We start from the raw sequence: 56,057 nt of genomic DNA, 5'->3' as shown, positions 1-56,057 counted from the left end.
CGGGCGTCGTAGAGTTGGGCGATATGGCCGGTGGGCGGCAGTTCGACATCGCGTGCGCCGGGCAGTTTCTGGTTGTCCTGCGGCATCACGTAGTTGTCGTAAGGGTTGCGCAGGCTGATCGTCGGCACCCCGGTTTTTTCGCTGGCCATGTCGGTCAGCCACAGCGAGCCCGGCTCCATTTCCCGCGAATTCTGGCCGAGGCCGAGGCGTGCCAGCGCAGTGCCCTGGTGGGGCGTGGACAGGGTGAGCAGACGGCTGACTTTCTCGTTGCCGTGACGGGCCAGATAGGAGCGGCAGACCAGGCCCCCCATGCTGTGTCCGACCAGCACCACCTGGCGGGCGCCGGTTGCCGCACAGACGGCTTCGATCCGCTCGGCCAGCTGCGGCACCAGCTTGCCCAGGCTGGTGTAGGGTGGGGCCAGGCTGACCGTGGCCACGACATGGCCGGCCGCTTCCAGACGCTTTCTCATGACACGCCAGACACCGCGGCTACAGCCGTAACCGTGCACAAGCAGGATCGGGCGCGGGCTTTCACGCAGGCGGTCAGCGCCCATCCACAGGCGCTCGAAAGGCAGGGTCAGGACAAAGGTGCGCAGGAAGGCGAAGTATTCGATCGCCATCATCTTGAGCATCGCCCCGCTCGACATGCGGGCTGCCGGTGAGCCCAGGGCCAGGCCGAAGACCCAGGTGATGGTGTTGATGCCGGCCCGGACGCCGAGCAGGCCGCCGATGGCGCCACCCAGGGCGTAGCCCCAGTCGGCATGAAAGATCAGCCGGCCAACGGCGAGATAAATCGCGATTTCGAGAATCAGCCAGATCAGGAGGGCAATGGGAACCATGGTCGGTGCGTACGGATAAGTCAGTCTGAAAGCAGGGCTCAGGTCGCCGGTGTCTCGGCCTTGGGCAGCCAGATGCAGGCGCCTTTCGATTCTTTGTCGATGGCGGCCAGGACGCGGTCGTGCTCGGCCAGTTCGGCCTCGCTGGCGCGCCGCACCTGGAGTGGCTTGCGCTGGCGCACCTGGCCGTCGGCGCCGAGCTGCGGTTGCGGCGCGGTGTCGACATCGATCATCAGGCTGTTCTGGCCACGGGTCATGGCCAGATAGACGTCAGCCAGGAGTTCCGTATCGAGCAATGCGCCGTGCAGGGTACGGCTCGAGTTATCGATTTCGTAGCGTTCGCAGAGGGCATCCAGGCTGTTGCGCTTGCCCGGATGAATCTCCTTGGCCATCTTCAGCGTGTCGATCACGCCATGGCAGAGCGTGCCGACCGGGACAAAACCGAGGCGGTCGAACTCGGCATTCAGGAAGCCGATGTCGAAGGGCGCGTTGTGGATGATCAGTTCTGCACCACGGATGAACTCGGCCAGTTCTTCTGCGATATCGGCGAATTTCGGCTTGTCGGCCAGGAATTCCAGGCTGATGCCGTGCACGGCCTGGGCGCCGGCGTCGATATCCCGCTCGGGATGCACGTATTTATGCAGGTGGCGCCCGGTCAGGCGGCGGTTCACCAGTTCGATGCCGGCCACTTCGATGATGCGGTGGCCCTGGCGCGGGTCCAGGCCCGTGGTTTCCGTATCGAGGACGATCTGTCGCATGCGGCTTCCTTACTTCCTCAGTTCTTCGATGCCCCGATTGGCGAGGGCATCCGCGCGTTCATTCTCCGGGTGGCCGGCGTGACCCTTGACCCAGATCCATTCCAGTTGGTGCTGACGGGCCAGATTGTCCAGCATTTGCCAGAGATCGGCATTCTTCACCGGCTTCTTGTCCGATGTCTTCCAGCCATTGCGCTTCCAGCCGTGAATCCACTCGCTGATGCCTTTCAGCACGTACTGCGAGTCGGTATAGACCTTGCCCGTGACCGGGCGCTTCAGGGCTTCCAGTGCGCGGATAGCGGCCATCAGCTCCATCCGGTTGTTGGTCGTTTCCTTCTCGCCGCCCCAGAGTTCCTTCTCGGCGGTGCCGAAGCGGAGGAGGGCGCCCCAGCCGCCGGGGCCAGGGTTGCCTTTGCAGGCGCCGTCCGTGTACAGCTCGACGGTGGGTTCAACTGCCATGGTGTTCCTTGTGTGCGACCGGGGTCAGTGCTTTGGCACGGCCCGGTTTGGGTTGTTTCCATTTTGGGGTGATCAGGCGCATCGCATGCGTGCGCTTGACGGCGCGCAGCATATACACCCCGCCGGAAATCTGCCACCACCGGCGACCGGCATGTTCCATGAAATGCCAGCGTTTGAGCCATTGCGGCTGGTCGACCGGCGGCAGATAGCAACCATAGTTGCTGCGCGCCACTTCGCAGCCGAGCAGTTGCAGCCAGTCCCGGACCCGCAATTGAGAGAGGTAGTGGCCGGTCCAGGGAAATTCGGCCGAACGCCCGAAGAGGCGACGCATCCCCCACAGTGAAATCGGATTGAAGCCGAGGATCAGCAACTGCCCTTCCGGGATCAGGACGCGTTCGACCTCACGCAGAATCTGGTGCGGATCATCGCTGAATTCGAGCACGTGAGGCAGGACGATCAGGTCGATGCTGTTGCTGGCAAAGGGCAGGGCGGTGAATTCGCAACACACCGCCGCGCCGCTTTGTTCGGCGACCGTCTGGCGCAGCGGGATGCGGTTCGTGCGCAGGAAATCGCATTGCGGCAGGCCGATCTGCAGGGCGTTGTAGCCGAAAATATCGGCCACCGTTTCATCGACGCAGGCCTGCTCCCAATCGAGCACATAGCGTCCTTGCGGCGAACGGAGCCAGCGCTCGAGACCGGGAATTGACAAGCGTCCCGGCTGGCTCGATAGTTCCGGCATGTTTGAAATCTCGCTCATTCCCGCATTCAAGGACAATTACATCTGGTTGCTGACGGCAGGCCCGCGGGCCGCTGTCGTCGATCCGGGTGACGCCGCACCGGTGATCGCAGCGCTTGAGGCGCACGGTCTGACCCTCGACAGCATCCTGATCACCCACCATCACGCCGATCATCAGGGCGGTATTCCCGACTTGCTGGCACGCTGGCCGGCGACGGTCTACGGACCTCGAAATGAGTCTATCACAGCCTGTTCCCACCCTCTGTGTGGCGGGGAGACGATCGACGTGCTGGGCCAATCGGTCAGCGTGATGGCGGTGCCCGGCCATACTCGGGGACACCTGGCTTATCGTACCCCCGGCGTGCTGTTCTGTGGCGACACGCTGTTTGGCGCGGGGTGTGGCCGCTTGTTCGAGGGCACGCCGGCGCAGATGGCCGATGCCCTGGCCGCGATTGCCGCCTTGCCGCCAGAAACGGCCATTTACTGTGCGCACGAATACACCGCCATGAATCTGCCCTTCGCGCTGGCTGTCGAGCCGGAGAATGCCCTGCTTCGGGCTCGGGCAACGCGGGTTGCCGCTGCGCGTGCGGCCGGCGAAGCGACCGTGCCCTTGCTGCTGGCCGATGAACTGGCGACCAATCCGTTTCTGCGCTGCCATGTGCCCGAGGTGATTGCTGCCGGCGTGCAGGCCGGCGCGGTCTCGTCGGCGCCTGTCGATGTCTTCGCCGCCTTGCGGGCCTGGCGTAACGTGTTTCAGGCCTGACGCTTCAGAGCGCGGGCGGATCAGGTCCCGCGTTTTTTCATGCTTCGGCGCATGATGATCTCGAGGGTGTCGAGCACCCTTGCCGCGTTGAAGGGCTTCACGATAAAGCCGCTGGCCCCGTTGTTGATGGCTTCCTGGACCGTGTCCTGATCGGCATTGCCGGTGATCATGACCACTTGCGTCTGGGAGCGATCTTTCTTGATTTCGACCAGGGCTTCGAGCCCATCCATCTCTCCCGGCATCACGATGTCGAGGCAGACGATATCCGGCTTCAGCCGGTTGGCCATCTCGATGGCGGTCGGGGCATTGCTGGCTTCACCGATGACATTGTGACCGCCGTTACGCAGGATGCCGCCCAACAGGGAGCGCATCATGTCGTTATCGTCGACGATCAGGACATTCAGGTGTTTCAGGCTCATTTCAGGCCTTCCCCGCGACACAGACCCGGTCACGGCCTTCGTGTTTGGCACGATAGAGTGCCTGGTCAGCAGCACGGATCAAGGTTTCCGGGCCATCGTCCCCGGCGGGCTGCAGGGTGGCGATGCCAATGCTGAGCGTGACGAATCCCAAGGGGGCTTCCGGGTGAGGCAGGTGTGCCTGATGCAGGGCGTGTCGCACTTTTTCTCCCACCATGATGGCGCCGCCGCTCGCGGTTTCCGGCAGGATGGCGACAAATTCCTCACCGCCGTAGCGTGCAGCGGTATCGGAGGGACGCTGCATGTTGGCAGAGAGCAGGGCGGCAACCTGGCGCAAGCAATCATCGCCGGCCTGGTGCCCAAGTGCGTCGTTGTAGCGCTTGAACAGGTCGACGTCGCACATCATCAGGGAAATCGAGGTCTGGTTGCGACGGGCCCGGCGCCACTCGCGAGACAGGGTTTCATCGAAATAGCGGCGGTTCGGGATGCCCGTCAGGCCGTCAATGGCGGACAGGCGCTTCAGTTCCTGGTTGGCCAGGTCCAGTTTGCGGGCCAGCACGACGAGCGAGGTACGCATCTGGATGATGCGCTGCATGGCCCGGATCTTCGCGCCGAGCACGATTTCGCTGACCGGCTTGAGCAGATAATCGTCGCCGCCTGCGGCAATGCCCCGTTCGATGTCTTCGTCCTTGCCCAGGGAGGAGAGGAAAATAATCGGTGTCCAGGTATCACCGTGTTCGTAGTCCCGAATCTGGCGTGCAATCTCGAAACCATCCATGTCCGGCAGCACGACGTCGAGCAGCACGATGTCCGGACTCTCCGATGTGAAGAGGTCAACGGCCTTTTGTCCGGTTTCCGCCTGCAGGGCTGTCATCCCGAAACGTTCGATGAACGTTGTAAGGACCAGCATGTTGGCGCGGGAGTCTTCAACGATCAGGATTTTCATGCCGGCGCCGGATCAGTAGCAGTAGTTGTTGAAAAACATCACGGCGGAGAGAGGGATGCCGAGTGCGACGATTCCCCAGCCTATGCCGTGCAGGAGGGCTTGTTTTTCCTCATGGTACGCCCCGATGCGACGACTGCGGAAGTAGCGCTGAAATTCACCGAGGGTGACAACGGCAGCCAGCAGGAAGAAGATCATGCCGCAAAAGAGGAAAATGATGGGGCCGTTGCTTAATTCACGGCAGGAGGCAACGGAGTGACGCAGGAAACGCAGGACCGAGTCGGTACGAAAGGCAAAACGGGCCACCGCATAGGCCAGGAGGCTAAAGGCGCTGAGCAGGCCGATGACCATCCAGGTTTCTGGGCGTTTCAGTTGTTCAAGGGCGTGCTTGAGGTCTCGGATCAACCACTTCATTGCATGAGCAGGGATTCTGGGCTGTGTTAAATTCCGCCCGAATACACGAAAAACTATGACTAACGGTAGGGTAACATGAGCCACGAAGCAGACGGAAAAATCTCGATTTCCGCAGTGGGGGCGGCACTCCGCTCGCCCAAGGGAAAGCGCTGGGGAAAATGGCTGGCAGGCGGCGTCCTGGCTTTTGGCGTGCTGGGCTATTTTGCTGCCCCGCCGCTCCTGAAGTCGGTGTTGCTCGATCAACTCGCCAAGGAACTGCACCGCGAGGTCTCGATCGAGCAGATCGACATCAACCCCTATGCCCTGTCGGCCCGGATCAGCGGTGTTTCGGTGAAGGCGGAGGGCGGCCACGAGGTGGTCGGTTTTGACGAATTGTTCGTCAATGTTTCCAGCTTCTCGATTTTCCAGGCCGGGATCGTGGTTGACGAGATTCGCCTGCGTGGCCCGCGGATTGCCGTGGCGCGCTTGGCGGACGGGCGCTACGACATCTCCGACCTGCTCGACGAGTGGATGAAGCCCAAGGATGAGCCCGAGAAGCCCTTGCCGCGTTTTTCCCTGAACAATATTCAGGTGCTGGGCGGTAAGCTGGTTTTTGATGACCGCCCGGAAGGCGTCAAGCACACGGTTGACGACCTCAATTTCACCTTGCCGTTTGTCTCCAGTTTGCCGTATCAGGCGGATGTTCTGGTGGAGCCGGCTTTTGCGGCGGTGATCGATGGCTCGCCGCTGGTCTTGAAGGGGCGGAGCAAACCGTTTGCCGGTTCGCACGAAAGCGAACTGGATCTGGATCTGGATCGCCTGGATCTGGCCCGCCTGCAACCGTATCTGCCGGATGGCTTCCCGATCCGTCTGGAGCGTGGGGTGCTGGACTCCGAACTCAAGGTGGTCTTCAAGGAAGTCTCCGACAAAGTATTTTCGCTGGCCATGGTCGGTGCAGCCCACCTGTCCGATCTCGCTGTGGCCGAGTCGGGGGGCGCACCGCTGGTCGGCTGGAAGCGCCTGGATGTCGAGCTGGACAAGGCCGACCTGATCAACCGTGACATCGGTGTCAGCAAGGTGCTCCTGGATGGCCTGGCAGTTCAGGTGGCGGTGAATAAGCAGGGTGAAATCAACCTCTTGAACGTGGTTGACCGTCTGAAAGGGCCGCCCGCCAAGTCCTCCGCACCGGCGCCCGCGAGCGAGGCGGCGCCGGCGGTGCGTTGGTCGCTGGGGGGCTTCGTCCTGAGCAACGCGACCCTGAACTGGCGCGATGAATCGCAGGCGGTGCCGCTGACGGGGGCGATCCGCCAGATCGACGTCAAGGTGGGGGCGCTGAAACATACCCTGGCTGAGCCGGTGGTGGTCGAGGACATCCGCTACCAACTCGATTTTGGCGAGCGTCTGAAGGTCGACCGTGTGCACTTGAAAGACACCCGTGTCGATCTTGCCCAGCATCGTGTCAATGTCGGCGAATGGGCGGTCGGTCCGGTGCGGGCCAATGTGCTGCGGGACGCCAAGGGGCAGTTGGCCTGGCTGCAGCCGCCGGTGCTCAAGGCCCCGGCCAAGGCGGCCCCGCAAAACAAGGCCGTACCGGAAGCGCCGTGGGTGGGTTCGGTGGACAAGTTGGTCATCGAAGACGTTGCCCTGCGTTTCGAAGACAAGGCGGTGTCGCCGGCGGCCATTCAGGAAATCGATGGGTTCAGCATCCGCGGTGAAGGCCTCGGCAATGAGCCCGGCAAGAAGGGCAAGTTGAGCGTTGCCGGCCGGATCAACAAGAAAGGCAGCCTGAAGCTGGATGGCGCCGTCCAATTGATGCCGCTCAATGCCGCCCTGAAGGTTGAAACGGTGGCCGTGCCCTTGCTGCCGGTCCAGCCGTATTTCAGCGAGGCGCTCAATATTGCGCTGACGCGCGGGCAGGTCTCGAACCAGGGTGAAGTCATCGCCAGCCAGGACAAGGATGGCCTGAAAGCCGCCTATAAAGGCTCGTTGACCCTGGGCGACTTTCTGGCGGTCGACAAGCTGAACAGTGCCGATTTCCTGAAATGGAAGTCGCTGTATTTCGGTGGCCTCGATGTCCGTCTGGATCCGATGACGGTGAATGTGGGCGAGATCGCGCTGGCCGATTTCTATTCCCGCCTGATCCTGAACAAGGATGGTCGCCTGAATCTGGCCGATATTGTGCGCAAGCCGGCGGGAGCAACCGAGGTTGCGCCGGTCAAGGCAACAAGCGAGAACAAGCAGGCGGCGGCGAAGCCGCTTGAAACGAAGCCGGCGGAGACCCCGGCCAAGCCGCCACTGCCGATCAAGATTGCGAAGATCACCTTGCAGAACGGCACGGTGAACTTCTCCGATTATTTCGTGAAGCCCAATTACTCGGTCAATCTGACCAAGCTGGGCGGTCGCGTGACCAATCTCTCTTCCGCTGCGGACACCGTGGCGGACATGGAGTTGCGCGGCAGCTACGCCAATTCGGCGCCGGTCCTGATTCAGGCCAAGCTGAATCCGCTGGCCGCCAATACCTATCTCGACCTGAAGGCCGATATTTCCGGTGTCGACATGGTCGGCTTCTCGCCCTATGCCGGGAAATACGCCGGCTACAACATCGAGAAGGGCAAGCTCTCCCTGAATGTCGCGTACAAATTGCAGGACCGCCAGTTGTCGGCAGAAAACCGCCTGTTCATCGATCAATTCACCTTTGGCGAGAAGGTCGAGAGCCCGGATGCGACCAAGCTGCCGGTGAATCTCGCCATCTCGCTGCTCAAGAACAATCGGGGCGAGATCGATCTCAACCTGCCGATCGGCGGCTCGCTGGATGATCCGCAGTTCTCGGTCGGTGGTCTGGTGGTCAAGGTCATCGTCAACCTCTTCGTGAAGGCCGTGACCTCGCCTTTTGCCCTGCTCGGTTCGATGTTCGGCGGCGGCGAGGAGTTGTCCAACATCGAGTTTGCCCCCGGTTATGCCGCCTTTGACGACACCGCCGGCAAGAAGCTGGCGGCGCTCGCCAAGGCGCTGAACGATCGCGAGTCCCTGAAGCTGGAAATCACCGGCCGGGCCGATCCGGAGGCGGACAAGGAAGGCATCAAGCGTGTCGCGATCGAGCGGGCGATGAAGGCCGAGAAGCTGAAGGACATCCTGAAGAAGAAGGGCGAAGGCGTCTCGATCGACAGTGTCGAGATCGCACAGGACGAATACACCGCGTACCTGACCCGGGCCTACAAGGAAGCCAAGTTCCCGAAACCGCGTAACGTGATCGGCATGCAGAAGGATTTGCCGGTGGCCGAGATGGAAAAGCTGATGCTCACCAATCTGCCGGCCACGGCCGAGGATGTGCAGGCGCTGGCGGTGCGTCGGGCCGAGGCGGTGCAGTCCTGGCTGGTCGAGCAGGGCAAGGTGCCGGTGGCACGCATCTTCCTGCTGCCGCCCAAGGTCGAGGTGGCAAAGAACGAGGCCGACAAAGCCAAGAGCAGCGCCAGCCGTGTCGATTTCTCGCTGAGGTAAGGCATGAGCGAGACGATGGGGCTGGCCGTCATGGCCGGCGTGATCGTCGTGTTGCTGCTGCAGGTCGCGCTGCTGTTGCGCGGCGGGCGGCGCCACGACGAGGCGGTGCATTTTCAGGCACTGGGTGAAGCCTTCGAGCGGCACCTGGTGCGCCTGGAGCGCGAGCTGCGCGAGGAACTGGCGCGAGGGCGGCGCGAGGATGCCGAAGAGGCCTTCCGTGACCGCGAGGAGCGGGCGCAGTCCGCAACCCGGCTGGTGCAGGCGCTGACCACGCAGGTCGGCCAGCTGGGCAGCCTGCAGGCTGAGCGCCTGGAGGCCTTTGCCCGCGATCTGAACCGCTTTTCCTTGCTCCTCGATGAGCGTTTCGAACGCCTGAAAATGGGGGTTGAAGGACGGTTGACCGCCATCCAGGCTGACAACGCGCAAAAACTCGATGAAATGCGCCGCACGGTCGATGAAAAACTGCACGCAACGCTGGAGCAGCGTCTGGGTGAATCCTTCAAGCTGGTCAGCGAGCGCCTGGAGCAGGTTCATCGCGGCCTGGGCGAGATGCAAACCCTGGCGGCCGGGGTCGGTGATCTGAAGCGGGTGCTGACCAATGTGAAAACGCGGGGCACCTGGGGTGAGGTGCAGTTGGCCGCGCTCCTTGAACAGCTGCTGACGGCGGAGCAGTTTGCCGCCAACGTGGCCACCCGCCCGGGCAGCAACGAACGCGTCGATTTCGCCGTGCGCCTGCCCGGCAAGGGCGATGCGCCGGTGGTCTGGTTGCCGATCGATGCCAAATTCCCGATCGAGGATTATCAGCGCCTGGTCGAGGCCGTTGATCCGCTGGCGGCGGAGGAGGCCGGCCGGGCCATCGAGCAACGGCTGAAGGCCGAAGCGCGCAGCATCCGCGACAAGTACGTCGCGCCGCCGCACACCACCGATTTTGCGCTGCTCTACCTGCCGGTCGAAGGGCTGTATGCCGAGGCCTTGCGCCGGCCCGGTCTGGCCGAGACCTTGCAGCAGGAGTTCCGGGTCAGCCTGGCCGGCCCGACCACTTTGGCGGCGTTGTTGAACAGTCTGCAGATGGGCTTCCGCACCCTGGCCATCGAACAGCGGTCGGCGGAAGTCTGGGCCGTGCTGGGCGCTGTTAAAACCGAATTTGTTAAATTTGGCGAAGCCTTGGCGCATACTAGAAAAAAGCTCGACGAAGCGAGCAACAGCATCAGCAAGGCGGAGACCCGGACCCGCCAGCTTTCCCGCAAATTGAAGGATGTCGAGGCGCTGCCGGCGGGCGACTCGGCTCGATTGATCGGAAGTGCCGACGATGGCGAAGACGAGTGAACTGGACGCGGCCTATCGGGCTACCAGCTATTGTGTGTATCTCCCCGGCGGGCAGGCTTCCCTGCGCATCGGCGAGCCGAGCCCGCTGGTCGCGGGCTGGCTGGCGGAAAACGGGGCCAGTTGCTTTGCCATCCTGACTGCCTGGAATCCGGGTGGGGAGCGGCGCTCGGCGTCAGAGAATGCGGCGCAGCAGGCGGCACTGGAATGCGATCTGCTCGAAGGCAATTACGAACCCTTTGCCGGCGTCAATGTGCCGGACGATGCGGCCGGGCCGCGTGAGGAAAGCTGTTTTGTCCCCGATCTGGCCTGCGAGGATGCCTGTGCCTTGGCTGAAGATTATGGCCAGAACGCCATTGTGTGCGGCGGCGCCGATGGCGTGCCGCATCTTGTCTGGCTGGAGGATGTGCTGGCATGAGCCGGCGTATCGGACGCTTTGAAGTCCGGCGCGAACTCGGGCGCGGTTCGCAGAGTGTGGTTTATCTCGGTTTCGATCCGCAACTGGAGCGCGAGGTGGCGATCAAGACCTTGCCGCTGGGCGCAACCACGGGCCACAGCCAGTTGCTGGATGAGGCGCGCATGGTCGGGCGCCTGCGCCACCCGAATATCGTGCCCATTTTCGAGGCGGGTGAAGCCGACGGCAGCCTCTATCTGGTGTTCGAATATGTCCCGGGCTGTACCCTGGCCGAGTTCATGCACCAAAGCGGCAGCGTGCCGCCGGTCAAAGCGGTCACGTTGCTGCGCGCCATCCTGGAGGCTGTGGGGTGCGCGCACGGCCAGGGCATCATTCACCGTGATCTGAAGCCCTCGAACATCCTGCTCGACGAGGACGGCACGCCGCGTGTCATGGATTTCGGGATTTCCATCCGGCGCGATGCCGGGGCCACGGCCTCGGCAGTCGGAACGCCCGCGTACTTGTCACCGGAGTACGTGGCCCGGCAGGAAATCAGCGAGCGCGGCGATCTGTACGCAGCGGGCTTGATCCTCTTTGAGTTGCTCACCGGACGCCGGGCGCATGTGGCCGACTCGTTGCCGGCCATGTTGCAACGGATTGCCAAGGAAGACGTGCGCCTGCCGCCCGATGTGCCGCTCGATGCCCGCCTGCAGCCCCTCGTCCTGAAGTCGGTGGCGCGCGATCCGGCCTTGCGCTACCAGACGGCGGGGCAGTTTATCGAAGCCCTCGATCACTACCTCGATCCGGAAACCGAGCAGCCGCTTTTGGCCTCCGGCAGGCAGTCGACCGTCGACTTCCTGCTCCGGCGCATGCGTCACAAAAGCGATTTTCCGGCCTTGTCCGAGTCGGTGACGGCGATCAACCGGATTGCCTCGAGCGACAACGAGACCATCGAAAAGCTCTCGAATGCCATTCTCAACGACTTTGCGCTGACCAATAAACTGCTGCGCCTGGTCAATTCCGCCTATTTCCGGCCGGCTGGAGGGGGCAGCATCAGCACCGTGTCGCGTGCGGTGGTCGTGCTCGGTTTCGAGGCGGTGCGCAACATCGCCGTGACGGTGCTGCTCTTCGAGCATTTGCAGAACAAAGCCAATGCCAACCAGTTGAAGGAAGATTTCCTGCGCGCCACGCTGGCCGGCGTGCTCGCCCGCGATCTCAGCGTGGCGGCGCAAATGCGGGATCTGGAGCAGGTCTTCATCTGCGCCTTGTTCCATAACCTGGGCCGTTTGCTGGCGCAGTTCTATTTCCCGGAAGAGGCGGACGAAATCCGGCGCACGGTGGCGGCCCAGCAGATGCCGGAAGAAAGCGCGGCCGTTCAGGTGCTCGGTATTTCCTTCGAGGAGCTGGGTGTGGCGATTGCCCGCCAGTGGGGTTTTCCGCCGCTCATCGTCGGCAGCATGCGGGCTTTGCCGGGCGGCAAGGTGCCGGCGGCGCGTACGGTGGATGTGCGCATGCGGGTGGTGGCCGGTTACGCCAACGAGTTGTGCACGATGTTGCTGACAACACCGCTGGCCGCCCAGGGCGCGCAGTTGCGTCAGTTGCTGGTGCGTTATGCCGAGGCGGTCGAACTGGACGAGCCGCCTGTCCGTCAAAGCATCGAGCAGGCGCTCGACCAAGTCACCGAGTTCGCGCGCATCATTCATCTCGATGTCCAGCACAGCCCCTTCATCCGTGCCGTCCGCCAGTTCGGCAGTACCCGCGGTGCGTCAGTATCGGAGCAGGGTTTCTCCGGTACGGACGAGGCTTTGGATAGCACCCTCCTGCGCGATGACGGCCTGCTCGGCAATGTCGAACCGGCGACGGAGGCGGCCCACGATGCCCAGGCGATTCTGGCTGCGGGCATTCAGGACATCAGCAACACCCTGGTGGAGGGGTTCAAGCTCAATGACATCCTGCGCATCATCCTTGAAACCATGTATCGGGCGATGGGCTTTCGGCGCGTCATCCTGTGCATCCGGGATGCCAAGGCGGGGGTGATGCAAGGCCGTTTCGGTTTTGGCCCGGATGCGATGGCGGTGGCCAAGGCCTTCCGTTTTCCGCTCAGTTTTACCCCGGATATCTTCCACGCTGCGACCTCGAAAGGGGTTGATCTGCTGATCAGCGACATCGATGATCCGAAGATCGCGGCCCGAATCCCCGACTGGTATCGCAAGGCGGTGCCAGCCCGGGCATTCGTGCTGTTTCCGCTGAACATCAAGGGCAGCCCGGTGGCGCTGATCTATGCCGACCATGACGCGCCGAATGGCATCGTGATGCCGGAAAAGGAACTGTCGCTCCTGCGTACCCTGCGCAATCAGGCTGTGCTCGCCATCAAGCAGGGCGGCTGAACGGGCAGCTGAAAACAACGATGCCCGCACTGGGCGGGCATCGTGTGGCGGATAGGCCGTGGCTTACCAGAGTTGCCACCACGGCACTTTGCGGACCAGCCCGTCCTTGTAGTAACGGCTGTTCGGGTAGTTCTGGCGCATCACGCGCAGCGCATCGTCGCGCAGGTCGGGCATGCCCAAGTTGTCGTAGGCGGTGACCAGCACATAGAGCGCTTCTTCGATGGCCGGAGCATCCGGATAGGTCTTGACGGCATATTGGGCGCGGTTGGCGGCGGCGATGTAGGCGCCGCGCTTGATGTAATAGCGGGCGACATGCACCTCATGGCTGGCCATCGCGTTGACCAGATATTGCAGACGCTGGGTGGCATCCGGGGTGTATTTGCTGTTCGGGAAGCGGGTGACCAGTTCGCGCAGCGTGTCGAAGGCTTCGCGGGCGGCCTTCGGGTCGCGTTCGGTCGGGTCCTGGGTGCTGATGTAAGCGGCAAAGCCCAGATCATCATTGAAGTTGATCAGGCCTTTCAGGTAATACACGTAGTCGACCGCCGGATGGTTCGGGTGCAGCTTGATGAAGCGGTCACAGGCGGCGAGGGCGGAGCCGGGTTCGCCGGCCTTCCAGTAGACGTAGCCGAGTTCAAGCTGCGCCTGCTGGGCGTAGCGGCCATAGGGGTAGCGCGCTTCGAGCTTTTCGAAAAGTTTGGCCGCCTTGTCCCAGGCGCCTTCATTCATCGAATCCTTGGCTTCGCTGTAAAGCTTGCCGGCAGACCAGCCCGCTGTTTCGTCCGGGCCTTCCTTCATCAAACCGCAGGCAGACAGGGTCAACGCAAGAAGGAGGGCGGTGATCAGGCGAAAAAAGGCGGGAACGGCCGGGAATGCGGCTAAACTTCGCATCATGAACTATCCTGTTGAAGAACCCGGCGATTATAGCCGAACTGAACCCCTGCGCCTGATCGTCCCTGAAAGCTGTTCCGGTCGTCGTCTCGACCAGGCACTGGCTGAGTTGTTGCCGCAACATTCCCGTAACCGCCTGCAGGGCTGGATACGCGATGGTCATGTCACGCTCGATGACCAGCCCGAAACCGAGCCCAAGCGCAAAGTGCTGGGCGGTGAAGTCCTCCTGCTCGCGCCGCCGACCGACCCGCGCGATCTCCCCGAACAGCCCGAAGACATCCCGCTCGACATCGTGTTCGAAGACGAGACGCTGATCGTGGTCAATAAGCCGGCGGGCCTGGTCGTCCACCCCGGCAGCGGTAACTGGAACGGCACCCTGATGAATGCCGTGCTGCATCACGTGCCGGGTATCGAAGCCGTGCCGCGCGCTGGCATCGTCCATCGCCTGGACAAGGAAACGAGCGGCCTGATGGTTGTGGCCAAAACGCTGGAAGCGCAGACCGATCTGGTTCGTCAGTTGCAGGCGCGCACCGTGCGTCGTCAGTATCTGGCCGTGGCGGCGGGCGTGATCAGCAAGAACGGCGGGGTGGATACGCCGATCGGGCGGCATCCGACCAATCGCACCAAGATGGCGGTCGTACCGGAGCATCGGGGCGGCAAGCCGGCCCTGACCTGGTATCGCGTGCTCGACAGTTTCCAGTATTGCACCCTGATCGAGTGTTCGCTGGAAACGGGGCGCACCCATCAGATTCGCGTGCACATGGCGTCGATCGGTCATCCGCTGGTCGGCGATCCGGTCTATGGCAAGCACAATCCGCGCTTGCCTGAATTTGGCCGTCAGGCTTTGCACGCCACCCGGCTGGGTCTGGTGCATCCGGTCAGCGGCCTGAAAGTCCAGTGGGAAGTGCCGATGCCGCAGGACATGCGCGAGCTGGTCGATACCCTGCGCTACGGTTGATCATGGCACCGGATTGCTTTGTCCCGGACTGGCCGGCACCGGCCCGCGTGCGTGCCCTGCAGACCTTGCGTACCGGCGGTGTCTCCGCCGCGCCGTGGGATCGCTGGAATCTCGGCGACCATGTCGGCGATGCACCGGGAGCGGTGGCCGCCAATCGGGCACGGCTCAGTGCGCTGTTGCCGGCTGAGCCGGTCTGGTTGCAGCAGGTGCACGGCATCCAGACGGTCGACCCCGCGCAAGGCCTGAAAACGCCGGTGGCCGATGCGGCATTCACGCGGACGCCCGGTGCGGTCTGTGTCGTGATGACGGCTGATTGCCTGCCCGTGCTCTTGTGTGACCGGGCGGGCAGCGTGGTGGCGGCCGCTCATGCCGGCTGGCGCGGTTTGCTGGAAGGCGTGCTGGAAGCCAGCGTCCAAGCCATGGCAACGCCGGGCGATCAACTGCTGGCCTGGCTGGGCCCGGCCATTGGCCCGACGGCCTTCGAGGTGGGCGGGGAAGTGCGGACAGCCTTTGTCGCACGCGATGCCGCTGCCGCGCAGGCCTTCACGCCGGGGACCGGCGACCGCTGGCTGGCCGATTTGTATGCCCTGGCCCGGCAGCGCTTGGCCGCGTTGGGGGTGACGGCAGTGTACGGCGGAACGCACTGTACCTTCAGCGAGCCGGCATCCTTTTTCTCGTATCGGCGCGACGGCGTGACGGGCCGTCAGGCCAGCCTGATCTGGCTGGCCTGAGCGTCATTGTTCAGTCTTTGATGCGCTCGGCCTTGCGGTCGTTTGCGGTATTCGCCGCAGGGGCCGCTGGCTCGCTGCGTTGTGATGCGGCTATTCGACGCTGTCCTTGAGATGGCGGCGGGCCGGTTTGCCATGGCGCTCGCAGGCCATGCACCAGGGCAGGCATTCGCCCAGCAGGGTGCCGGTTTTGTCCAGCGCGCCCTGAAGCCGACGGTCGACCTCGCCCTGATACCAATTTTCGAGCAGCTGCAATCCCGCCTGAAGCGCGGCATCGTCTGCAGACCAGGCTGCCAGACGGGCGCGGGCCTGATGGACGTCGTTGATGAAGCCCAGATCATCCTGAATGCGCGCGGCCTGGCGGGCGTAGTCGGTGAGCATGGCCTCGTCGGCAAAGAGCGGCGAGAAATATTCGCAGCTGTAGCGCAGGTGTTTCAACGCAATACGCAGGCGATGGGCGGCCTCGGCGGTCGGGTTCATGCTCGCCGCCTGATAGTGGCGCACCGCACGCCGATGCAGTTTGCTCAGGCGTTTTTCGACAAAGCGGGCGGCCGGCAGGTCGCGTGACATGTCGAGCAGCAATTGGGCGCGGGTGAAATGCAGGATGGGCTGCGGCGAGATCGAGCCGGCAAAGGCCGCTTCGGCGGCCTGGCGATGGGCCAGCGTCGCCGCCAGCATCTGCTGGACCAGGGCCTGATGCGGGCTGGCTTCCTCGGTGCAGCTCATGGGCTGCAGGATGGATTCGATCATCACGTCGAGATCGCGTGCTTCGCCGGATTGCCGGGCCAGCCCCTTGAGCGTTGCGGTCCATTCGACGGCATAGGCCGGGTCCAGAACTGGGCGGAAGAGTTTGATCAGGGTGTTCATGCGGCGCAGGGTCACCCGGTATTGATGGATGAACTCCGGCTCCTCGGGGTGATTCAGTGCACCATGCAGGTTGGCCAGCCAGCAGCGCTGGGCTTCGCCGATCAGGTGACGATAGGCTTCGAGTGCCGTGAGCTGGCGGTTCAGGCGCAGCTTGCCCGGCCGTTGCGCCTGCTCGGTTTCCTGCCGGAAAAGGCGGAAGCCGCGCTCGGCCTTGCTGACATCCTGCGGCAGCAGCGGCAGATCCTGCCCGAGGGCAATGGCGAAATCGAGCAAATCGGCCGGGCTGCCTTCAGCCAGTTCGAGTTCCAGTTCGGAGATCGGGGCGGCATCGTCACCGGTCACGACCTTGCCGTGATCGATCATGAGCAGGATGCGCACGCCGGGGCGCGGCGTGGCGAGCCGGGTCTGGCGGCGAAAAACGGTGCTGAATACGGGGAGCAGGTCGGCCTGGCGCTGGATGAGCAATGTCTGCACATCCGGGACGTCGACCGTCGAAAAATCGAAGCTGCCGGTGTACGGCTGTTCCCACTCCGGTCGGCTGCTCAGGCCGCCGACCGACTGCGCTGCACATTTGATGGTCTGCAGCATGCGCTCGCCGATCCTTCGGGTGCGGACGGCAATCCGGTTGGCGTGCAGCACGAGATCCGGTGTGTCGTAATAAATGTTGTCGAGCAGTTTTTCCGGACCGTGCGCCGTGCTGGCTGCGATCAACGGATGGGCTTCGACGGCGGCGAGGGCGTCGGCGGGAAAGGCAAGCTTCAGTTCTACTTCGGTGGCCATGCCGGATGCTTTGGGAATGAAACGACCAAGTCTAGCGCAGGGCGGCCTTCGGCATCTACCGTGGACGGCAAGTGGGGTGAATGTAAAGTCCCTGCAACACTGTCTCAATATTCTTCGGGCTCATTGTTTTCTGGAATGGATTCATGCGCCTGATGCGTTGTATGTCGATTCGAGCCAGCCTGATCGTGATGGCGGCCCTGGGAATTCTGGTTGGCCTGAGCCTGCTGGTCGCTGCCTTGCTGGCGTTTTCCGCCTTCCGTGAAGATGTGCGCCAGGTCTCGCAGGATGTGGCGGTGCAGTCGCGTGCGCTGGCACGGGTGAGTGCGGCGCAGGAGGCTTTTCAGATGCAGCAGCGTGGTCTGAACGGGATGGTGCTGCGCAATTTCATGGCTGCCGAGTACGACAAGAGCCGGGTCGAGTTCGACGCCGGTCGACAGGCTTTCTGGCAGGAAATTGCGGCGCTCGAAGCCCTGTATCCGCAAGCCGTCGAGATCCGCAAGCAAGCCGAGGAACTGAATACCCTGTATGACCAGGTGCTCGCCGAAAACGAGCCGGGCATGCCGAAATACAGCGTGATGGTGGATGCGGCGATTCGCGAGGCAGACCTGCCGCTCCTCAAGGCGCTGGCGGCGGCCTTTGCCGACATCAGCGCCGGGACCACGCGCGAAATGGCCCGCTCGGCCGAGGTTGCCGATGCGCGCTATCACGCTACGGTTGCCCTCATTCTCGTGGTCGGGCTGGGTGGTGCGTTGCTCTCCCTGGTGCTGGCATTCCTGCTGGGGCGCGGCATCCTGCAGCGCCTGGGAGGGGAGCTCGGCATGGTCATGGCGGCCACCGAGCGGGTTGCTCAAGGCGACCTGACGCACAGCCTGGATGCTGGCCGCCTTGCCGCCGGCTCGCTGGTCGCCTCGATTGCCGCCATGCAGGCCCGCCTGCGCGACCTGATTGGCGAGGTGAAACGCGGGGCCACGCAGACCGCCTCCAACGCAGATGCCATGCGCCTGTCGGCGCAGGAAGTGGCAGGGGCGACGGCCGAGCAGAGCGATTCCGCTGCGGCCATTACCGCCGCTATCGAGGAACTCACCACAGCGATTGCCGTGATGGCGGAAAGTGCGGGTAATGCGGCGGATGCCAGCCGCAGTACCCGCGAAACCGCCGTGCGCAGCGGGGAGACCATCCACGCGGCGATCGCCGAGATCGGCAATATTGCGCAGCAGGCGGGGGCTTCCTCGGACGCGATGGCGCAACTGCAGGCCCACACGCGGGAAATTGGGCGCTTTGCCGGCGAAATCAAGGAGATTTCCGAGCAAACCAATCTGCTGTCGCTCAATGCCGCCATCGAAGCGGCGCGCGCCGGAGAGGCGGGGCGGGGCTTTGCGGTGGTGGCGGACGAAGTGCGCAAGCTGGCCAGCCATACCTCGGAGATTACCCAGAAGATCGATCGTCTGGTCACCTGCCTGAATCAGGCCGCGGCAGAAACCATGACCGCCGTGGCGTCGACCGTCGAGCGCGCCCAGCGCGGGACGGACCTGGCCTCCACGGCCGAATCGGCCATCGTGCAGATCGAAAGCTATTGCGAACGCTCTGCGCTGGCTGCGGGCGAAATCGTCGAAGTGCTGGCCGAACAGCGCCGTGCCGCCGAGCAGATCGCCCAGAGTACCGAGCGCATGGCCCAGATGATCGAGCGGGGGGCGGAGGCCGCAGCGCGCTCCTCCGATTCGGCTGGCGAAGTGGCGGACTTGGCCGGACGCTTGCAGGCCCAGACGCTGCAGTTCGCGGTCTGATCAGGCTTTGCAAAGGTTGCCGGCAGGGGCAAGGCGCACCTGCCGGCTGTCCGCATTCAGGAGTCCGGTGGGTGGGCGTATAATGCCGGACTTTTGTTTTTCGGACGTCTCGTGAATACCCTTTCCTGGATCATTACGGTTTCCCTGGCCGGTGGCCTGCTCAGCGTGCTGGCTGCGACCGGGATCGGTGTGACCCTGGGGGCGCATCGGGTCAATGTCCTGATTTCCTACGCGATTGGCGCGCTGCTCGGTGCCGCCTTCCTGGAAATCCTGCCGCATGCGCTGGAGCATGGCGATCCGCATCACATGACGATGATGGTGCTGTTCGGCATCCTGGCCTTTTTCGTTCTGGAAAAACTGGTGCTCTGGCGGCATTGCCACCACCATCATTGCGAAGCCCATGAGGCGCACGCGCCGGCCCACGACCATGGGCGCTCCGGCATGCTCATCCTGATTGGCGATACCTTCCACAATTTTGTCGATGGCATCCTGATCGCGGCCGCCTTCATGGAAAACACCGAACTCGGCATCGTCACGGCGCTGGCCATCATCGCGCATGAAATCCCGCAGGAAGTCGGGGATTACCTGATCCTCCTGCACAGCGGTTACAGCCGTGCCAAGGCGCTCGCCTTCAACCTGCTGTCCAGCCTGGCCACGCTGATCGGCGCCATGCTGGCTTACTTTGCGCTCTCCGCGCTGACCGACTGGATTCCGTCCCTGCTTGGCCTGGCGGCTGCCAGCATGATCTACGTGGCGGTGGCTGACCTCATTCCCAGTCTGCACAAGCGCACCGAGTTGAAGGCCACCCTGCAGCAGGTGCTCCTGATCGGTCTCGGTGTCGCGTCGATCGCGCTCGTTCAGACCCTGGTCGGCGAATAACACGCCATTCCGGGTGGTCCGGACGGGCTTCCCGGCTTTATTCCGTACTGTTCTTACCCTGCTCGCGGGCGCGTTGCTCCAGATAGGCGCGGCGCTGCCGGCGCACCTTGCTGCCAGCAAAATAAAGAATCAGGCCGCAGGGCAGGGCGCCGTAGAACAGAAAGGAAATGATGCCCGCCACAACGGTGGGTTCATTGGCAGCCACCAGCAGGGTGACGTACAGCCAGCCGATGACGATGATGAGCGCGAGCGACATGTCGGTCCGTAAATGAAGATGTCCTGATTTGTAACCTGCGGGACAGGCTTCTGAAACAATGTGTGTGCGCCTTTTCCCACGGCTGCAATTATGCATGCAAACGCATTGACAGCCTCGGGGTCGGTATGCAGAATCCAAGAGCTACAACCCCGACATCACAAAAGAGAAGCCCATGGCGCAGCAGGGATCGAACAGCAACGACGCATTTCTTGGCACGGCCATGCAGTTCATGCAGGCAGGCCAGAACATGGCGCAGCAGTTCATGGAATTTGTCAGCAAGGCCGGTAATCCGACCCTGACCCAGCCGCCGCCGGTCGACCCGCAGGCGCTGACCGAATTGCAGAAAAAGCTGCTCGATCAGCAGATGTCGCTCTGGCAGTCCGTGCTCGGCAAGCAACAGGGACGGCCGGAAAGCTTCAAGGTGGCCCCGGAGCCGGGTGATCGTCGCTTCTCTTCTGCCGAATGGCGCGATAGTCCGCTCTACGACTACATTCACCAAGCCTACCTGCTCAATACGCGTTATCTGAAGGATCTCGTCGAGGTGATCCCGGCGGCGGACGACAAGGCCCGCAACCGCATGCGCTTCCTCGCCCGTCAGGTGGCCGATGCGATGGCCCCGTCGAATTTTGCAGCGACCAATCCGGAGTTCATCCAGCGGGCGCTCGATACGCAGGGCCAGAGCATCACGGACGGGATCAACAATCTGATCCAGGATTTCGAGAAAGGCCGCATTTCGATGACCGATGAATCGGTCTTCGAGGTCGGCAAGAACATCGCGACCACCGAAGGTGCCGTGGTGTTCGAAAACGAGGTGATGCAGCTGATCCAGTACGCACCGCTCACCCCGAAAGTGGGCACGCGCCCGCTGCTGGTCGTGCCGCCCTGCATCAACAAGTTCTACATCATGGACTTGCAGCCGGACAACTCGCTGATCCGCTACGCCGTGGCCGAGGGTAATACCGTATTTCTGGTCTCCTGGCGCAATCCGACCGAAGATCAAGGCCATCTGACCTGGGACGACTACCTTGAGCAGGGGCCGATTACCGCCCTGCGCGTCATTCAGGAGATCACCAAGGTCAAGCAGCTCAATGCACTGGGTTTCTGCGTTGGCGGCACCATCCTGACCTCTGCGCTGGGCGTGCTGAAAGCGCGTGGCGAGAGCCCGGTGGCTTCGCTGACCCTGCTCACGACCCTGCTCGACTTCACCGATACCGGCGAAATCGGCCTCTTTATCGACGATAACGGCCTGGTGGCCCGCGAGTCGACGATCGGCAAGGGCGGTCTGCTGCCGGCGCGCGATTTGCAGAACACCTTCTCGTTCCTGCGTGCCAACGACCTGGTCTGGAACTACGTCACGAGCAATTACCTGAAAGGCCAGAAGCCGCAGGCCTTCGACCTGCTGTACTGGAATTCAGACTCGACCAACCTGCCGGGGCCGTTTGCCTGCTGGTACATGCGCAACCTGTACCACGACAACAGCCTGCGTGTGCCGGGCAAACTGGAGATGTGCGGCGTCAAGCTCGACCTCGGTACGCTCGACATGCCGGTCTATCTGCTGGCCACGCGCGAAGACCATATCGTGCCCTGGCAGTCCGCCTATCAGAGCACCCGTATTCTGGGCGGTGATGTCCGCTTCGTACTCGGTGCATCCGGACACATCGCCGGCGTGATCAACCCGGCCAGCAAGAACAAGCGCAGTTACTGGATCAATCAAGATGTGAAAACCGATGCAGCGGGGTGGTTGACCGCTGCCGAAGAAAAACCGGGCAGCTGGTGGCATGACTGGTCCGCCTGGTTGAAACCGTTTGCAGGAGAGCAGCGGTCGCCGCGCAAGCCGGGGAATACCAAATACAAGCCGATCGAACCGGCACCCGGACGTTATGTGAGAGAACGCGCGGTCTAACAAACTCTGAGGAGGGGGAAGACACATGTCGCGAGTAGCATTGATTACCGGAGGGATGGGCGGTCTTGGCGAGGCCATCTGTATCAAGATGGCCGCCCTGGGCTACAAGGTTGTCACGACGTATTCGCCGGGCAACGGCAAGGCAGCCGAATGGCTGAAGAACATGAACAACATGGGCTATGGCTTCAAGGCCTACCCGTGCGATGTGACCGATTTCGACTCGGCGAAAGCCTGCGTCGACGCCGTGACGGCGGAAGTCGGTCCGGTCGATGTGCTGGTCAATAACGCGGGCATCACGCGCGACATGACCTTCAAGAAAATGACCAAGGGCGACTGGGACGCGGTGATGAACACCAACCTCGACTCCGTCTTCAACATGACCAAGCAGGTCATGGACGGGATGACGGAGCGCAAGTGGGGCCGCGTCATCAACGTCTCCTCGGTCAATGGGCAAAAGGGTGCCTTCGGGCAGACCAACTACTCTGCCGCGAAGGCAGGCATGCACGGTTTCACCAAGGCGCTGGCGCTGGAAGTGGCGCGTGCCGGGGTGACGGTCAACACCATTTCGCCCGGATATATCGGCACCAAGATGGTGACCGCGATCCCGCAGGAAATCCTGGATTCCAAGATCCTGCCGCAGATCCCGGTCAGCCGCCTGGGTAAGCCGGAAGAAATCGCCGGACTCGTGGCCTACCTCGCGTCCGACGAAGCCGCCTTCGTGACGGGGGCGAATATTTCCATTAACGGCGGTCAGCACATGTTCTGACCGGTGGTTTTTTAGCAGTCAAATCAACAAAAGGAAGGAAGTAATATGACGCAGCGCGTTGCTATCGTTACCGGTGCCATGGGTGGTCTGGGTACGGCTATCTGCCAACAACTGGCCAAGGCCGGCCACAAGGTGGTTGCCGCTTACCATCCGCAATTCGACAACAAGGAAGAGTGGCTGAAGGAAATGGCTGCTGCCGGCTTCAACGACCTCGTCTGCGTCGGCGGTGACGTTTCCGTCCTGGAAGACTGCCAGCGCATGGTTGCCGAAGCTGAAGCCGCTTGCGGTCAGGTCGACATCCTGATCAACAACGCCGGCATCACCCGCGACCGTATGTTCGCCAAGCTGGAAAAGGATGGTTGGGATGCCGTGATCGCCACCAACCTGACCTCCCTGTTCAACATGACCAAGCAAGTCTCCGCCAAGATGGCCGAGCGTGGCTTTGGCCGTATCGTGAACATCTCTTCCGTCAATGGCGTGAAGGGTCAGGCTGGCCAGACCAACTACTCCGCCGCCAAGGCTGGCGTCATCGGCTTCACCAAGGCCCTGGCTGCCGAGCTGGCCAACAAGGGTGTGACGGTTAACGCCATCGCCCCGGGCTACGTGGCCACCAAGATGGTCATGGCCATCAAGCCGGAAGTGCTGGAAACCATCGTTTCTTCCGTCCCGATGAAGCGTCTGGCCAAGCCGGAAGAAATCGGCTTTGCTTGCGCCTACCTGTGCGACGAGCTGTCCGGCTTCACCACCGGCGCCACCATCAACATCAACGGCGGCCTGTACTACCAGTAATCCGCCCGTCCGCATCTTCGGATGCCGTGATGTGGAAAGCCCTGAGCAATCAGGGCTTTTTTGCTTTGTAAACGAGGTTGACCGGAGCTGACCATGAAACTCTATCTTGCCGGGCCGGATGTCTTCCGGCCGGATGCCTTGGCCTGGGCGGACGCTGCACGGGCTCAGGTGGCGGTGGCGGGGCATCAGGCGCTGGTGCCGCTGGACAATGAAGAAAGTACGGCAGCCGGTATCTATCGCGCCAATCTGGCCTTGATTGCCGAGGCGGATGCCGTGCTGGCCAATCTCAATCCGTTTCGCGGCCTGGAGCCGGATTCGGGAACCTGTTTCGAGGTCGGCTATGCGCTCGCGCTGGGCAAGCGGGTCGTGGCCTATCTGGCCGATGCACGGCCGCAGGCCGAGAAACTGCTCGCGCCGCTGGGACCGTTCAGCGAGCGGGACGGGCGCTTGTACGACCGGACGGGCTGGGGCGTCGAGCATTTTGGCCTGCCGGTGAATCTGATGCTCGGGGCGTCGTGTACCGTGGTCGAGGGCGATCTGGGTCAGGCGCTGGCGGCACTGAACGCTGCGTGAGGGCGGGGTGGCGCGCATGCCGTTGGGGGTGATGCCGCCATAAAGCGTCTTGATCCGCTGCGGCGCCCTGCCTGTTTGTGTGGCAGATCAAAGAATGCCCCCGGGCCTTCGGGCATCGTCTGGCTGTCTTCATTCTGCGGATTTTTCCATGCAGGCCGAGCTTGATTCACCGCCATGCGCGCTCCTGACTGCGCCCGTTACGCCCCCTGTTGAATCCGGGCGCGTGCCCGGCAATAAAGGCATCTGGGTCGGGATCTGCTGCGAATTCGTGGAGTTCCTGGTCCTGTTTGCCGTGTACTTCATCGCCCGGGCTCATTTTCCCGAGGCCTTCGAGGCGGGGAGCGAGCGGCTTTCCCGTGTTTCCGGCACCCTGATCACCGTGCTCATGCTGACCAGCAGTTTTTGCCTGGCCTGTGCGGTGCATACCGTACGCGCGGGGCGGCGGCGTGCCTCCGTGGCCTGGCTGGGGGCGGGCCTGCTCATTGCCCTGGGCTATCCCGTGGCCAAGGTGCTGGAAATTCAGTGGAATCTCGCTCACGGTATTGATGGTGAGGCAGGGATTTTCTTCACCGTGTATTACTACCTGACCTTCAACCATCTCGTGCATGCCGTCTGGGGCATTCTGGGCATGATCTGGGTGATGCTGCGCCATGTCTTTGGCGCATACAGCGCAGAGGATCATGCCGGGCTGGAGGCGCTGGCGTCCTACTGGCACGCCACCGATCTGATCTGGCTGGTCATTTTCCCCTTCTTCTACGTGCTGGTGTAAGCCATGAGTGTCCTGACATCTGATCACACTGCGTTGCGGCCGCTGGGCTTTGCCTGGCTTGCCCTGCTGGGACTGACGGCGCTGTCGCTGGGGCTGGGCATTCACTGGCACGGCCAAGGCGGTTTGCCGCTCATCGTGGCCGGTATCCTGTGGCTGAAGGGGTGGCTGGTCGTGCGCTATTTTCTCGAAGTGGGCAGCGTGCATCCCTTCATTCGTCGGGTATTGCTGGCCTTCATCGCCATCACGCCGCTCTGTCTGGCGCTGACCACGCTGTTTGCAGCCCAGTTTGCGCGCTGGGCGAGCCTCTAGGGCCCGCCCGGCCCGTATCAGCTTTTACCGGCGACCGTCAGCGTCTCGCGTCGCGTACTGCTCAGCCGGTGCCAGCCGAGGATGCAGCCGCTCAGACTGAGGCCGATGCCGAGCAGGGAGAGTAGGATGATCAGCGCATCGCGCAGCATCGGACGGTCGACCAGCCCCGGCAGGTCAAAACGGTGTAGGCCGTGGTTGAGCCAGCGATACGCCAGATCGTCCTGATTGCTCACGGTTTCAATGCGTCCACTGCGCGGGGCGATGTAGAGCACGCTGCCCGCGGCATCGCCCAACTCGACCCGGGCAGCCGGGAAACTGCGTGGGTGATGGCGCAGGGGGTAATGCCGGCTGTCCGGGCTGGCCAGCCAGCTGGCCGAGGCCAGCGGTACGCCCAGCGCATCCGTGATCTGGGCCAGGCTCAGCGCGGGCTGCGCCCCGGGGGGCAGCCCCACATTGATCTGCTGGATCCGGCTGTCCTCGATCTGACGATCCACCCGGAGCAGCGTTTTGCCCAGCATCAGCCACTCGATCTCGCGGCTCTCCGGCGTGGGGGCGGGCACATCGGTCAACCCGCTCATCGCCAGCGTGGCGGCGCGGCCCGGCTTCTGTGGGGCGCTGCCCAGGCCGAAAGGGGCCATCGACAGCCAGCCGCTGAACAGCCAGGTCAGCAGGATCAGGCCGCCGCTCAGACCGAGCAGGTGGTGCCAGCGTTTCCAGCCATGCCGGTAGGGCGTGCAGCGCTCGTTGCGGTAACGACGGCGCAGCCGCAAGCGTTGCAGGCCCAGCCAGAGACCACTGAAGGCGAGGAGCAGGGCGGCCCCGCTGCCCCAGAGCACGACGTTGCGCCAGAGCGGCGTGTTGGCACGCAAGGGCGTGATGTAGAGCCAGTGGACCACGCTGCCCAGCCAGTTCCAGGCACGTTCGCCGGGCGCCGTGTCGAGCGCTACCTCACCCGTGCGGGCCGAGACGTAGTAGGCGCGGCCATCACGCAGCTGGACCAGCCAGAAGGGGCGTAGTGCATCAAAGCGGCGATAGAGGGTCCATTGGTCCTGGGTGAGCGTGCTCACCGTGGCAATGCCGGTTGGGCCGGCATGGGGCAGGACGACACGGCTCGCCAGAAGCGCATCTGCTTCCGGTGCGATCCGGCCATCGCGCGCATCCACTTGCCACCAGCGTTTTTCTGCCAGAAAACGGTAGGCCGGCGTACCGCCGGCCGCCGTCAGGCGGATGGCCTGGGGCGCACCGGACAGGCCCAGGGCCTGCCAGGCGGTCGCCGGGGATACCCGCACGCTGTCCGCAGCCAGTGGCGGCAGGCCGGCCAGACGCTCGGCATCATCGAGTTGCGGTCGGGCCACAAACAGCATGACCAGGCCCGAGATGAACCAGAGCAGCACCATCAGGCAGAGTCCGATGCCCAGCCAGCGGTGGCTGAGGTGCAACAGGCGCAGGTAAGTCCCCTTGGCCATCTTAGAACTTCATCTCGGCCACCAGCTCGAAGCGGCGGGCTTCGCCCAGGATCATCTGGTTGTTGTAGGTTCGCGTGGCGTAGAGCTTGTCGGCCAGGTTGCGGCCGAGCAGGCGCAGCGTCGTCTTGCCATCGACCTGCCAGGCGATGCTCGCATCAGCCACCGTGTAGGCGCCAAGTTGCAGGCTGTTGGCGTTGTCGGCGTAGTTCTTGCCGACATGGCGCAGGCCGAGCGAGGTTTGCATTGCACCCAGGCGGTAGTGGCCCCAGAGGTTGGCGACAAAGGTCGGCACGTTGGCCGGCGTGTTGCCGGCGCGCGAGACGCCGACGCCGCTCACGCGCTCGATGAGGTGCGTGTATTCCGCCTGCAGACGCGTGACGTTGCCTTCAAAGCGCCAGTTTGGCGAAGGCGTGAGTGCGGCGGCGAGCTCGATTCCTTGCGAATACTGGCTGCCACCCTGGATGGAGAGGGCCGAGTTGTTCGGGTCGCGGGTGACGATGTCGTCCTTGTCGATGCGGTAGAAGGCAGCGCTCCACTCACCCAGGCCGTTGCCCAGCTTCTGTTTGAGGCCGACTTCGACCAGCTTGCCGCGGGTCAGCTTGAAGTCCGCATTGGCCAGATTGAGCGAAATCATCGAGGTCACCGGATCGTGGCCGGTGGCGTACTGGGCGTACACGCTGGTATCGCGGGTCAGGAAGTGGGTCAGGCCGAGACGCCAGGCATTGCCGGTCAGGCTGCGGCCAAAGTCGGTGCCCGAAACCAGTTCGTCGCGATAGATATTGGCGCGGTCATGACGGAAGCCGGCCAGCAGCAGCCAGCGTTCGTCGAACTGCCAGGCATCTTCGGCATAAAAGCCGTGCAGGGTGCTGGCGGTGTCGAATTTGGCCAGGGTGGCATCCGGGCTGAACCACTGACCATGTGCCGGATTCTGGATGCTCACGCTGGAACTGCCGCCATAGGGGGCGTTGTTGATGTGCCGGAAACTTACCCGGGCCGCCTCCCAGCCCAGCACGGCGCGATGGCTGCCGTGCTTCAGGCTGGCCTCAAGGCGGTTGCCGGTCTGCGCGAGCTCATGCTGGATGTGCAGGTAATCGCTACGGTCGACGCGATGGGCGGCGGTATTCAGCGTATAGCTTTCGATGTTCATCCAGCGGCGCTTGGATTCGAGGTGATACAGCTCGTTGCTCAGGCTCAGGCGATCATTGACCTGCCATTCGACGCGGGCGCGCAGACGCGTGTCGGCGTAGCGGATCACGGCGTCGTCGGCGTTGTAGTTCTCGCGGCGCAGTTCCGGCAGGATGCGGCCGTTGTCATGCGGCGTGCCCCAGTAGCGTTCCGGGCGATTGACGCTGTAATCGGCCGTCAGGTCCACGCGCAGATCGCTGCTCGGCTGCAGGCGCAGCCGGCTCATCAGCTTGGCTTCCCGGGATTGGCCGAGGTCGCGGTAACCATCGATATCGGTGCCGTAGGCGTCGATCCGGTAGCTGGCAATCTCGCCCAGCCCGCCGGTGGCGCCGACCCCGAGGCGCTTGACGCCATCGGTGCCGACGGCGGCCATGGCTTCCTGGCTGGCGGTCCGGCTCGGTTCCTTGCGGATGGCGTTGATCGTTGCCCCCACCGTACCGCTGCCAAAGACCACCGAGGCCGGGCCATGCAGCACTTCGACGCGCTCATAGCCCCAGGCGCTGCCCGGATAGTTTTGCGTGCCGGCACCGGTCTGGATCCGGATGCCGTCTTCGGCAATGCCGACCGAGTTGGTGCCGGTGTAGCCGCGTGCGGAGAAGGACAAGCCCCCCGTCCCGCCGGAGCCGATGTCGGTGATCCCGGTGGCGCGGGTGATCCCCTCGCGGATCTGGAAGTCGCCGCGCTCCTGCATTTGCAGGGCATCGACCGTGCTGACTGCGGCCGGCAGTTCGCGCGCCGTGATGCCCGTGCGGCTGCCGGTCGGCGTGGCCTGATCGAGATGCAGGCTGGCGGCGTTGCGATGAGCGCTGACCTCGACGGTCGACAGCGTGGTTTGGGCAAAAACCGGCAGGCTCGTGGCCAGGGCGACGGCGGCCGCCAGGCGGTTGGGTGTGAACAAGGGGTAGGGCAGAGTGTGCAACATGGTCTTTCCTCAAAAGGACCGTCTGCACGCGCAAAGATGATCGGCGACGACCTGTGGTCGACGCATCGCTGTCATCCTCCGCATCCCCGCAGACGATCCATTGCATACGCTGTACCGATGGCTCGGACAGCACGAATGCAGCAGGCCGGTCTCCGGGCTTGCCAGTCTTGCCGCATCGCCTTCCCACGTCATCCGCGCGCGTCCGTCCGGACGCCACGTCATGTCGCAGTGGCAGGTGAATCGTCGATTCACCGTGATGCAGCCGCACTGGCTTACCGTTGCGGGGGCAGCCGAGGCATTGCAACCCCAAGGGGGCGCGCACCTCATTCCCGTTTCACCCGTTTTGTCACCAAAACAGGCACCTGATGCAGTGTGGATACCCTGAGTCGCCACCCGGAAGGTATCCGGTTCTGTCTGGATGGCGTACTGCGTTGTCCCCCCGTGCAGGAAGGACAACTGCGGCGGCATCATACGTTTTGCCGCCGGGATGGGCAACCCATGCTCAAGCCGCACGCTGTGCCGGGGCGGGGAAGAGGCGGTGGAGCAGGGCGGCGGCCGGACTGGCCTGCGGTGCGGGCCAGTCGGCGCGGAGGGCGGGCGAGAACTGCACGTCCGCCGGCAAAATCAGGCCCATGGCCGGGTTGACCGCATCCGCCCGGAAACACTGGGCGTAGCCGGTTTCGGTTTCATGCACGATGACCGAGTTGAGACGCACCGCGCCTTCGCCATTGCGGTGCGGCGTATGCTGCAGCACATGGTCGATAAGTACGAAGAAGACGCGCGCGAACTGCTCGGCACTCGGTGAAACGGGCAGGATCAGCCAGCGCTCGGAAAACTGCTGCGCGGCCGCCAGATAGGCCGGATCGTCACCGGCCCAGACGCTGATGGCATGGTCGAAGGCATCGATCAGCCAGTTCGGCCCCTGCTTCAGGAGGCCGAAGTCATAGACCATCTGGCCGTGGTCCAGCGTGTCGGCTTCGAGCAGCAGGTCGAGCTTGTACGAGTGGCCGTGGATCGAGTGCGAGCAGCGCCGCGTGCTGCAGCCGCGCACGATATGGGCATGCTCGAACTTGAAGCGTTTGCGGATCAGCACGGATCAGCCGGTGCGCCGCTGTCGCGGACGCCGCAGAACATCTCGAAAGCCTGTTCGATCATGCCTTGCGGCACGTCACGCACGATGAAAACGAGGCGGCTCTTTCGGTCGTTGTAGGGCGCATCGCTCGGCCAGGCATCAAGCATGGCGTAGGGGTACATGACCTGCTGGACGCACTGGATGACGCGCGGCTTGGGGTCGCCTTCGATGTTCAGCAGGCCCTTGATCCGCAGGATGCGTTCGCCCACGGTGTCGAGCAGGGTGCGGACGGCATCGGCAAAGAAGACCCATTGCAAGGGCTGATCGAAGGTCAGGGCAAAGCTGTAGACGTGCGCATCGTGGCGGTCGACATCGTGGTGGTGGTGATGATGTCCGTTGGCCTGGCGGCGTTCTTCTCGGACTTTTTCTTCGGCCAGCCAGTTGGCGACATCGGCTGTCTTGTTGCCAGGGTCGTACAAGCCGCAGTCGGTCAGTGAGGCGAGGGCGACTTCGCCGCGCCGCACATAGATCTGGGGGGCGGAGGGGTTGAGGCGGCGCAAGGTGCTGCTCACCGCTTCAAGTTGTTCCGGGCTGGCCAGGTCGCATTTGCTGAGCAGCAGGCGGTCGGCCATGGCCACCTGCTTGACCGGCTCCGGCTGGCGTGCCAGTTGTTCCAGGGCGTGCGTGCTGTCGACCACGGTGACCACGCCATCGGTGCGGAAACGGTCGGCCACGAAAAAGTCTTCCATCAGCGTGAAGATCACCGGCGCCGGATCGGCCAGGCCGGTGGTTTCGATGATCACACGCTCGATCGGCGGCAGTTCGCGGCGCAGACTCTTCATGAACAGCTCGGTCAGGCTACGCGTCAGGTCGCTGCGCACGGTGCAGCAGATGCAGCCGGAGTCGAGCAGGACCATGTTTTCGTCGATTTTGCTCACCAGATGATGGTCGACCGCCACGCTGCCGAATTCATTGATGAGTACCGCCGTGCGCGCCATCTCCGGCTGGCTGAGCAGGTGATTGAGCAGCGTGGTCTTGCCTGCCCCGAGAAAACCGGTCAGCAGGGTCACGGGAATGCGGCGGTCGTTCGAAGCCATGGTGATCGATGCGTGGTGAAAGATGCAATGTTATAACATATCATTTGTAATCACCAAGCCCGCCCCTCTACAATGACGCCCATGACTGCCGAAGCCTCCTGCGCCCAGACCGGCGCCGACTACCTGGCGCGTGCCGCCTTGCGCTGCAAGGATCAGGGCGTCCAGCTCACGCCCATCCGGCGCGACGTGCTGGCCCTGCTGCTCGAACACGACAACGGCCTCAAGGCCTATGACCTGCTGGCCCGCATCAAGACGCTGCGCAGCAATGCGACGCCGCCGACGGTGTACCGCGCCCTCGATTTCCTGATCGAGCAGGGCCTGGTGCACAAAATCGAGCGGCTCAACCAATTTGTCGCCTGCCGCCACGAAAGCCATCAGTTGCCCGGCCTCTTTCTCGTCTGTACGGGCTGCGGCAGCGTCAGCGAACTGCATGATCACGGCTTGATCGACACCGTTCAGCAGCAGCTGGCCCGGGTCGGCCACCGCTTTGACTGCCAGGAGATCGAACTGGCCACGCGCTGTCCTGACTGCCAGGCCAAACACGCCACCTGACGAGAAAAATGCCGTTTGCCGCTGTTAGCGGCGCGGCCGCTTTGAGACAATCCTGTCTTTGTCCGTTTCTCAAGCGATTGCCACCATGATCCAAGGCCAGTACCGCTATTCCATCCTGCAAGTGCCGGAAGCCGTGACCCCGCTCAAATTACGCGGCCACCTCCGCAAGGAAATCGAGGCCGTGCAGGCCACCGCCAAAAACGAAGAAGACATCATCCTGATCCGCCTCTTCGTCCTGGAAAAAGTGCTCTTCGGTCTGGGCCAGAAGAAGGTCGACAGCATCCTGCATGGCATCGTCGCCAAATGCCCGAACATCCAGCGCATTGAACTGGAACCGCTGTCCCGCCCGCTCAGTGCTGAAGAAATGCAGGAAGCCGCCGAGGACGCGCAAGCCAACCTCGAAGCCCTGACCCAGCGCGTGATGGCGACCAAGGGCCTGGGCGCGCCGACCGCCTGAGGCGCGATCTGGTCGCAGCCTGAAGCGTGTTGGAGCACAGGCGGGCGCAGGCCTCGCCGGCCTGCGATCTCCCGCCGCCCAGCTAAACCGCCCTGCGGAAGATGTGCTGCCCGCGCCGATACCGGCCAAAAAAATGCCCGGCTTGTGCCGGGCATTTTGCTGCCTGAACGGACGTTGACCGTCGGACTCAGCGGCTGACCACCGGAATCCGTACCGGGATGCCGCGCACACCGGTCTGGGGGGCGGCGTGCACGCCCGATTGCGTACCGGGGGTGCGACCCTGCTTGAAGTCCTCGATCAGTGCCTGACGACGCAGCTCGGCCTGCGCTGCATAGCGCTCGCGCACCGGGCCGTAACCGCGAATATCGGCGGGCAGGCTGGCGAGGGCCACGGCGGCGGCGTGGTTGGCCGGGCTGAGTGCCTGTTCGAGCTGGGCGAGCAGGGCTTCGTAGTCGGCCAGCAGTTGCCGTTCCAGCTTGCGGTCGCGGGTGTGGGCAAAAGGATCGAGCGCAGTATTGCGCAGGCGGCGGCAGCGGGCCAGCAGCCCGAGCAGCGGTGCGGCCCAGGGGCCGAAGCGGCGCTTCTTCGGGGTCTCGCCGTTGAGTAGCGGCGGCGCGAAGTGATAGACCACGCGGAAGTCCCCCTCAAACTGCGCCGCCAGCTTGGCCTGGAAGGCCGGGTCGCGGTGCAGGCGGGCGACCTCGTATTCATCCTTGATCGCCAGCAGCTTGTGGTAGTTGTGGGCGACGGCGACGGTCAACGCCTCGCTGCCCGGCAAAACCCGCTGTTCCGCCGTGCGGATGCGCTCGACCCATTGGGCGTAGCGAGCGGCGTAAGCCTCATCCTGATAGTCGACCAGATGGTCGGCGCGCTGGGCGATCAGCGCAGCCAGCGTCGGTCCTTCCGGCTGGGCGGCAGGCGCTTCGCCACGGGCCAGACGCAGCACTTGCGGCAGGTCGACCGCAGCCAGACGCCCCCACTGGAAGGCGCGGCTGTTCGAGGCGACGGCGGCACCGTTGATCTCGATGGCGCGCAGGATGGCCGCAGCCGAGAGCGGAATCAGGCCGCGTTGCCAAGCCAGGCCGAGCATGAAGGGGTTGGTCGCAATCGCATCGCCGAGCAGGGCGGTGGCCAGGGCGGTTGCGTCGAGGAACTCGATGTCGCCCTGCGCCAAGGCGGCTGCGATGCGCTGCTGCATGCCGCTTGCGCCGAACTGCGGATCGGGGTTGGCCTGCACGTCACCGCTGCGAGCCTGGCGGGCAAAGCCGCGCACGAACTCGCTGGTCATGCCCTCGGCGGTATTGACGATGGCGCGCGCGACACCGGCCTGCAGCTTGGCCAGGGTTTCGTCGCCGGCCGAGACCACGAGGTCGCAGCCGAGCAGGGCATCGGCCTCGCCGGCGGCGATGCGCGCGGCGTGGATCGGGCTGCCGTCGGCGGCAATCCGGATGTGCGACCAGACCGCGCCGCCCTTCTGCGCCAGCCCGGCCATATCCAGGGTGCTGACATTCTTGCCTTCGAGGTGGGCGGCCATGCCGAGCAGGGCACCGATGGTGACGACGCCGGTACCGCCGACGCCATTGACCAGAATGTTCCAGGGCCGGTCGAGCGCCGGCAGCTGCGGTTCTGGCAGGGCGGCGAACAGGTCATCCGCCGTGCTCAGCGCCGCCTGCTTGCGCAGCTGGCCGCCCTCGATGGTGACGAAGCTGGGGCAGAAGCCTTTGACGCAGGAAAAGTCCTTGTTGCAGCTCGATTGCTCGATCTGGCGTTTGCGCCCGAACGGCGTGTCGACCGTCGCCACCGAGAGACAGTTGGACTGCGCGCTGCAATCGCCGCAGTTGTCGCAGACCGCTTCGTTGATCACGGCGCGTACCGCCGGGTCCGGGAACTTGCCGCGCTTGCGGCGGCGGCGCTTTTCGGCGGCGCAGGTCTGCTCGTAAATCAGCGCGGTGACGCCGGGGATCTCGCGCAGTTCGCGCTGCACGGCATCGAGCTCATCGCGGTGACGAACCTCGGTGCCGCTGGCCAGGCCGACTTCGGCGGTAAACAGCTCAGGGCGGTCGCTGACCACAATGATGCGGCCAACACCTTCGGCTTGCAGCTGGCGGCTGATGATCGGCACGCTCAGGGTGCCATCGTGCGGCTGGCCGCCGGTCATCGCCACGGCGTCGTTGAACAGGATCTTGTAGGTGATATTGGCCTTGGCTGCGACGGCGGCGCGGATGGCGAGCAGGCCGGAGTGGAAATAAGTGCCGTCGCCGAGGTTGGCGAAGACATGCCGGCGCTTGGTGAAGGGTGCGCGGCCCAGCCAGGCGACGCCTTCGCCGCCCATCTGGCAGAAGGCCGTGGTGTGCTCCGGCGAGAGCCAGGTCGCCATGTAATGACAGCCGATCCCGGCCAGCGCCTGCGAGCCTTCCGGGACGCGGGTCGAGGTGTTGTGCGGGCAGCCTGAGCAGTAATGCGGCGTACGCACGATGGGCACGCTGCTGGCGGCGAGCGCGGCTTCCTTGTCGTTCAGGAAGGCGAGGCGCTTTTCGATGCGCTCGGAGGTGTGAAAGCGGGCAATGCGCGCCGCGATCACCCGCGCGATCATCGCCGGGGTCAGGTCGGCGGCGGCTGGCAGCAGCCAGTTGCCGTGCGGCAGCGCCCATTCGCCCTTTTCGTCGAACTTGCCGATGACGCGCGGGCGGACTTCTTCCTTCCAGTTGTAGAGCGCTTCCTTGATCTGGTATTCGAGCAGCTGGCGTTTTTCTTCGATGACCAGGATTTCGTCCAGGCCTTCGGCAAAGCGGCGGATGCCTTCCGCCTCCAGCGGCCAGACCATGCCAACCTTGTACAGACGGATGCCGATCTGCGCGGCCAGCGCCTCGTCGATGCCGAGGTCGTCGAAGGCCTGGCGCACGTCGAGGTAGCTCTTGCCGCAGGTGACGATACCGAGGCGCGGCGCCGGGCTGTCGATCACCGTGCGATCGAGCTGGTTGGCGCGGCAGTAGGCGAGCGCAGCGTAGAGCTTGTGGTTGATCAGGCGGGCTTCCTGGACCAGTGGCGGGTCCGGCCAGCGGATGTTGAGGCCGTCTGCCGGGAGCGGGAAATCGGTCGGAATCTTGATGTCGACCGCAAAGGGATCGATGCGCACCGTGCCCGAGGTTTCCACGGTATCGGCCAGCGCCTTGAAGGCGACCCAGCAGCCGGAATAGCGCGACATGGCAAAGCCGTGCAGGCCGTAGTCGAGGTATTCCTGGATATTGGCCGGCGCCAGCACCGGCATCATCATCGCCTTGAACACATGCTCGGTCTGGTGCGGAAAGGTCGAGGACTTGGCTGCGTGGTCGTCGCCGGCGATCACCAGCACGCCACCGTGGCGGGCGGTGCCGGCGGCGTTGGCGTGGCGGAAGACATCGCCGCTGCGATCCACGCCCGGCCCCTTGCCATACCACAGCGAGAACACGCCGTCGTAGGCGGCCTCCGGGTCAAGCGCCAGTTGCTGCGTGCCCCAGACGGCGGTGGCGGCGAGGTCTTCATTGACCGCCGGGTGAAACTGCACCTGATGCTCGGCCAGCACCTTGGCGGCGCGGGCGTATTCCTGATCCACCGAGCCGAGCGGCGAGCCACGATAGCCGGTGACGTAGCCCGCGGTGTTCAGGCCCTGCGCTTCGTCACGCAGGCGTTGCAGCATGGGCAGGCGGACCAGCGCCTGCGTGCCGGTCATGAAGACGCGGCCTTTCTTGACCGTGTATTTATCGTCGAGGCTGACCGTTTGCAGCGGGAGATCGTTCGGCTTCATGCGGCACCGCCTGTCTGCAGGGTGAGCGGGCAGGGGCGGTGAAGCGGGGCGGGCGGGTAGATGGGCATGATGTCTCCGTTTTTTTATGCGTGTGCGGCAAAAGGCCGCCTGCCCACAGGGCAAGCCCTGTGCCACCTTGAAACTTCTTTTTAAATCAGTGTGTTGGGGAAGCTACTCGATCGCCTGTCCGGATGGGTGTATTGATTTCGTGACAAACCGGGGTGGTTGTTGTTATAAAATCGTTACATCGTATTAGATTCATTACACCATGCGTATTGATGTGCGCTACCGCGACCGGGTGGGCCTCGGCGAAGCCGTGTTGATGGTGATTGCCCGCCGCCAGCTCAATGTCAGCCAGATTGAAGTGGAGCCGGAGCACATCTACATCGACGTGCCGGCGCTGGAGCAGCTGCGCTTTGATGACCTCTCGGCCGCCCTGCGCGATGTGCCCGGCGTGCTCGCCGTGACGGTGGCGGAAATCCTGCCCGGGGTGCGTCGGCGGCTGTATCTCGAAGCCCTGCTCGCCGGGATGAGCGATCCGGTGCTTGCGGTCGATGCCGAAGGGCGGGTGGTGGTGGGCAACGCGGCGGCAGCGGCCTTGGCCGGATTCAGCGCCCATACGCTGGTCGGCTGCCGCTTTGGCGAGCTGTATGCCGCGCCCGAGCTGGATGCGGAACTGGTGGCTGCCGGTTTTTCCCTGCCTGCGCGCGAAGTGTCGCTCTGCGGCCAGACTTTCCTGCTCGATGCCCGGCCGCTGGCCGATACCGAGGCCGTGCGCGACACGGGGCCGGCGCCGGTGGCAGGGGGCTTGCTCACCCTGCTCGCACCCAGCCGCATCAGCCGCCAGTTTTTTGCCTTGCAGCATGCCGATGCGCCCGGGTTTGACCGCATTCTGGGTGAGTCGCCGGCCATCCGCGACCTGCGCCAACGCGCCGCCCGCGTGGCCGGGGTCGAAGCCCCCTTGATGATTCTGGGCGAAACCGGCACCGGCAAGGAACTGCTCGCCCACGCCTGCCATGCCGCCAGCCGGCGCAGCAACGCGCCGTTTCTCGCCCTCAATTGCGCCGCCGTCCCGGAAAACCTGGCCGAGAGCGAGTTGTTTGGCTACGCGCCCGGCGCTTTCAGCGGCGCCCAGCGTGGCGGCAAACCCGGCCTGCTGGAGCTGGCGGCCGGCGGCACCGTCTTTCTCGACGAAATCGGTGAAATGTCGCTCTACCTGCAGGCCAAGCTGTTGCGTTTTCTCAACGACGGCACCTACCGCCGCGTCGGGGGCGAACGCGAGCTGCATGTCGATGTGCGCATCATCTGCGCCACCCACCGCCCGCTGGAGCAGATGGTCAGCGAACGCAGCTTCCGCGAAGACCTCTACTACCGCCTCAATGTGCTCACCCTGCACCTGCCGCCGCTGCGCGAACGCGGCGATGACATCCTGCTGCTGGCCGAACAGGCCATTGAACGCGCCGCCACCCAGGCCGGCAAGGCCCGCTGCCGCCTGACCCCGGATGCCGTGGCCGCGCTGCGTCAGGCCGCCTGGCCGGGCAATGTGCGCGAACTGCAAAACGTGATCTTCCGCGCCGTCACCCTCAGCGACCGGCCCTGGCTCAGTGCCGCCGACCTCGAACTCGCCGGCACCGCCGTTGCCCCGCCGCCCGCCAGCGACAGCGCCGCCCCGACAGAGATCCCGCCGGATGCCGACTGGGATACCCTGATCGGCCAGCGCGAGCGCGACATCCTGAGCAGCCTTTACCCGCGCTACCCCTCCAGCCGCAAACTCGCCGCCCGCCTCGGGGTCTCGCACACCAAAATTGCCAGCAAACTGAAAAAATGGGGCCTTGGCTGAGGCCCATGGCCTGAACGGCAGGCCGACCGGATTGGGGTTGTTTCAGACGGTCGACCGTCTGAAACCCCTTAAAACCAGGTCGGACCTGCTTAGCGCGTGGCCGACACCGCCTCCTTGGCCGCCAGCCCGAGCAGCACCACGCCCACCGCCCGGTCAAACCAGACCAGCCGACCGCGCAGCCAATCGAGCACCCGGCGCGACGAAAACAGCAGCGCCACCAGCGCAAACCACAGGAAAGATTCCGCCACCAGCAAGGCCGCCAGGCCCAGCGTCTCGGCACTGCCCAATTCCGGCCGCAACACCTGCGACAGGATGGAACCGAAATACAGCATCGCCTTCGGGTTCAACAGATTGGTCAAAAAGCCGGTGACAAACGCCTTGCCCCGCGCCGCCGGCGCCGTGGCTTCCGGCAAGGTGCCGCGCGAACGCAGGCACTGAATGCCCAGCCAGCCCAGATACGCCGCACCCACCCCGCCCAGCACGCTCGACACGCCCGGCAAGGCCGCCAGCACCACCGACAACCCCAGCGCGCAGACCAGCACATACACCCCAATCGCCGCGCACACGGCTGCCGCCGTCCACAACCCCGCACCCCGCCCGCCCACAATCGCCGTGCGCGTCACCACCGCAAAATCTGGCCCCGGCGAAATCAGGGCAACGGCGTGAATGGCAAGAACGAGGAGGAGGGCGTCGAAGGGCATGGGGCGGGTAGTGGCGAGCAGGGGGGTGAGGGAGGAAAGGGGGAGTGGCTGGAGGTCAGCCTTTGCGGTCATTCTGGCTGATGACAAACTCGGTCGGCAATACGGCGGTAAGCTGCCGCTCAGGGAGCGGTCACGCTGAACGGCAGCAGGGCATCAAAACCCGCTAAGGTTTGCGGCAGCCTCAGCTTCATCCAAGACGGAATCAAGCCCTGTATACAAAGCGTTAAGAACTTCATGGGATTGAAATACGCGGTTTCTTTTATAGGTATTGTTTGGACGAAGGATATCGAGTTCGAGCAAGTCGTCGATCGCATCGTTTGCAGCAGGGAAGGTCACTTCCAGTCGTTTGGACACCTCGGTCACCGTGACGACCGGTTGACCGATTAATAAATCGACGACTTTCCAGATGGTGGCGTGTTTTCTTCTCTTTTTTGCCGCCAGCTGTTGATTCCATCCTGCTTGAATGGAACGCAGATGCCCGAACAGCTGGACAGTGTGCCTTGCCGATGCAATAGAGCACTCCAGGAAGAGCTTGATCCAAGGCTCCCAGTTCAATTTCATTTGAACACTTAGCAGGGCCGCGTAGTAATCCTGTTGACGTACTTTGAGGAAAGTCGCCAGATGAAGCGGGGGTTCTCCCGCCGCATGAAGCATTAGCGGAAGGAGTAGCCTGCCTGTTCGTCCATTGCCATCCAGGAAGGGGTGTATGGCCTCAAATTGGACATGAGCGATTGGAGCTCTCATCAGAACGGAGACTTCTTTCACTTCCCCTGGTTCGTATTGGAGGAGTGAAACGAGGTCACCCATCAACGGCGGTACCAGCTCTCCGGGCGGTGGAATGTAGTGTGCAGTCTCTAACCGGGTACCAATATAGTTCTGTCGATCACGGGGGATTCCCGGTGTCGCACGGGGTTGCCCCTTCATAAGTATGGCGTGGATCTGATTGATCAGTCCGTTGGTCAGCGCAGATTGCCCGCGAGTCGTAACCTCCTTGAGGCCGTACATGAAGGCCCGAACGTAGGAAAGTGTCTCTTCTGCATCCTCGTCCTCAGGCGAGGAAGTTGAGCTTGCTTCTATTTCATGAATGAGAAGGCCATCAAAACCGGTATGGGTCCCTTCAATCTGACTGCTGTCCACCGCCTCCCGTCTGTTGAGCATGTGGAATACGAGGCTCGCCATCTCGGGGCTTGCTTTGATCGTTGCCTTTAGCGTTTCCAGTTCTCGTCGTGCGAGCACAAAGAGTGCAGCACAGCCTGGTACGGGCACCGACGTTGGGACGGGTTCTGGAACAACAGCAAAGCAACCCGAGCGACCCGGTATCGCTCGGCAGGTTTGTTGTAAACGAGGGTGAAGGTCAGACTTTCTCATGAAAGGGATAATAGCCTTTTCCTTGTTAAACGTAATATTCGAAAGTATTAACAAGAAAAGGTTTGTTAAAGCATTTGAGCACCGTCAGCAGTTGAACAGCAGCTGACCGATACATTGCGCCCCGAACCAAGCAGTAGATCCAATGGCCGGATTGGCCGATTCTCCCCCCTTCCCGACGGTCGACCGTCCGAAACAGCCATTTTTCCCATCAGTCCTCCCATTCCGTCTCCTCACGTCCTCCTTCCGTGCGATGGTAGGTCGCTGCATCGACTTCGATCCAAGGCACGTCCTTGTCTTCGCACCAGTCCTGAGCGTAGGGACGGGGGGCGGCTTCGAGCATTTCCGGGCGTTTGGGGAGCATGCCGTGTCCGAGCAGGCGGGAGATGGCGATTTCGCGCAGGTATTGCGAGAGCGGAATGCCAACGTGGTTGGCCAGTGCCTGAAGGTCGTCGCGCAGACGTCGGGCGACCCAGAGTTTCACCGGGGCCACGTTTTTGCCCAGTTCCGGTACCCAGTAGGTGGTTTTACGGACTTTGCGCCGGGCGTCGGGGTTGACGCGACTTAATACCGCCGGGATGTCCCTGAATGCGTCGTTTGTCTGGGTGCGCAGCACCTGGACGACGTAGATGCCATAACAGTGGGTGGCAAAAAACTCCCGCAGCATGGCGCTGAAGCTGTTTCCCGAGTACAGCGCGTATTCACGGATGGCTTGGTTTGCGGGTTCGGGTAACCAGAATTTGAGCGCGGTATCGTGCTGAGACAGGTCGCTGAGGTCGCCGAGGCCTTCGAGCATCTTCTCGAAAGTCAGCGGGCGCCGCGCTGGCGCCTCATTCTGTTGATCCCGCGGGGCGTCCGGGGGATTTTCTGATGCATCTTTCTTTGCGAACAAGGGCCACATGACAGTACAAAAGTAGGGGAATTCCGGGAGCACACCGGCGGGCTGGCTAAACTTCGATTATAGGCCTGGCTAAACATACCAATGTGCTGAAAGGAGATGTGAAATGACTGCTCAAATTGCTGAAAACCTCTGCTTTGAGGGGCATTCTGTCCGGATGTCCGGTTTTCCGCTGGAGACGTATTTCGCCTTTGGCGGGCGTCGCCCCGAGATCGGCTTTGATTGCGCCCTGAGTGGTGCGCTCTGTCGTGGCTATGTGGGTCAATGGGAAATCGCCCATGATCGCCTGTATCTGGTCGGGCTGCGCGGCACCTTGTGTGACGGCACGCCAGCAAGCCTGGCCTCGGTTTTTCCCGACTATCCGGATCGTGTCTTCGCGCATTGGTATGCCGGCGAGTTGCGGATTCCGGAGGGAAAGCTGCTCAGCGCTACCCCGATGGGTTTGACGCTGCGCTATGAGCGGGTGGTGGTGCTGAGCATCTGCAACGGCATGCTGATGGCCCGCAGGACGTGCATCCAGGGCAAGGACCCTGCTGCGCATGGGCCGGCGGCCTTCGATTTTGATGTACAGCGACGGATTCCGGTGCTGCCCAAGCGGAGAACGGCATGAAGGCTTGTGTGGTGGGGTATATGGCAACGGGGGCATTCGTCGTGGGCTTGTTTCTGATCAACAACCATGCAAGACAGCGTGCCGGGGATGCGCCGATGCACGCCGATACCTTGCATCGGTCTCACGCGTCCTGGCTCGATTGCCTGGATGAGGTGCTGATGGCGCTCGTTGGTTTGATCGGGGTTGGCCTGCTGTGGCCATTTCTGGTGATCAGGTTGATCTACGAAGATCGGCGCACCGCCCGTCCGGGGCCGATGTCCGCATTCACCGTGCCCGACGATTTCCTGATCTGCGAGGTGGCCGTGGCGGACATCGAACTTTGGGAAACCGTCGACGATCCGCTTGGTGCGGCCCCGCGTGTGCCGTTTGGCCATTTGAATCCGGCCTGGACGGCATTCAAGGCGGAAGCCGGAACGGCCGGGCTCTGGCGCTTTTATGGCCGGGCGGTGGGCTTTTTTGGCGTTGAGTGGTGTTATGAGGGCTATGTCGCCTTGAAGGCAGACGGCACGCGCCCGTATTTCATGACGCGCAAGGGCGAAGTGGCATCGGCTTAGCCGAAGATGAGGCCACGACAAGCAGGCACACCGTAACACCGTGCGTGCCGTGGGCGTGCTGCCGAATTTGCCCCTTCCCGACGGTCGACCGTCCGGAAGAGGCTTTTTCATGCGTCATCCTCGCCTCGGTTCCACAGTGCAGTTCGGTTGAGCGCGGGTGTGCGGCGCGATGCGGCCGAGCCAGCCTTTCAGCCGATTGCCCACGGCAGCCAGCGTGCTGTTTGGGGGAAGGATGATCAGTTGGCTGGGTTGCTCGGCAGAGAGGGTGATCCAGCCGCCGTCGGTGAGGGTGTGGCTGCTTTCCGGGATGAGGGGCTGGCGCGGGGCGAGGCGCTGTTCTGCCAGCCAGACAAGGCCGAGGTACAGGGTGACCTGGCCCGAGATCAGGACCAGCTGGGTGCCGCGTTCGGTGAGCAGGTCCTGGCGTTGGCCACGGTCGAGCTGGAGGGTGAGGGAGGCGGTGCGGGCCATGATGTGCTCCTGTGTTGAGGTCTGCACATCGTAGGCAAACGACGGTTTGGGCATCAGGCACAGGCGGGGGCGCTTGGGGGCGAAACAGAAGCGTGTTTTTTTCAACTGTTCTGGTCCAAAATCCGGGCATCTATATCTGTCTGCCGCGCAGGCGCCGGGCGATGATGCGGGAATGAACATGCCGACTCCTCTCTACCAGCGCCTGGCGGCGCATTACCGCGATGCCGTGGCGGCGGGCAGCCTGACGCCGGGGGCGCGCTTTCCATCCGTGCGCAGCCTGATGGCGCAGCATGAAGTGAGTTTGACCACGGCCTTGCAGGTGTGCCGCGTGCTGGAGCAGGAAGGCTTGCTCGAGGCGCGGCCGCGCTCGGGCTATTTCGTTTGCCATCCGGCCGGTCGACCGGCGCTGCGCCTGAACGAGCCGGAGGCCCGTCCGCTTGATCCGGCGGCTTATGTCGGCATGCATGCGCGGGTTTCGGAGTTCATTGCGCGCGGGCGGCAGCAGCCGGTGAAGGTGAATTTCTCCGGTGCCCGCGGTGCGCCCGAGCTGTATCCGGCCGAGGCGCTGCGTCAGGCGGCGGGCCGCGCCTTGCGCGAGGACCCGGAGTTGTTCGTGCGGGCCGGCCCGGTGGCCGGCGAGCCGGTGTTCCGTGAGGTGCTGGCCAAGCGGGCCCTGGCCAGCGGCATGGTGATCGCGCCGGAGGAGATCGTCGTCACCCAGGGCTGTATCGAGGCGCTCAATCTGGCGCTGCGCGCCGTGACCCAGCCGGGCGACATCGTGGCGGTGGAGTCGCCGACCTTTTACGGCCTGATGCAGGTGCTGGAGAGCCTGAGCCTGCGCGTACTGGAAATCCCGACCAGCCCGCAGACCGGCATTTCGCTGGAGGCGCTGGAGCTGGCCGTGCATCACGGCAGCAAGATCGCCGCGCTGGTCGTGGTGCCGTATCTGCAAAACCCGCTTGGTTCGGTGATGCCGGCGGTCAACCAGGCGCGGCTGGTCAATTTCTGTGCGGAGCAGGGCATCGCCCTGATCGAGGACGACACCTACAGCGCGCTGCTTGACGAGGACGTGCCGCAACGCGCCCTGAAAGCGCTGGACCGGACAGGCGGGGTGATCCATTGCGCCTCCCTGCACAAGGTGCTGGCACCGGGCCTGCGTCTGGGCTGGATGACGGCGGGGCGCTGGCAGGCGCGGGTCGAGATGCTGAAGTACGCGCAAAGCCGCCATAACGATGGTTTGCCGCAATACGCGGCAGCGGCGGTCATGGGCAGCAGCCAGTACGACCGTCATCTGCGCCGCCTGCGGGCAACCTTGAATCTGCAGCGACGCCAGGTGAGCGATGCGCTGCTGCGGGCCTTTCCGGTCGGCACGCGCTTCAACACGCCGCCGGGCGGCTTGAGCCTGTGGGTGGAACTGCCGGACCGGCGCGATGCGCGGGCCTTGTTTGCGGCGGCGCTGGCCGAGGGCATTCTGATCGCGCCCGGCGTGATGTTCTCGAATGTCGAGCGCTACGCCACCTGTCTGCGCCTCAATTGCGGCAACCCCTTCACGCCCGAGGTGGCGGCGGCGGTGCAGCGTCTGGGCGAACTGTGCCTGACGCGCTGCCGCCCCGGTGCCGTGGGGAGCGGCGCGGCAGGCAGTGCGGCTTAGCGCATCACTTTGAGGAGTTCGACCTCGAAGGTCAGCGTGGCGTTGGGCGGAATCACGCCGCCGGCGCCGCGTTCGCCGTAGGCGATCTGCGGCGGGCAGGTGAGCAGGGCCTTGCCGCCTTCACGCATCTTGGAGACGCCCTCGGTCCAGCAGGGGATCACGCGGTTGAGCGGGAAGGTGGCGGGCTGGCCGCGCTTGTGCGAGCTGTCGAATTCGGTGCCGTTGGCCAGGGTGCCACGGTAATGCACCTGCACGGTGGCGGCCGGGTTGGCCTGCTCGCCCTTGCCGTCCTTGAGCGACTGATAAACCAGCCCGGACGGCAGGGTTTCCGCCGGTGCGGCTTGGGCAGCCGGGGCGGCGAGGATGGCGACGGTCAACAGCGCAAAAGCGGCGTTTTTCAGCAACATGGGGTGTCCTGTCTTACAGTGGAGAAAGCAGCGATTATCCACGACTCCCCGGCAAGCGGGTAAAGTGCTGCCCCGCGCCGTTTTTACGGTGGTTTGAGCGAGTGTGCCGTGATGACTGAACAAACCCTTGAGCGCATTGCGCTGTTTCTCCGCGATCTCGGCCAGGCCCTGCACGTCAGCGGCGCGCCGGCGCACGACCTGGAGCGGGCGCTGAATGCCGCCGGGGCGCGCCTCGGGGTCAAGGTCGAAGGCTTTGCCGTGCTCACCTTTCTGGCGCTCACCGTGGTCGCGGAAGGCCAGCGGCGGCGCGTCGAAATGCTGCGTCTGCCGCCCTACGATTTCAACATGGCCCGCCTGATCGGCCTGCGTGAGCTGTGCGCGGCGATCCGTTCGGCGGAGGAACTGGATGCGTACTGTGCCCGGCTCGATGCCCTGATGCGCCAGCCGGCGCCGTGGTCGGGCTGGCAGTTTGTCGGCATGGGCTTTCTGCTCTCGGCCGCGGTCGCCTTGCTGCTGCGCGGCGGCTGGGTGGAAATGGCTTGCGGTGGCGTGATCGGCACGCTCTTCGTCGCCGCTTACCTGCGCTGCGCCCGCCTGCCGCAACTTGGCCCCGCCGTGCCGGTGATCCTCTGTGCCGGGGCGGCGCTCGTCGCCCACGGGCTGGCCTGGCTTTTTCCGGCGCAGGCACCGTTCGTCTCGGCGGTGGCCGGCGTGGTCTTTTTGCTGCCCGGATTCATGTTGACCGTCGCCATGTCGGAGTTGGCGACCCAGAACTACCTCGCCGGCACCGGCCGCCTGACCGGGGCGTTCGTGCTGCTCTTCCTGATGGGGGCGGGGCTGGCCATCGGCACGGCGCTCGCTCAGGCCGTGTTGCCCTTCCAGCCGCTCGGTACGCAGCCGGGGCTGCCGGCCTGGGTCATCTGGCCGGCCATTGCCGGGCTGGGCATTTCCCTGCTCGCGGTGCTGCAGGCGCCGTGGTCGTCCGTGCATGTCTCGGCGGGTGCCTGCCTGCTTGCCTGGGCCGTGTATTCGCTGGGTGAAGCGGCGCTCGGCAACGTGGTCGGCGCCTTCTTCGGCGCCCTTGCGGTGGCCGTGGCCGGGCACCTTTACCAGTTTGCCAGCGGCCGTCCGGCGGTGCTCGTGCAGATTCCCGGCCTGATTACCCTGGTCCCCGGCAGCATGGGCTTCCGCGGCCTGCACGCCCTGATGTCCCACGACAACGCGATCGGCATCGGCCTCCTGACCGACATGCTCCTCACCGGCGCCGTCCTCGCCGTCGGCCTTCTGCTGGCCGACAACATCATGCCGCTGCTCACCGCACGCAAGACGGACGACGCAACCTGAGTGGCGTCAGGCCGGGTGGGAAAACCGGCTGTTTTCAGCGGTTGACCGTCGGCGGAGGCGTTTACCCGGGACAGCCCAGCGCCCGCTGCGCGATCAAGCTGCCTGGCGGACGGTTTCCGAGGGGAGTTCGCCAAACAGGGCGCGGTATTCGGCGGCGAAGCGGGGCAGGTGCCAGAAGCCCCATTTGTAGGCGATGTCGCGGATCTGCTGACCGGGTGGGAGCGGCAGGCGCAGGGCGCGGCGCACGCCGTTCAGGCGCAGGGAGCGCAGATAGGTCACCGGATTGGTGGCGAGCACATCCTGGAAACAGTAATTCAGCATGCGCCGGCTGATGTTGAGCTGGGCGCAGAGATCGGCCACGGTGATCGGTTCGCTCGGGTTGCTCATGGCGTAGTCGACGGCCTGGCGCACCACCTGGCAGCGCCCCTTGAACGAGCGCGAGGGCAGGGGGGCGTGCGTGGCGCTGGAAAGCACTTCGGCCACATGGCCGACGATGGCGGAACTCATTGCCCGTTGCACCTGCGGGTAGCGCAGCAGTTCCGGTTCGAAGCGTACCGGATCGAAGATGGAGAGCAGGCAGTTGCGCAGCTCCGCCATCTGCGCCTGTTCGGCCAGCATCACGGTGGGTGATTTCGGGAAGATCTGCTCGATTTCGCAGCAGGTGTCCGGCTGGAGGGCGGCGATCAGGGTTTGTTCCGGAATCGCTACGGCGACGACGTCGAAGTCGGCCGGGGCGGAGAGGGTGAATTCCTGGTCACTATGAAAAGTGAGCATCGAGTCCCGCGAGAGGAGCTGCTTTGAGAACAGGCCCGGTGTTTCCATGGCGACCGGGATACCCAGCACATAGGCGTTATCCCAGGAGCTGCCGCTTTGCGCCACAGCGCGGTTGGTCTGCTCGCGGAAGATTTGCAGCCCCTTGAACCAGATGTCCGTCACCGTGCCTTCGAAATGACCGGGCGAAAGCTGGTCATAAGTCTGGTTCCAGGCCTGGAGCGCTTCGGCATGCTCGTCCGAGTCATGCGTGATGCGGTTCAGGTAGGCGTAGGGCGAGGGGGCGGTACTGTTGGGCATGGTGTTTCCGGCAACGCGAACATCAGATTTCAGTGTGGTTGAGAAAGCTGACCACAACTTGACTAACACCTCGCAAAATTACAGTAAGAGGAACTGATTTACCTAAAAGATAAGTAGTTTTTCCGATTTCGGATATTGACCGGCGGTCGACCGCCATTTCGTTTCCGATTTTGGATAACGCCTCCGCACCCCCTGCGCCAACAATCCTTCTCATCCGCCGCGCCTTGATTCGCAGTGGAAAAACAGACCCAGATCATGAGAGGAGATAGCAGGAGATGCCCAAGAGAGTCCTGATGACGTTGCTGATCGCCGCCTTGGGCGCGACAGCCTTGCCGGCGGCAGCGGATCTGCCGCTGGACAAGATCACGGTGGCCGAGATGCCGCCCGCCCATCCCTACCGCCTGTATTACACCGATGTCGCGATCACCCATCTGCCGGACGGCAAGATGACCCTGATCGACGGACGCAACCTGAAGGTGGAGGGTATGGTGTCCACCGGCATGTTCGGCCAGACCACGCTGTCGCCGGATCGCAGCGAGCTATATGTGGTGACCACCTATTACAGCAAGCTCAATCGGGGCGAGCGGATCGAGGAGATCCTGGTTTATGACGCCAATACGCTGAAACTGAAGGAGGAGATTGCCTACCCGGCACGCCATGCCCAGGCCTTGCCGTATCGCGGCACCCTGCGGACCTCGGCGGATGGCCGCTTCATCTATGTGCAGAACGCCACGCCGGCCACCTCGATCAGCATCGTCGACCGCAAGGCAGGCAAGATGGTGGCCGAGATCGCCACGCCGGGCTGCTACATCGTCTATCCGGCCCAGAGTACGCAGCGCCTGTCCACCCTGTGCGGTGATGGCACCATGCTCACCATCAGCCTGGATGAAAACGGCCAGCCGATCGGCAAGCAGAAGAGCGCCCGCTTCTTCGATCCGGATGAGGATGCCTTGTTCGTCTCTGCCGCCCAGGATGGCGATCGCTATCACTTCGTGTCCTTCAAGGGCAATCTGGTGACGGTGGATGTGAGCGGCGAAAAGGCCCAGCCGCAAGCAGCCTGGCCGCTGGCCAGCAAGGTCGAGCAAGGGCAGGGCTGGCGTCCGGGCGGCTACCAGCCGGTGGCCCTGCATCGCGACAGCCAGACCTTGTATGTGGCGCTGCACCCGAAGGCCTATGAGGGCAGCCACAAGGACCCGGCGCGCGAAGTCTGGGTGTATGACCTGAGCGAGAAGCGCCGCCTGGCCCGCGTCAAGGTACCGGAAACCACCGGACTGGCCGTCAGCCAGGGCGCCGCCCCGCGCCTCTTCGCCTACGACACCGGCAAGGCTGCGATCACCGCCTTTGACGGTGGCCGCAAGCTGAAGCAGGTGGCGACCAAGGCCGGGTTCGGCGACACCCCGACCCAGCTGGAGACCCAGTGATGGATGCCCTGCAAAGCTGCCTGAGCGACCCGGTGCTGACGCGTGGTCTGGCCGCCGTCCTGGCCGTGGTCCTGCTCGTCGGTGCCTGGCAGAAGCTGCGCGACATGGTGGTGTTTGCCGGGGCGGTCGAGAACTACCGGCTGCTGCCGGAGGCCGCCGTCCTGCCCGCCGCCTGGGGCATTGCCCTGCTCGAAACCGCAGCCGGTTGCCTGTGGCTGATCGACGGCGCCAGCGCCGCCGCCTCGGCGGCCACCGTCCTGCTGCTGCTCACGGTGACGGGGGCGGTCGGGCTCAATCTGATGCGCGGTCATCGCGACATCGATTGTGGCTGCGGCGGCCTCTCCAGCCAGCCGCTCAGCGCCGGGCTGGTCGTGCGCAACCTGATCCTGCTTGCCGCTGCAGTACTGGCCGGGCAGGAAGCCGGGGCACGCAGCCTGGAGTTGTCCGACTACCTGACCACCGGCGGCCTCGTCCTGGCGCTGCTCGGCCTCTATGTCTCTGCCAATCAATTGATGGCCAACGCACCGCGTGTTGCGGTCGTACGCCGCTGATCCCGAAAGGAAATTCCCATGCAAGACGCACTCTTCATCTCCAGCGCCATGCTCTGGCTGGTTGTCCTCGCCCTGGTCGTCGTCGTGCTCGCCCTGGCACGCCAGATTGGCATTCTTTATGAACGCATCGCGCCGATGGGCGCCCTGATGATGGATCAGGGCCCGAAAGTCGGCGAACTGGCGCCGCGCTTCGAACTCGACAGCCTGAATGGCCGTCGCATGGTGGTCGGCGGGGCCCGTGGGCGCAGCCAGCTGCTCTTCTTCCTGTCGCCGACCTGCCCGGTGTGCAAGAAGCTGTTGCCGGTCCTCAAGTCCATCCAGCGCGACGAAGCAGCCTGGCTGGACGTTTCGCTGGCCAGTGACGGCGAACTGCCGACGCACAGCGAGTTTTATCAGAAGGCGGCCCTGCAGTCCTTTGACTACGCCCTCTCTACCGACCTCGGCATGACCTACCGCATCGCCAAGCTGCCGTACGCCGTGCTCATCGGCGAAGACGGCCTGATCCGCGGCAAGGGCCTGGTCAACAGCCGCGAGCAGCTGGAAAGCCTGTTCGCCGCCAAGGAGGCCGGTGTCGCTTCGATCCAGGAATACGTTGATCAACGCGCTTGAGACGCGCATCCCCCAGGAGACCCAGCATGAAATGGTTTGATGATTTTTTTGAAAGCAAGAGCCGGCGCGTCGCCCAGTCGTCGTCCCGACGCAGTGCGCTGATCACCATCGGCAAGCTCTTTGTCGGTACGGCCGCCGCCCTGCCGGTCCTGCCCTTCGACCGCGTCGGCAACTCGGCGCACGCGGCTGAAGGCAAGAAAAAAGTGGTTGAGGACGATACTTCCTGCGATTACTGGCGTTACTGCGCCCTGGATGGCTTCCTCTGCACCTGCTGCGGCGGCACGATTTCCAGCTGCCCGCCGGGGACCGAGATTTCCAAGGTGACCTGGGTCGGGACCTGTCGCAATCCGGCCGATGGCAAGGATTACCTGATCAGCTACAACGACTGTTGCGGCGTCGCCTCCTGCGGCCATTGCGGTTGTAACCGCAACGAGCGCGAACGTCCGGGCTACCGCCTGGGCGTCCATAACGACATCAACTGGTGCATGGCCAATACGAGCAATTCCTACAATTGCACGGTGGCGGCCATCGTCGGTGTCGGCGACGCGAGGAACTGAACCATGGTCCGGCATTGCCTTGCCCTGGGAACCGGCCTGTTGTTCGCCGGCAGCTTGCTGGCTGCGGACGGAGCGGCGCTCTATGCCGCCCATTGCCAGGCCTGTCATCAGCCGGGCGGTGTCGGCGCGCCGGGCATTGCTCCGCCCCTGGCGGGGCATGTCGGCCGCTTTGCCGCCAGTGAGGCGGGTCGCCAGCATGTGTTGCGCGTTCCGCTGACCGGGATGGTCGGCAGCATCACCGTCGATGGGGTTCGCTACAGCGGCAACATGCCGTCGTTTGCCAGCCTCTCCGATGCCGAACTGCAGGCCGTACTCAAGCATGTGCTCGGGACGCTCGACGGGGTGGCCGACCTGGCCTGGCTGACCCCGGCCCGCGTCGCCGAGATGCGCGCAGCCGGCGGTTCGCCCAACGATACCCACAAACAGCGGGCCCGGCTCGCCACGGGGGGCTGAGCATGCGTGCCGGGATCTTCAAGGTAACGCTGCTGAGCCTCGCGCTGCTGGCGGGGAACAGTTGGGCGGGGGGCGGTTCGCCGCAGGTCAATTACATGCTGCATTGCTCCGGGTGCCATGGTGCCGAGGGCGCGGGCAGTCCGTCTGATGGCATTCCAGACATGCGCGGGGCTTTGGGGCATTTCCTCAAGGCGCCGGGCGGGCGCGAGTTCCTGATCCAGGTGCCGGGCACCTCGCAGGCCAGTCTTGGCGATGCCGATGTGGCCGTACTCATGAACTGGATGTTGAAGCGTTTCAGCCCGGCCGAAGTCCCGGCCGGAACGCCGCCCTACACCGAAACCGAGGTCCGTCGTCTGCGGGCGGCCCCGCTGGCTGATGTGCCGGCGGTACGGGAACGCATCGTGGCGGCATTGAAAGCCCAAGGTATTTCGATCGACTAGTCCCCGCATTGAACGGGGCAACCACCATTCTCGACAGGAGGAAGACATGATCCAACACACCTATCAAACGCGGGGCGTACGGCCACTGGCCGTGGCCATGATCAGTCTGTTTGCTGCCGGAACCGCGCTGGCTGCGGTCAACGAGCAGGAGGCGGCACAATTGGGCAAGGAGCTGACGCCGGTCGGCGCCGAGCGCGCCGGCAACAAGGACGGCAGCATCCCGAAATGGGAGGGCGGCCTGCCCAAGGGCAAGCACAAGCTGGGCGATGCCCGCGTCGATCCGTTTGCCGCGGACAAGCCGCTGTTCTCGATCGATGCCAGCAACGTCGATAAGTACAAGGACAAGCTCTCGGCCGGTCAGATCGAACTGATCAAGACGCGCAAGGGCTATCGCATGGACATCTATCCGACGCACCGCAGTTGCGGCTACCCGGACAGCGTGTATCAGCAGACCAAGGCCAATGCGACCTTGGCCAAGCTGACCGGCGATGGCAAGGACAACCTGGCCCAGGCCGTGGGCGGCGGTTTCCCGTTCGCCATCCCCAAGAGCGGTGCCGAGGCGGTGTGGAACCATCGCCTGCGCTGGCAGGGTGAAGGCCGTTTCGAGTATTACCAGACCAACTTCATCAACCCGGATGGCACCTTCTACGGCCTGGCCCAGGATCAGGTGGTGATGACTCCGTTTGCCTCGCCCAAGGCCAAATCCATCGAGGACGTGGGCGGCGTGCAGATGAAGCTGCTCAACCTGGCGACGGCCCCGGCCTCGCGCACGGGCGAAATCATCCTTGCGCATTATTTCCTCGGCAAGTCGAACGATGCCTGGATGTACTTCCCGGGCCAGCGCCGCGTGCGTCGCCTGCCGGCCTTCGAGTACGACAATCCGATCCCGGGCTACGAAAACCTCGAAACGGCGGATCAGTACCCGATGTTCTCGGGGGCGCTGGATCGTTACGACTGGAAACTGGTCGGCAAGCAGGAAATGTACGTCCCGTACAACAGCTTCAAGTTCGTCGCCAAGCGACCGGTCAAGGAAGTGTACGAAGGCATGTATCCGAAGCGCGACCTGATGCGCTACGAGCTGCACCGCGTCTGGAAGGTCGAGGCCACGGTGAAGCAGGGCATGCGCCACATGTTCGCCAAACGCACTTTCTACCTCGATGAAGACACCTGGATGCTCCTCGCCGCCGACCAGTACGACGCGCAGGGCAAGCTGTGGCGCGTCATGGAGGCCTCGCTGTATCCGGCGGTGGAACTGGGCGCCTGCGTCAGCCAGGAATTCATGTCCTGGGATCTGACGGTCAACCGTTACATGGCCGAGAATTCCACGCAGGAATCCAAGCACACCGACTGGCTGGCCGGTCAGGAAGGGCGCATCGATCCGAAGCGCTTCGAGTCCGACGAACTGCGCCGCGCCGGCGACCGCTAAGCCGCTGACTGAGGGGAAAAACAATGCACACGATTCCAATGCACCCGAAGCGCAGCGTCTGTCTGGTCCTGGCCGCCCTGGCCCTGGGGGCGGCCGCACCGGCCCATGCCTTCAAGTTTGATCTCGATAACGGGATCAGCGGCAGCCTCGATTCCACGATCTCTCTTGGCGTTCAGCGTCGCATGCAGTCGCCGGACAGCAGCATGGTTGGCCGTGACAACGGTGGCACGGTGCCGACCTCCGGCACCTTGGGCGGGCTGGTCAATGGCGACCGTACGACGTCCAATCCGGATTTCAACTACACCAATGCCGACGATGGCAACCTGAACTACAAGCGCGGCGACATCGTCTCGTCCGTGCTCAAGGGGACCCATGAATTGTCCATCGGCGAGCGCGGCAACTGGGCTGCGCTCGGCCGGGTAACCTGGTCGACGGATTTTTCTGCAGCCAATACGGCGCGGACGCCGCTTGACGACGATGCCAAGCGCGCCATGCGTCAGAACATCTCCCTGCTTGATCTCTGGGTGTCCAAGGATTTCAAGCTGGGCGACAACTCGGCCAAGGTCAAATTGGGTAATCAGGTGATCAACTGGGGTGAAGACATCTTCATCTTTGGCGGGATCAACACCATTCACGCCTTCGATTTGCGCAAGGCGCACATTCCGGGCACCCAGGTGAAGGAAATCCTCATTCCTGCACCGATGGCCTCGCTGAGCACCGCACTCGGCGCCGGCTTCTCGACCGAGATGTACTACCAGTTCGGCTGGAACGGATTCAAGCTGGATCCGGCCGGCACTTACTGGTCGACCGCCGACTTCCTTGGTCGCGGTGGCGGTCGCGGTGCCTTCATCCCGAGCAGTCTGAACGTGGGGGCAAACGGCGACTTCGATCCGACGCGCGGCCGCAGCATGGCCAACGTACAGGCTGCCGGCGGCCTGATTCCGGTCGAGAAACAGACGCCGTCGAACAGCGGCCAGTACGGGATGAATCTGCGCTACAAGCAGCCGGGCGCCGATACCGAATTTGCGGCCTACTACATCCGCTATCACGACAAGCTGCCCTTCGTCGGCTTCAAGGTCAATCCGAATGTCAGCAACGCCTTTGGCGGTGTCGTGGCCGTCGAACAGTACGGGGAGAACAAGGATCTCTTCGGCCTGTCGATGAACACCAAACTGGGCGATTGGGCCTTTGGTGCCGAGCTCTCCTACCGTCCGCGCGAAAGCGTGGCGATCGACCCGACGGTGCCGACCGCCGGCCGTTACAGCCTGGCGGCGGGCAGCAACAACTACACGACCGCCACCGGGGTGTACAACGGCTACGTCAACGAGAAGAAGTATCAGGGGCATGTGACGGCCTTCACCTGGCTGCCCAGCGAACTGACACGGGCGCTCGGCGCGGCGGACGGCGCCTTCCTGGCCGAAGTCGCGGTGACGCATTTCCCGGGGCTCAAGCTGAACGGCGAAATCCCGTACCTGCTCAACAACTATGAGCTGCCGACCAAGACCTCCTGGGGCTACGTGATGGAGGTCAGCCTGACCTACGCCAACGTCTTCAATTCGGGCTGGACGGCGACGCCAATCGTCGACTTCTACCACGACGTGAAGGGCACCAGCCCCAACACGATCCCCTTTGTCGAAGGGCGCAAGGCCATCGCCTTTGGTCTGAACTTCGACTACCACAACCAGTGGAAGGTCGGCTTTGGCTACAGCACCTTCTTTGGCGGCGGCAACCTGAACCTGATGCGTGACCGCGACGTGGCCACGGCGACGGTTTCCTACACCTTCTGACCCCGTGTCCAGGGCGGTCCTGCTTGTCCCGCACACGGGATCGCCCGCCCGACGCCCCCTGAACAGACTATGAGGTTTCACGAGTCATGGTAAGCATCGTTGGATTCGTCAAACGCCTGGAAGACTTTTTCTTCCGCTACCGGCGCAGTACGCTCGCCGCCCTGATGGCCCTGACGGTCGTCATGGGCCTGCTGGCATCGCAACTGCACATGTCGGCCGGCTTTGACAAGCAACTCCCTGTCGGACACGAATACACCGACACCTTTTTCCAGTACCGGACCCAGTTGTTCGGTTCCAACCGCATCATGGTCGTCGTGCGGGCGCGCGACGGCAATATCTGGACGCCGGCCTCCCTGCAGAAACTGCATGAAGTGACGGAAGCCGTCCTCTATCTGCCCGGCGTCGATCGGCGCTCGGTGCAATCCTTGTGGACGCCCAATACGCGGGTCTATGAACTGACCGAGGAGGGCTTCCAGGCCGAGGATGTGATTGGTGGCAACGTTACGCCGGATGCCCTCGATGCCGACAAGATTGTCGCGATCCGCGACCGGGCGGCCCGCGGCGGTTACACCGGCAGCCTGGTGGCGAACGACGGTAGCGCGGCCATGATCGTGGCCGATTTGCTGGAGGAAGACCCCGGCACCCACGAAAAACTCGACTATCTGGCCCTGGCTGGCAAGCTCGAAAGCGATCTGCGCGGGCGTTTTGAGACACCGACGCATGCGGTCGAGATTGTCGGCTTTGCCAAGCAGATCGGCGACATTGCCGACGGCGCACGCGGGGTCGCGGTGTTTTTTGCCCTCGCCACGCTGTTGACCGTCGGGGCCGTGTATTGGTACTGCCGCTCGCTGCTGCTCACCCTGTTGCCGATCGGTTGCTCGATGGTGTCGGTGGTCTGGCAGTTCGGCACGCTGACGCTGCTTGGTTACGGCCTCGATCCGCTCGCCATTCTGGTGCCCTTCCTGGTCTTTGCAATCGGGGTCTCGCACGGCGTGCAGCAGATCAACGCCATTTCCAAGGCGGTGGCCGAAGGGGCAGATTCGATGGGCGCGGCGCGGGAGAGTTTCTCCAGCCTGTTCATCCCCGGCACGCTGGCGCTGGTGACCGCCTTCGTCGGCTTCATCACCCTGGTCATGATCCCGATCCCGATGATCCGCGAGTTGGGCATCACCGCCTCGATCGGGGTTGGCTACAAGATCGTGACCAACCTGATCATGCTGCCGCTCACGGCATCCTATTTCAATTTTTCGCGGGACTACGCCTTGCGCCTGGAAAGCCTGCAGGCCAAGCGCGGCGAGCTGATCCAGCGGCTCGGCTTCATTGCCGACATTCACCATGCGCGCCTGGTCCTGGCCGTGGCCGTGGTGCTCTTCGGGGTCGCGGTGTGGCAGAGCCATGGGCGGCACATCGGCGCCCTGCAGCCCGGCGCGCCGGAACTGCGTCCGGATGCGCGCTACAACCTGGATACGGAGAGCATCGTCAAACGTTTTGACCTCGGCATGGATGTGCTGACCGTGGTCTTCGAGACGCCGAACGATTCCTGCAACAGCTTCCCGGTGCTCAACTACATCGAGCAATTTACCCAGCACATGAGCCAGGTGCCGGGCGTGCTCTCGGTGCAGTCCTTGTCGGCCCTGGCCAAGTTTGCCAATGCCGGCCTCAACGAGGGCAATCCCAAGCTCATCGCCCTGCCGCGCGACAGCAAGGCCCTGCAGGTGGCGGTCGGTTATCTGCCGGAGGCGGGCGGCCTGTTCAACCGAGCCTGCACGATGATGGCGGCCAATATCTATCTGGCCGATCACAAGGCGACGACCATCGAACCGGCGGTGGCCGCTGTCAAAGCCTTCCGCCAGCAGTATGACCCGAGCCCGCTCGGCATCACCCTGCGCCTGGCCTCGGGCAACGTCGGCGTGCTGGCGGCGACCAACGAGGAAGTCGAAGCCCGCGAGCTGCCGATGATGCTCTACGTCTATCTCGCCATCGTCATCCTGGTTCTCGCTGCCTACCGCGACTGGCGGGCCATGCTGGCCTGCTGCATGCCGCTCACCCTGGCCACTTTCCTCGGTTACTGGTTCATGAAGGAGCTGGACATCGGGCTCACCGTGGCCACCCTGCCGGTGATGGTGCTGGCCACCGGGATCGGCGTCGACTACGCCTTCTATATCTACAACCGCCTGCTCATCCATCTCTCGCACGGCGAGACCATGAAGGTGG

The 56,057-nt window shown here is 63.6% G+C and carries 52 protein-coding genes and 1 riboswitch (2 of these 53 running past the window's edge); of the genes, 31 read left to right on the top strand and 21 right to left on the bottom strand.

The genetic code is table 11. The features are described from left to right. The 4 genes in view from AACO21_RS04680 to AACO21_RS04665 are tightly spaced (at most 38 nt apart) and all read right to left on the bottom strand, a layout consistent with a single transcriptional unit that may run on beyond the window. A protein-coding gene (locus tag AACO21_RS04680; RefSeq protein WP_346191333.1) for an alpha/beta fold hydrolase crosses the window boundary here: on the bottom strand, positions 1 to 839 show its 5' portion. The gene continues 37 nt to the left of window position 1, outside the view; only the first 839 of its 876 coding nucleotides appear in the window; the start codon lies at positions 837 to 839; its stop codon lies beyond the left edge, outside the window. A gap of 38 nt (positions 840 to 877) precedes the next feature. Further along, on the bottom strand, positions 878 to 1,594 hold the full coding sequence (dnaQ, locus tag AACO21_RS04675; RefSeq protein WP_346191332.1) for a DNA polymerase III subunit epsilon: 717 nt from the start codon (positions 1,592 to 1,594) through the stop codon (positions 878 to 880). 9 nt (positions 1,595 to 1,603) lie between these two features. Further along, complete coding sequence (gene rnhA, locus AACO21_RS04670) at positions 1,604 to 2,050, bottom strand: ribonuclease HI (protein ID WP_346191331.1); 447 nt, start codon at positions 2,048 to 2,050, stop codon at positions 1,604 to 1,606. Continuing rightward, on the bottom strand, positions 2,040 to 2,759 hold the full coding sequence (locus AACO21_RS04665) for a class I SAM-dependent methyltransferase (RefSeq protein WP_346191424.1): 720 nt from the start codon (positions 2,757 to 2,759) through the stop codon (positions 2,040 to 2,042). Before AACO21_RS04665 ends, rnhA begins: the two co-directional genes overlap by 11 nt. Before the next feature lie 28 nt (positions 2,760 to 2,787). Here AACO21_RS04665 and gloB point away from each other — a divergent pair, with 28 nt between their 5' ends. Further along, positions 2,788 to 3,549 (top strand): hydroxyacylglutathione hydrolase, encoded by a 762-nt coding sequence (gene gloB / locus AACO21_RS04660; protein WP_346191330.1) that lies wholly within the window; start codon positions 2,788 to 2,790, stop codon positions 3,547 to 3,549. A gap of 20 nt (positions 3,550 to 3,569) precedes the next feature. Here the strand turns inward: gloB and AACO21_RS04655 are convergent, their stop codons facing one another. The 3 genes from AACO21_RS04655 to AACO21_RS04645 are packed head-to-tail and all read right to left on the bottom strand — an operon-like array spanning position 3,570 to position 5,322. After that, positions 3,570 to 3,968 carry a response regulator gene (locus AACO21_RS04655; RefSeq protein ID WP_346191329.1) on the bottom strand — a complete coding sequence of 133 codons (399 nt, stop codon included), beginning with the start codon at positions 3,966 to 3,968 and terminating at the stop codon, positions 3,570 to 3,572. Position 3,969: 1 nt separating this feature from the next. Continuing rightward, positions 3,970 to 4,911 (bottom strand): diguanylate cyclase, encoded by a 942-nt coding sequence (locus AACO21_RS04650; protein ID WP_346191328.1) that lies wholly within the window; start codon positions 4,909 to 4,911, stop codon positions 3,970 to 3,972. Positions 4,912 to 4,923: 12 nt separating this feature from the next. Next, positions 4,924 to 5,322 carry a hypothetical protein gene (locus tag AACO21_RS04645; RefSeq protein WP_346191327.1) on the bottom strand — a complete coding sequence of 133 codons (399 nt, stop codon included), beginning with the start codon at positions 5,320 to 5,322 and terminating at the stop codon, positions 4,924 to 4,926. A 75-nt stretch (positions 5,323 to 5,397) separates the two neighbouring features. On the opposite strand from AACO21_RS04645, the gene AACO21_RS04640 reads away from it, so the two are divergent. From AACO21_RS04640 to AACO21_RS04625, 4 genes are read left to right on the top strand one after another with little or no spacing between them, the layout of a single operon-like run. Then, positions 5,398 to 8,799, top strand: a complete 3,402-nt coding sequence (locus tag AACO21_RS04640; RefSeq protein ID WP_346191326.1) for a DUF748 domain-containing protein — start codon at positions 5,398 to 5,400, stop codon at positions 8,797 to 8,799. Positions 8,800 to 8,802: 3 nt separating this feature from the next. After that, a complete protein-coding gene (gene rmuC / locus AACO21_RS04635) occupies positions 8,803 to 10,125 on the top strand; it encodes a DNA recombination protein RmuC (RefSeq protein WP_346191325.1) in 1,323 nt (440 codons plus the stop codon). Continuing rightward, entirely contained in the window at positions 10,109 to 10,540 is a 432-nt protein-coding gene (locus tag AACO21_RS04630) for a DUF3293 domain-containing protein (RefSeq protein ID WP_346191324.1), read from the top strand. Before rmuC ends, AACO21_RS04630 begins: the two co-directional genes overlap by 17 nt. Further along, a complete protein-coding gene (locus AACO21_RS04625) occupies positions 10,537 to 12,903 on the top strand; it encodes an HDOD domain-containing protein (protein ID WP_346191323.1) in 2,367 nt (788 codons plus the stop codon). The genes AACO21_RS04630 and AACO21_RS04625 overlap by 4 nt, the downstream gene beginning before the upstream one ends. Before the next feature lie 63 nt (positions 12,904 to 12,966). Here the strand turns inward: AACO21_RS04625 and AACO21_RS04620 are convergent, their stop codons facing one another. Further along, the gene (locus AACO21_RS04620; protein ID WP_346191322.1) at positions 12,967 to 13,794 is read right to left on the bottom strand and encodes an outer membrane protein assembly factor BamD; all 828 of its coding nucleotides are present in this window, start codon (positions 13,792 to 13,794) and stop codon (positions 12,967 to 12,969) included. On the opposite strand from AACO21_RS04620, the gene rluD reads away from it, so the two are divergent. Both rluD and pgeF read left to right on the top strand, forming a co-directional pair. Next, complete coding sequence (gene rluD / locus AACO21_RS04615) at positions 13,793 to 14,749, top strand: 23S rRNA pseudouridine(1911/1915/1917) synthase RluD (RefSeq protein ID WP_346191321.1); 957 nt, start codon at positions 13,793 to 13,795, stop codon at positions 14,747 to 14,749. The two genes, AACO21_RS04620 and rluD, sit on opposite strands and share 2 nt — an antisense overlap. A gap of 2 nt (positions 14,750 to 14,751) precedes the next feature. Next, a complete protein-coding gene (pgeF, locus tag AACO21_RS04610) occupies positions 14,752 to 15,480 on the top strand; it encodes a peptidoglycan editing factor PgeF (RefSeq protein WP_346191320.1) in 729 nt (242 codons plus the stop codon). Positions 15,481 to 15,570: 90 nt separating this feature from the next. Here pgeF and AACO21_RS04605 read toward each other — a convergent pair whose 3' ends face one another. Beyond that, positions 15,571 to 17,124, bottom strand: a complete 1,554-nt coding sequence (locus AACO21_RS04605; RefSeq protein WP_346191319.1) for a CHAD domain-containing protein — start codon at positions 17,122 to 17,124, stop codon at positions 15,571 to 15,573. Between the two features lie 143 nt (positions 17,125 to 17,267). On the opposite strand from AACO21_RS04605, the gene AACO21_RS04600 reads away from it, so the two are divergent. Further along, complete coding sequence (locus AACO21_RS04600; RefSeq protein WP_346191318.1) at positions 17,268 to 18,908, top strand: methyl-accepting chemotaxis protein; 1,641 nt, start codon at positions 17,268 to 17,270, stop codon at positions 18,906 to 18,908. A 111-nt stretch (positions 18,909 to 19,019) separates the two neighbouring features. After that, a complete protein-coding gene (locus tag AACO21_RS04595; protein WP_346191317.1) occupies positions 19,020 to 19,787 on the top strand; it encodes a ZIP family metal transporter in 768 nt (255 codons plus the stop codon). 37 nt (positions 19,788 to 19,824) lie between these two features. Here the strand turns inward: AACO21_RS04595 and AACO21_RS04590 are convergent, their stop codons facing one another. Continuing rightward, a complete protein-coding gene (locus AACO21_RS04590; protein ID WP_346191316.1) occupies positions 19,825 to 20,043 on the bottom strand; it encodes a hypothetical protein in 219 nt (72 codons plus the stop codon). 172 nt (positions 20,044 to 20,215) lie between these two features. Here AACO21_RS04590 and phaC point away from each other — a divergent pair, with 172 nt between their 5' ends. From phaC to AACO21_RS04560, 6 genes are all read left to right on the top strand, one after another. Beyond that, positions 20,216 to 21,946, top strand: a complete 1,731-nt coding sequence (phaC, locus tag AACO21_RS04585; RefSeq protein ID WP_346191315.1) for a class I poly(R)-hydroxyalkanoic acid synthase — start codon at positions 20,216 to 20,218, stop codon at positions 21,944 to 21,946. Between the two features lie 25 nt (positions 21,947 to 21,971). Continuing rightward, positions 21,972 to 22,712: an acetoacetyl-CoA reductase gene (gene phbB / locus AACO21_RS04580; RefSeq protein WP_346191314.1), complete on the top strand. Its 741-nt coding sequence runs from the start codon at positions 21,972 to 21,974 to the stop codon at positions 22,710 to 22,712. Between the two features lie 45 nt (positions 22,713 to 22,757). Beyond that, positions 22,758 to 23,501, top strand: a complete 744-nt coding sequence (gene phbB / locus AACO21_RS04575; protein WP_346191313.1) for an acetoacetyl-CoA reductase — start codon at positions 22,758 to 22,760, stop codon at positions 23,499 to 23,501. Positions 23,502 to 23,594: 93 nt separating this feature from the next. After that, entirely contained in the window at positions 23,595 to 24,074 is a 480-nt protein-coding gene (locus tag AACO21_RS04570) for a nucleoside 2-deoxyribosyltransferase (protein WP_346191312.1), read from the top strand. A 148-nt stretch (positions 24,075 to 24,222) separates the two neighbouring features. Continuing rightward, the gene (locus AACO21_RS04565) at positions 24,223 to 24,843 is read left to right on the top strand and encodes a cytochrome c oxidase subunit 3 family protein (RefSeq protein ID WP_346191311.1); all 621 of its coding nucleotides are present in this window, start codon (positions 24,223 to 24,225) and stop codon (positions 24,841 to 24,843) included. Positions 24,844 to 24,846: 3 nt separating this feature from the next. Continuing rightward, positions 24,847 to 25,152 (top strand): cytochrome C oxidase subunit IV family protein, encoded by a 306-nt coding sequence (locus AACO21_RS04560; protein WP_346191310.1) that lies wholly within the window; start codon positions 24,847 to 24,849, stop codon positions 25,150 to 25,152. Between the two features lie 17 nt (positions 25,153 to 25,169). On the opposite strand, the gene AACO21_RS04555 is transcribed toward AACO21_RS04560, so the two are convergent. The 4 genes from AACO21_RS04555 to AACO21_RS04540 form a co-directional block, all read right to left on the bottom strand. Continuing rightward, positions 25,170 to 26,618 (bottom strand): PepSY domain-containing protein, encoded by a 1,449-nt coding sequence (locus AACO21_RS04555; RefSeq protein ID WP_346191309.1) that lies wholly within the window; start codon positions 26,616 to 26,618, stop codon positions 25,170 to 25,172. Position 26,619: 1 nt separating this feature from the next. Further along, positions 26,620 to 28,725, bottom strand: coding sequence for a TonB-dependent receptor (locus AACO21_RS04550; RefSeq protein ID WP_346191308.1), 2,106 nt, complete (start codon positions 28,723 to 28,725; stop codon positions 26,620 to 26,622). 125 nt (positions 28,726 to 28,850) lie between these two features. Continuing rightward, a riboswitch (cobalamin riboswitch) is annotated at positions 28,851 to 29,106 on the bottom strand. 121 nt (positions 29,107 to 29,227) lie between these two features. Further along, on the bottom strand, positions 29,228 to 29,818 hold the full coding sequence (locus AACO21_RS04545) for a 6-carboxytetrahydropterin synthase (RefSeq protein ID WP_346191307.1): 591 nt from the start codon (positions 29,816 to 29,818) through the stop codon (positions 29,228 to 29,230). After that, on the bottom strand, positions 29,812 to 30,894 hold the full coding sequence (locus AACO21_RS04540) for a GTP-binding protein (protein WP_346191306.1): 1,083 nt from the start codon (positions 30,892 to 30,894) through the stop codon (positions 29,812 to 29,814). Before AACO21_RS04540 ends, AACO21_RS04545 begins: the two co-directional genes overlap by 7 nt. An 81-nt stretch (positions 30,895 to 30,975) precedes the next feature. On the opposite strand from AACO21_RS04540, the gene AACO21_RS04535 reads away from it, so the two are divergent. Together AACO21_RS04535 and AACO21_RS04530 are read left to right on the top strand one after the other, a co-directional pair. Continuing rightward, entirely contained in the window at positions 30,976 to 31,446 is a 471-nt protein-coding gene (locus tag AACO21_RS04535; RefSeq protein WP_346191304.1) for a Fur family transcriptional regulator, read from the top strand. Positions 31,447 to 31,531: 85 nt separating this feature from the next. Next, entirely contained in the window at positions 31,532 to 31,903 is a 372-nt protein-coding gene (locus AACO21_RS04530; RefSeq protein ID WP_346191303.1) for a hypothetical protein, read from the top strand. 187 nt (positions 31,904 to 32,090) lie between these two features. Here the strand turns inward: AACO21_RS04530 and AACO21_RS04525 are convergent, their stop codons facing one another. Continuing rightward, positions 32,091 to 35,687, bottom strand: a complete 3,597-nt coding sequence (locus AACO21_RS04525) for an indolepyruvate ferredoxin oxidoreductase family protein (RefSeq protein WP_346191302.1) — start codon at positions 35,685 to 35,687, stop codon at positions 32,091 to 32,093. Between the two features lie 268 nt (positions 35,688 to 35,955). Between AACO21_RS04525 and AACO21_RS04520 the strand changes: the two genes are divergently transcribed. Further along, positions 35,956 to 37,527 (top strand): sigma 54-interacting transcriptional regulator, encoded by a 1,572-nt coding sequence (locus AACO21_RS04520; RefSeq protein ID WP_346191301.1) that lies wholly within the window; start codon positions 35,956 to 35,958, stop codon positions 37,525 to 37,527. Positions 37,528 to 37,616: 89 nt separating this feature from the next. Here AACO21_RS04520 and AACO21_RS04515 read toward each other — a convergent pair whose 3' ends face one another. From AACO21_RS04515 to AACO21_RS04505, 3 genes are all read right to left on the bottom strand, one after another. Further along, positions 37,617 to 38,300: a LysE family transporter gene (locus AACO21_RS04515; protein ID WP_346191300.1), complete on the bottom strand. Its 684-nt coding sequence runs from the start codon at positions 38,298 to 38,300 to the stop codon at positions 37,617 to 37,619. An 81-nt stretch (positions 38,301 to 38,381) separates the two neighbouring features. Next, positions 38,382 to 39,596 carry a Fic family protein gene (locus AACO21_RS04510; RefSeq protein ID WP_346191299.1) on the bottom strand — a complete coding sequence of 405 codons (1,215 nt, stop codon included), beginning with the start codon at positions 39,594 to 39,596 and terminating at the stop codon, positions 38,382 to 38,384. 208 nt (positions 39,597 to 39,804) lie between these two features. Further along, on the bottom strand, positions 39,805 to 40,389 hold the full coding sequence (locus tag AACO21_RS04505; RefSeq protein ID WP_346191298.1) for a hypothetical protein: 585 nt from the start codon (positions 40,387 to 40,389) through the stop codon (positions 39,805 to 39,807). Between the two features lie 208 nt (positions 40,390 to 40,597). Here AACO21_RS04505 and AACO21_RS04500 point away from each other — a divergent pair, with 208 nt between their 5' ends. Continuing rightward, on the top strand, positions 40,598 to 41,101 hold the full coding sequence (locus AACO21_RS04500; protein WP_346191297.1) for a hypothetical protein: 504 nt from the start codon (positions 40,598 to 40,600) through the stop codon (positions 41,099 to 41,101). Continuing rightward, entirely contained in the window at positions 41,098 to 41,655 is a 558-nt protein-coding gene (locus AACO21_RS04495) for a hypothetical protein (RefSeq protein WP_346191296.1), read from the top strand. Before AACO21_RS04500 ends, AACO21_RS04495 begins: the two co-directional genes overlap by 4 nt. 114 nt (positions 41,656 to 41,769) lie before the next feature. Here the strand turns inward: AACO21_RS04495 and AACO21_RS04490 are convergent, their stop codons facing one another. Beyond that, the gene (locus AACO21_RS04490; RefSeq protein ID WP_346191295.1) at positions 41,770 to 42,231 is read right to left on the bottom strand and encodes a hypothetical protein; all 462 of its coding nucleotides are present in this window, start codon (positions 42,229 to 42,231) and stop codon (positions 41,770 to 41,772) included. 73 nt (positions 42,232 to 42,304) lie between these two features. On the opposite strand from AACO21_RS04490, the gene AACO21_RS04485 reads away from it, so the two are divergent. Further along, positions 42,305 to 43,777 (top strand): PLP-dependent aminotransferase family protein, encoded by a 1,473-nt coding sequence (locus AACO21_RS04485; RefSeq protein ID WP_346191294.1) that lies wholly within the window; start codon positions 42,305 to 42,307, stop codon positions 43,775 to 43,777. Here the strand turns inward: AACO21_RS04485 and AACO21_RS04480 are convergent. Beyond that, complete coding sequence (locus AACO21_RS04480; protein ID WP_346191293.1) at positions 43,774 to 44,184, bottom strand: FKBP-type peptidyl-prolyl cis-trans isomerase; 411 nt, start codon at positions 44,182 to 44,184, stop codon at positions 43,774 to 43,776. The two genes, AACO21_RS04485 and AACO21_RS04480, sit on opposite strands and share 4 nt — an antisense overlap. Positions 44,185 to 44,295: 111 nt before the next feature. Between AACO21_RS04480 and AACO21_RS04475 the strand changes: the two genes are divergently transcribed. Then, complete coding sequence (locus tag AACO21_RS04475) at positions 44,296 to 45,528, top strand: threonine/serine exporter family protein (RefSeq protein WP_346191292.1); 1,233 nt, start codon at positions 44,296 to 44,298, stop codon at positions 45,526 to 45,528. 93 nt (positions 45,529 to 45,621) lie between these two features. Here AACO21_RS04475 and AACO21_RS04470 read toward each other — a convergent pair whose 3' ends face one another. Beyond that, entirely contained in the window at positions 45,622 to 46,599 is a 978-nt protein-coding gene (locus AACO21_RS04470; RefSeq protein ID WP_346191291.1) for a helix-turn-helix domain-containing protein, read from the bottom strand. A gap of 293 nt (positions 46,600 to 46,892) precedes the next feature. Here AACO21_RS04470 and AACO21_RS04465 point away from each other — a divergent pair, with 293 nt between their 5' ends. The 9 genes from AACO21_RS04465 to AACO21_RS04425 all read left to right on the top strand — a co-directional run. Then, positions 46,893 to 48,020: an amine dehydrogenase large subunit gene (locus AACO21_RS04465; RefSeq protein ID WP_346191290.1), complete on the top strand. Its 1,128-nt coding sequence runs from the start codon at positions 46,893 to 46,895 to the stop codon at positions 48,018 to 48,020. Then, entirely contained in the window at positions 48,020 to 48,571 is a 552-nt protein-coding gene (locus AACO21_RS04460; RefSeq protein WP_346191289.1) for a MauE/DoxX family redox-associated membrane protein, read from the top strand. Before AACO21_RS04465 ends, AACO21_RS04460 begins: the two co-directional genes overlap by 1 nt. Before the next feature lie 18 nt (positions 48,572 to 48,589). Then, positions 48,590 to 49,180 carry a methylamine dehydrogenase accessory protein MauD gene (gene mauD, locus AACO21_RS04455; RefSeq protein ID WP_346191288.1) on the top strand — a complete coding sequence of 197 codons (591 nt, stop codon included), beginning with the start codon at positions 48,590 to 48,592 and terminating at the stop codon, positions 49,178 to 49,180. A gap of 26 nt (positions 49,181 to 49,206) precedes the next feature. Beyond that, entirely contained in the window at positions 49,207 to 49,737 is a 531-nt protein-coding gene (locus AACO21_RS04450) for a methylamine dehydrogenase light chain (protein ID WP_346191287.1), read from the top strand. Between the two features lie 3 nt (positions 49,738 to 49,740). Beyond that, positions 49,741 to 50,190, top strand: a complete 450-nt coding sequence (locus AACO21_RS04445; protein ID WP_346191286.1) for a cytochrome c — start codon at positions 49,741 to 49,743, stop codon at positions 50,188 to 50,190. Positions 50,191 to 50,192: 2 nt separating this feature from the next. Beyond that, positions 50,193 to 50,630: a hypothetical protein gene (locus AACO21_RS04440; RefSeq protein ID WP_346191285.1), complete on the top strand. Its 438-nt coding sequence runs from the start codon at positions 50,193 to 50,195 to the stop codon at positions 50,628 to 50,630. 46 nt (positions 50,631 to 50,676) lie between these two features. Beyond that, positions 50,677 to 52,056 (top strand): DUF1329 domain-containing protein, encoded by a 1,380-nt coding sequence (locus tag AACO21_RS04435; RefSeq protein ID WP_346191284.1) that lies wholly within the window; start codon positions 50,677 to 50,679, stop codon positions 52,054 to 52,056. A gap of 23 nt (positions 52,057 to 52,079) precedes the next feature. After that, entirely contained in the window at positions 52,080 to 53,843 is a 1,764-nt protein-coding gene (locus tag AACO21_RS04430; protein ID WP_346191283.1) for a DUF1302 domain-containing protein, read from the top strand. Between the two features lie 86 nt (positions 53,844 to 53,929). Continuing rightward, positions 53,930 to 56,057, top strand: partial view of an MMPL family transporter gene (locus AACO21_RS04425; protein ID WP_346191282.1) — the 5' portion only. Its footprint extends 245 nt past the window's final position; 2,128 of the gene's 2,373 nt are visible here — the first part of the coding sequence; it begins with the start codon at positions 53,930 to 53,932; its stop codon lies off the right edge, out of view.

Source organism: Dechloromonas sp. ZS-1, assembly GCF_039649255.1.
GTDB lineage: Bacteria > Pseudomonadota > Gammaproteobacteria > Burkholderiales > Rhodocyclaceae > Azonexus.
This window is presented reverse-complemented; position numbering and strand designations above follow the sequence as displayed.

Coding starts and splice junctions, on each gene's coding strand:
- dnaQ (WP_346191332.1), bottom strand. CDS start 1,594: ATGCGACAGATCGTCCTCGATACGGAAACCACGGGCCTGGACCCGCGC.
- rnhA (WP_346191331.1), bottom strand. CDS start 2,050: ATGGCAGTTGAACCCACCGTCGAGCTGTACACGGACGGCGCCTGCAAA.
- gloB (WP_346191330.1), top strand. CDS start 2,788: ATGTTTGAAATCTCGCTCATTCCCGCATTCAAGGACAATTACATCTGG.
- AACO21_RS04655 (WP_346191329.1), bottom strand. CDS start 3,968: ATGAGCCTGAAACACCTGAATGTCCTGATCGTCGACGATAACGACATG.
- AACO21_RS04650 (WP_346191328.1), bottom strand. CDS start 4,911: ATGAAAATCCTGATCGTTGAAGACTCCCGCGCCAACATGCTGGTCCTT.
- AACO21_RS04645 (WP_346191327.1), bottom strand. CDS start 5,322: ATGAAGTGGTTGATCCGAGACCTCAAGCACGCCCTTGAACAACTGAAA.
- AACO21_RS04640 (WP_346191326.1), top strand. CDS start 5,398: ATGAGCCACGAAGCAGACGGAAAAATCTCGATTTCCGCAGTGGGGGCG.
- rmuC (WP_346191325.1), top strand. CDS start 8,803: ATGAGCGAGACGATGGGGCTGGCCGTCATGGCCGGCGTGATCGTCGTG.
- AACO21_RS04630 (WP_346191324.1), top strand. CDS start 10,109: ATGGCGAAGACGAGTGAACTGGACGCGGCCTATCGGGCTACCAGCTAT.
- AACO21_RS04625 (WP_346191323.1), top strand. CDS start 10,537: ATGAGCCGGCGTATCGGACGCTTTGAAGTCCGGCGCGAACTCGGGCGC.
- rluD (WP_346191321.1), top strand. CDS start 13,793: ATGAACTATCCTGTTGAAGAACCCGGCGATTATAGCCGAACTGAACCC.
- AACO21_RS04620 (WP_346191322.1), bottom strand. CDS start 13,794: ATGATGCGAAGTTTAGCCGCATTCCCGGCCGTTCCCGCCTTTTTTCGC.
- pgeF (WP_346191320.1), top strand. CDS start 14,752: ATGGCACCGGATTGCTTTGTCCCGGACTGGCCGGCACCGGCCCGCGTG.
- AACO21_RS04605 (WP_346191319.1), bottom strand. CDS start 17,124: ATGGCCACCGAAGTAGAACTGAAGCTTGCCTTTCCCGCCGACGCCCTC.
- AACO21_RS04600 (WP_346191318.1), top strand. CDS start 17,268: ATGCGCCTGATGCGTTGTATGTCGATTCGAGCCAGCCTGATCGTGATG.
- AACO21_RS04590 (WP_346191316.1), bottom strand. CDS start 20,043: ATGTCGCTCGCGCTCATCATCGTCATCGGCTGGCTGTACGTCACCCTG.
- phaC (WP_346191315.1), top strand. CDS start 20,216: ATGGCGCAGCAGGGATCGAACAGCAACGACGCATTTCTTGGCACGGCC.
- phbB (WP_346191314.1), top strand. CDS start 21,972: ATGTCGCGAGTAGCATTGATTACCGGAGGGATGGGCGGTCTTGGCGAG.
- phbB (WP_346191313.1), top strand. CDS start 22,758: ATGACGCAGCGCGTTGCTATCGTTACCGGTGCCATGGGTGGTCTGGGT.
- AACO21_RS04570 (WP_346191312.1), top strand. CDS start 23,595: ATGAAACTCTATCTTGCCGGGCCGGATGTCTTCCGGCCGGATGCCTTG.
- AACO21_RS04565 (WP_346191311.1), top strand. CDS start 24,223: ATGCAGGCCGAGCTTGATTCACCGCCATGCGCGCTCCTGACTGCGCCC.
- AACO21_RS04560 (WP_346191310.1), top strand. CDS start 24,847: ATGAGTGTCCTGACATCTGATCACACTGCGTTGCGGCCGCTGGGCTTT.
- AACO21_RS04555 (WP_346191309.1), bottom strand. CDS start 26,618: ATGGCCAAGGGGACTTACCTGCGCCTGTTGCACCTCAGCCACCGCTGG.
- AACO21_RS04550 (WP_346191308.1), bottom strand. CDS start 28,725: ATGTTGCACACTCTGCCCTACCCCTTGTTCACACCCAACCGCCTGGCG.
- AACO21_RS04540 (WP_346191306.1), bottom strand. CDS start 30,894: ATGGCTTCGAACGACCGCCGCATTCCCGTGACCCTGCTGACCGGTTTT.
- AACO21_RS04535 (WP_346191304.1), top strand. CDS start 30,976: ATGACTGCCGAAGCCTCCTGCGCCCAGACCGGCGCCGACTACCTGGCG.
- AACO21_RS04530 (WP_346191303.1), top strand. CDS start 31,532: ATGATCCAAGGCCAGTACCGCTATTCCATCCTGCAAGTGCCGGAAGCC.
- AACO21_RS04525 (WP_346191302.1), bottom strand. CDS start 35,687: ATGAAGCCGAACGATCTCCCGCTGCAAACGGTCAGCCTCGACGATAAA.
- AACO21_RS04520 (WP_346191301.1), top strand. CDS start 35,956: ATGCGTATTGATGTGCGCTACCGCGACCGGGTGGGCCTCGGCGAAGCC.
- AACO21_RS04515 (WP_346191300.1), bottom strand. CDS start 38,300: ATGACCGCAAAGGCTGACCTCCAGCCACTCCCCCTTTCCTCCCTCACC.
- AACO21_RS04510 (WP_346191299.1), bottom strand. CDS start 39,596: ATGAGAAAGTCTGACCTTCACCCTCGTTTACAACAAACCTGCCGAGCG.
- AACO21_RS04505 (WP_346191298.1), bottom strand. CDS start 40,389: ATGCTCGAAGGCCTCGGCGACCTCAGCGACCTGTCTCAGCACGATACC.
- AACO21_RS04500 (WP_346191297.1), top strand. CDS start 40,598: ATGACTGCTCAAATTGCTGAAAACCTCTGCTTTGAGGGGCATTCTGTC.
- AACO21_RS04495 (WP_346191296.1), top strand. CDS start 41,098: ATGAAGGCTTGTGTGGTGGGGTATATGGCAACGGGGGCATTCGTCGTG.
- AACO21_RS04485 (WP_346191294.1), top strand. CDS start 42,305: ATGCCGACTCCTCTCTACCAGCGCCTGGCGGCGCATTACCGCGATGCC.
- AACO21_RS04480 (WP_346191293.1), bottom strand. CDS start 44,184: ATGTTGCTGAAAAACGCCGCTTTTGCGCTGTTGACCGTCGCCATCCTC.
- AACO21_RS04475 (WP_346191292.1), top strand. CDS start 44,296: ATGACTGAACAAACCCTTGAGCGCATTGCGCTGTTTCTCCGCGATCTC.
- AACO21_RS04470 (WP_346191291.1), bottom strand. CDS start 46,599: ATGCCCAACAGTACCGCCCCCTCGCCCTACGCCTACCTGAACCGCATC.
- AACO21_RS04465 (WP_346191290.1), top strand. CDS start 46,893: ATGACGTTGCTGATCGCCGCCTTGGGCGCGACAGCCTTGCCGGCGGCA.
- AACO21_RS04460 (WP_346191289.1), top strand. CDS start 48,020: ATGGATGCCCTGCAAAGCTGCCTGAGCGACCCGGTGCTGACGCGTGGT.
- mauD (WP_346191288.1), top strand. CDS start 48,590: ATGCAAGACGCACTCTTCATCTCCAGCGCCATGCTCTGGCTGGTTGTC.
- AACO21_RS04450 (WP_346191287.1), top strand. CDS start 49,207: ATGAAATGGTTTGATGATTTTTTTGAAAGCAAGAGCCGGCGCGTCGCC.
- AACO21_RS04445 (WP_346191286.1), top strand. CDS start 49,741: ATGGTCCGGCATTGCCTTGCCCTGGGAACCGGCCTGTTGTTCGCCGGC.
- AACO21_RS04440 (WP_346191285.1), top strand. CDS start 50,193: ATGCGTGCCGGGATCTTCAAGGTAACGCTGCTGAGCCTCGCGCTGCTG.
- AACO21_RS04435 (WP_346191284.1), top strand. CDS start 50,677: ATGATCCAACACACCTATCAAACGCGGGGCGTACGGCCACTGGCCGTG.
- AACO21_RS04430 (WP_346191283.1), top strand. CDS start 52,080: ATGCACACGATTCCAATGCACCCGAAGCGCAGCGTCTGTCTGGTCCTG.